Here is a 50,311-nt window from a genome sequence, read left to right as displayed (position 1 = left end):
CCCGCAGTCTGGGTCCCTACGCTTCGCTACGGGCAACCTGCGGTGCTCGACTACGGCGGGGTCTCGCGCAAACTCGCTTCGCTCAAACAAGCGCGATCCCTGATCCGCCTACGTCTGCGCTCCTCGGCCCAGCCAGGACGGGGCAATCGGGAACGGGAACAGAAGAAAAAAATACCAAAGAACAAACCAAGACAAACAAGGACACGCCGTGGCGTGTCCTTGTTTCTTCATGTATTTGGTATTCCTATCCCCACCCCTTGTGGATGCGCCGAGGAGCGCAGGGCCAGACGGATCAGGGATCGCGTTGTTTGAGCGAAGCGCAGCGTAGCGAGTTTAGCGAGACCCCGGCTGGACCGAGCACCGCAGGTTGCCCGAAGCGAAGCGTAGGGACGCAGCAACCAGGGTCGCCTTTTCTTTGCTTACTTTCTTTTGGCGAAGCAAAAGAAAGTGAGTTGCCGCCGGGCAACCCCGGCCAGCAGAAGCCAGAAGAGAACCCAACCGCTAAAACAAGCAAAGGCCCAGACACGCTCAGCCCGCGCGGGGAAGGAATCCCCGCATGAATCTCTCAGAGCCCTTCGTCCGCCGCCCAGTAGCAACAGTCCTATTAACCATCGGCCTGGCCCTCGCCGGCATAGGCGCCTTCTTCGTCCTACCGGTGTCGCCACTTCCGCAAGTCGACTTCCCGGTGATCTCGGTCAGTGCCTCGCTGCCGGGCGCCAGCCCTTCAACCATGGCCAGCAGCGTGGCCACGCCGCTGGAACGGCGCCTCGGGGTGATCGCGGGCGTCAATGAGATGACGTCCAACAGCGGCAGCGGCTCCACGCGCATCAGCCTGCAGTTCGACCTGAATCGCAAGATCGACTCGGCCGCGCGCGAGGTGCAGGCGGCCATCAATGCCTCACGGGCCGACCTGCCGGCGACCCTGCGCAGCAACCCGACCTACCGCAAGGCCAACCCGGCCTCGGCGCCCATCATCATCCTGGCGTTGACCTCCAAGACGCGTTCGCCGGGCCAGATTTACGACGAGGTCTCCAACCTCGTGCAGCAGAAAATCGCCCAGGTGCCGGGCGTGGGTGACGTCGAGCTGGGCGGCGGTTCGCTGCCTGCCGTGCGGGTGGAGCTCAATCCCTTCTCGCTGAACCGCTACGGTGTCAGTTCGGAAGACGTGCGCGCCGCGCTGCAGGCCTCCAACGCCAACCGGCCGCGCGGCGCCATCGAGGGTAACGGCCAGCGCTTCCAGATCTACACCGGCGCCAGCGGCGGGCGCCGCGCCGCCGACTACCAGGACTTGATCGTGGCCTGGCGCAACAACGCGTCGATACGCCTGCGCGACGTGGCCGATGTGCAGGACGGCGTGGAGAACATCAACACCCTGGGCCTGTTCAACGGCGAGCCGGCCGTGATCGTGCTGGTCACGCGCCAGCCGGCCGCCAACGTGATCGAAACCGTCGACGGCGTGCGCGACCTGCTGCCCGAGCTGCAGGCCCAGCTGCCGCAGGACGTGCGCCTGCAGGTCGCCTCGGACAGCACCAACTCGATACGCTCTTCGCTGCATGAGATCGAGATCACGCTGGTCATCTCTATCGTGCTGGTGGTGCTGGTCGTCAGCGCCTTTTTGCGCAGCGCGCGCGCCACCATCATCCCGGCGGTGGCCACGGTGGTGTCGCTGCTGGGCACCTTCGGCGTGATGTACCTGTTGGGCTTTTCGCTCAACAACCTGAGCCTGATGGCGCTCACGGTGGCCACCGGCTTTGTCGTCGACGACGCCATCGTCGTTCTGGAAAACACCAGCCGCCACATCGAGGCCGGCATGGACCGCTTCAAGGCCGCGCTGCTGGGCGCGCGCGAAGTGGGTTTTACCGTGCTGTCCATCAGCCTGTCGCTGGTGGCGGTGTTCATCCCGCTGCTCTTCATGGGCGGGCAGGTCGGCCGGTTGTTCCGCGAGTTCGCCGTCACGCTCTCGGCGGCGGTGCTGATCTCCTTGCTGATCTCGCTGACCACCACGCCCATGATGTGCGCCTGGCTGCTCAAGCCCGACGCGCACAGCAAGCCGCCCGGACGCATCGCGCGCTGGTTCGACGCGGCCTTCCAGCGCGTGCACCGCAGCTATGAAACCAGCCTGGACTGGGCGCTGCACAGCAAGCTGCTGGTGATGCTGATCCTCGCCGCTGTGGTGGGCCTGAACGTCTACCTGTACGTGAAGGCGCCGAAAGGCTTTTTCCCGCAGCAGGACACCGGCCAGATCAACGGCGGCCTGCGCGCCGACCGCAGCATTTCCTTCCAGGCGCTGCAAACCAAACTCAAGCAGCTGGTCGACATCATCCGCGCCGACCCGGCGGTGGACACCGTGGTCGGCTTTACCGGCGGCTCGCGCGCCGGCGGCGGTTTCATGTTCATCAACCTCAAGCCGGTCGGGCAGCGCAAGGAAGGCGGCCAGGCCGTGATCGCGCGCCTGCGGCCGCAGCTCGCCCAGGTCACGGGCGTGAGCCTCTTCCTCAACACCGTGCAAGACCTGCGCGGCGGCGGGCGCCAGACCAATTCGACTTACCAGTACACGCTCAAGAGCGACAACGCGGCCGACCTGAGCCGCTGGGCCACGCGTCTGGCCGAGCAGATGAAACGCCAGGAGGCGCTGACCGACGTGGACACCGACCAGCAGGAAAACGGCGTGGAAACCATGGTCACCGTCGACAAGGAAAGCGCCGCGCGCCTGGGCATCAGTTCGCGCGACGTGGACAACGCGCTCTACAACGGCTTCGGCCAGCGCCAGGTCGCCACGATTTACGCCGAGCTCAACCAGTACCACGTGATCATGGAAGTCGCGCCCCGCTACACACGCAGCCCCGAGTCGCTCAAGGACATTTATGTGCCGGCCAAGAATGCAGGCGGCGGCAGCACGAGCACCACCAGCACCACGACCACCGCCACGACCACCGCCACGGCCTCCACCACCCTCTCTTCGGCCACGGTCGGCACCACAAGTACATCAAGCACGTCGGCAACGGCCGCCACCAGCAGCGGAACCACGGGCAGCAGCACCCCCACCATCAGCGCCAACCCCGGCCTGCGCGACTCCTCGAGCGGCAATGTGCTGAGCACCGCGCCCACCACCATGGTGCCGCTGTCGGCCATCGCGCGCTTCAGCGAGAACCCGACGGCCGCCTCCATCAGCCATGAGGACGGCGAACTCTCGACCACCGTGTCTTACAACCTGGCCGATGGCTTCACCTTGAGCGACGGCGAAGCGGCGGTGCGCCAGTCCGAGGCCGACATTCGCCTGCCCACCAATGTGCGCGGCAGTTTTTCCGGCACGGCGCGCAGCGCCCAGGAATCGCAGGGCCAGCAACCGCTGCTGATTCTGGCGGCGCTGGTGGTGATCTACATCGTGCTGGGCATCCTGTATGAAAGCCTGATCCACCCGATCACCGTGCTCTCCACCCTGCCCTCGGCCGGTGTGGGTGCGGTGCTCGCATTGCTGATGTTCAAGCTCGACTTTTCCATCATCGCGCTGATAGGCGTCTTCCTGCTGATAGGCATCGTCAAGAAAAACGCCATCCTGATCATCGACTTCGCGCTCGAGGCCGAGCGCGCGCGCGGCCTCTCCGCCATCGAAGCCGTGCGCGAAGCCTGCCTGCTGCGCTTCCGCCCCATCCTCATGACCACGCTGGCCGCCATCCTGGGCGCGTTGCCGCTGGCCATAGGCTTCGGCGAAGGGGCAGAGTTGCGCCGGCCGCTGGGCATCGCCATCATCGGCGGGCTCATCGCCAGCCAGCTGCTGACGCTGCTGACCACGCCCGTGGTCTACGTGCTGATGGACAAGCTGCGCCGCCGCAGCCCCCTGGAGCGCCAGCTCAGCCGCCATCCCGGCGAGAACGACGCGGCACCGCCCAACGCACCGCTGCAAGCGTAATGATGGATCCGCACATGAACCACACTTTCCACACCCCCCGTTTTGAACCCCGGCTGCTTGCCGCCGCACTGCTGGCCCTGCTCGCCACAGGCTGCGCCGTAGGCCCAGACTACAAACTCCCCGCCACCGCCGAAGTCAGCAACTTCAAGGAAGCCGAAGGCTGGGTGCCCGCCGCGCCGGCCGATGCGTTGGAGCGCGGCCCATGGTGGAGCTTGTTCAAGGACCCGGTGCTCGACCAGCTGCAGGCCCGCGTCGACGTCTCCAACCAGAACGTCGCGCTGGCCGTGGCCGCCTATGCGCAGGCGCGCGCGCTGGTGCGTGAGCAGCGCGCGTCGCTGTTCCCCTCGGTCTCGCTGGACGGCGGCGCCACGCGCTCGCGCTCCAGCGGTAATGTGACGACAGGCACCACAGGCCGTGTCGGCAATAACTACCAGCTCAGCATAGGCGGCAGCTGGGAGCCCGACGTCTGGGGCCGGCTGGGCCGCGCGGTCGACAGCGCCACTGCCGGCGAACAGGCCAGCGCCGCCGACCTGGCTTCGGCCAAGCTGTCGGCCCAGGGCGAACTCGCCGCCAATTACTTCTCGCTGCGCCAGACCGATGCGCAAAAGGCGCTGCTTGAAAGCACACTCACCGGCTACCAGCGCGCGCTCGAGATCACGCAGAACCGCTACACCGCCGGCATCGCCGCCAAGACCGACGTGCTGCAGGCGCAAACCCAGCTCGCCAATGCCCAGGCCGACAACGCCGGCCTGCAGCGCACACGTGCCCAGCTCGAACACGCCATCGCCGTCCTGGTCGGCGAGGCGCCCGGTAATTTCACATTACCGCCCGCGACCTGGAACCCGCTGGTGCCCGAAGTGCCGGTTGGCGTGCCCTCCGCCCTGCTGCAGCGCCGGCCCGACATCGCCGCCGCCGAACGCCGCGTGGCCTCCGCGAATGAGCAGATCGGCATCGCCAAAAGCGCCTATTACCCCAGCCTGTCGCTGAACGCCTCGGCCGGCACCGGCGCCAGCCGTGTGGCCGATTTGTTCAAGGCCTCGAGTAGCGTCTGGTCTTTGGGCCTCTCAGCCGCGCAGCTGATTTTTGACGCCGGCGCCACCGGCGCCCGTGTGGACGGCGCGCGCGCCGCGCACGAACAAGCTGTGGCCCGCTACCGTCAGACCGTGCTGGTCGCCTTCCAGGACGTGGAAGACCAGCTCGCCGCCACCCGCGTGCTGCAAACCCAGCAAGAGCTGCGCCGCCAGGCCTCAGAGGCGGCCGACCAGGTCGAGCAGCAAGTCCTGAACCGCTACCGCAGCGGCCAGGTCGGGTACACCGAAGTCATCACCGCCCAGGCCACGGCCTTGAGCGCGCGCCGCGCCCTGGTGCAAGCCATGGCCGACCGCCAGACCACCGCCGTCGCGCTGATCCAGTCGCTGGGCGGCGGCTGGCAGGTGGCGAAATAACCAAGACAAAAGCAAAAAAGCCCGCCGGGCAATCAAGCGCGGCGGGCCGGCAAGGCTGCGCGAAGCGCGCGGCCTTGAACGGGTTTGAAGCGGCTTACTGCCAGTTGGCAGCCAGCACAGGCGCCAGCGCCGTTTGCTGCGCAGCCGTCAAAGTCGTCTGCCCCATAGCCGGCGGCGCGAAGGCGGCCATGGCCTGTACCAGGCTTTGCACTTGCGTTCCCCACAACAGCTTGCCATCGCCGGCCTTGATCTGCTCGACCTGATATGCATTGCCCAGGTACATGTTCTGCACCACGGCTTTGTCGGCCGTGCCGATGACACTGACTTCCAGGTCATTGAGGTCATCACCGACCCGGCGGAACCACAGCTGGCTGGAACTGATGTCGCCCTGGAACTGCAGCAGGTCGTTGTCGCCTAGCACGCTGTCGTTTTCGCGGATGGTGTCCACTCCATCGCCGCGCTGAAACTGGTAGGTGTCCGAACCCACGCCACCGGCCAGCGTATCGTTGCCCGCGCCGCCCGACAGCACGTTGGCATTGCCATCGCCCATGAGCGTGTCGTTCATCGCTGTACCCGTCAGGTTCTCGATGCCAAGCAGCGTGTCGGTCCAGGCCTTCGTGGTGGCGCTGGCGCTGGTTTCCGCCCCCGCCAGGTCAATGTGCGCCACGCTCTGGTTGGCCGCCAGGCTGGCGTAGGTCGTGGAGGCGTTGAACGCGGTGTTCGACACATAGACCCGCAGCATTTGGCTGTTATTCGGGCAGTTCGCGTCTCCCCACAGGCTGATCGAATCAATGGCCTGCGCGCTGTCAAGCGTGAGCTCGATGTACCCCTTTCCACCCATATAGCCCGTGTTGGCGTAGGCCACATTGCAAGCGTCGCCTTCCAGGCCGTTCCATTCCCCTCCCACGGCGGCATCGGTCAAGGCCACGGTGCTGTTGTACGGGTTGGTGGCTCCGTTGACGCCATCCACACCGATCGAGCTGAGCAGCCCGGCGGCCACATCCTTGCCCCCGGCGTACACCTTCATCCCGGTCAACCCCAGGTCGCCTCCACCATAGCTGTCCGTGTGATAGATGCGGATGTAGCACCCGGTCGCGCCTACGCCCACGGAGGTGCCGGCCATCCGCTCGTCGACCCTGCCCGTGGCCAGGCTGGCATTGATGCCGCCGGTTATGGGGCTGGCGATGTAGCTTGCGGTGTCGATACCGGCCCCGCCGTCCAGCGTGTCGTTGCCGGCACCGCCCACCAGGGTGTCGTTGCCGGCACTGCCCGACAGCACGTCGTTGCCCGCGCCGCCGTCCAGCACGTTGGCATTGCCATCGCCCGTGAGCGTGTCGTCCATCGCCGTGCCCGTCAGGTTCTCGATGCCAAGCAGCGCGTCGGTGTTGGCCGTCGTGGCGCTGATCCCCCCCGCCAGGTCGAAATGCGCCACGCCCGTGTTGTTCGCCAGTTGGTAATACGCCGTATCTGATGAAACGAACGCCGTGTTCGACACATAGACCCGCAGATTGCGGCTCTCGCCGGGCCCCTCCCCACGTGCCCACAATGCGATCGAATCGATGGCCTGCACACTGCCCAGGTCCAGTTCAATATAGCCCTTGCTACCGCTCACCCAGGCCAGGTTGCTCAAGTTGCCTGCTTGCCCGTTCCAGGCCGCGCCCACGGCACCATCGGTCAACGCCGACGTGCTGTTGGCAAACACATCAGGGCTGCCTGTATCGGCGCCGGCCAGGGACGCGCGACCGGCCGCCACGTCCACCCCGCCCGCAGACACCTTCAGCCCCGTCGCCGACAGGTAGGCGTTCGCGGGCACGTCGTCGTTGTGGTAAATCCGGATATATTGCCCGGTCGAGCCTATGGCCGCAAAGGTATCGGCCAGCTTCTTGTCGACCCTGCCCGTGGCCAGGTTGGCATTGATGCCGCCGGTCATGGGGTCGGCTTCGTAGCTCGCGGTGTCGATACCGGCACCGCCGTCCAGCGTATCGTTGCCGCCGGCGCCGTCCAGCACGTTGGCATTGGCATCGCCCGTGAGCCTGTCGTTCATTGCGGTGCCGACCAGGTTCTCGATGCCGAATAGCATGTCGGTCCAGGGCGTTGTGGCGGCGCTGACCTGCGTCAGCGCCAGGTCGAAGCGCGCCACGCCCGGGTTGGCCGCCAGTTGGGTACCGGCCCCGCCGCCCAGCGTGTCGTTGCCGGCACTGCCACACAGCACGTCGTTGCCCGCGTCGCCCGACAGGAAGTTGGCATTGGCATTGCCCGTGAGCCTGTCGTTCATCGCCGTGCCGACCAGGTTCTCGATGCCCACCAGGGTGTCGATGCCGGCCACCTCGTCGATGTTGAGCGGCACGGCGCTGATCTCCGCGCCCAGGTCAACGCGCGCCACGCCCGGGTCGGCCGCGAGGCTGGCATAGGTCGTGGAAGCGTTAAACGCGGTGTTCGACACATAGACCCGCAGGTTCTGGCTGTTACTGGCGCAGTTCGCGTCTCCCCACAGGCTGATCGCGTCAATGGCCTGCACGCTGTCAAGCGTGAGTTCGATATAGCCCTTTCCGCTCCCCCCCCAGCCCGCCGCGTTGACATAGGCCACATTGCATGCGTCGCCTTGCAGGCCGTTCCATCCTCCTCCCACCGCGGCATCGGTCAGGGCCACGGTGCTGTTGTACGGGTTGGTGGCGCCGTTGACGCCATCCACACCGATCGAGCTGCGCAGCCCGGCGGCCATGTCTTTGCCCCCGGCGTACACCTTCATCCCCGTCAACCCCAGGTCGCCTCCAGCATAGCTATCGGTGTGGTAGATGCGGATGTAGCGCCCCACCGTTCCTGCCATGTTGGCCTTGATGCCGGTGACCTTGATGGCCGTCCCCCGGCCCAGGTCGGCGTCGACGCTGCCGGCCATGCCGCTATAGTCCGCCGTGTCGATGCCGGCCCCGCCGTCCAGCAAATCGTTGCCGGTGCCGCCACACAGCAGGTCGTTGTCCGCTTCACCGTACACCAGGTCGTTGCCGCCATCTCCGCCTTTGAGCATGTCGTCGCCCGTGCCGCCCCAGAGGCGATCGTCTCCCGTGCCGCCATCGAGCAAGTCCTTGCCGGCCTGGCCCACCAGTGTGTCATTGTCCGCCTGGCCGTACAGCGCATCATCCCCGTCCCCGCCATCCAACCAATCGTTTCCCGCATCACCCAGCAGGCCGTCCGCCCCGCCGCCGCCAGACAGGTTGTTGTTACCGGCGTTGCCCCACAAGGCATCATGCACGTTCGTGCCCATCATGTTTTCAATACTCACCAGCGTGTCGCGAAAGCTGGAGGGGCCGCCAGCCACAAGGTACTTGTCCACATAGCCGGTGAACAGGTTGGCGATGATGCCCCCGGCCAAGCCGCTGGTGCTGTAGTCTGCGGTGTCCATGCCGCTCCCTCCGTCCAGCAGGTCGTTGCCGGCCGAGCCGTAAAATATATCGTTGCCCCCCAGGCCATACAGACGGTTGTTTGCACCATTGCCCGTGAAAATATCATTTTGGGAAGTACCCACCACGTTCTCAATACTTATCAGCTTGACGGAGTAGACGCGAAAGATGCCCGCAGCGGTACCAACACCGACATATTCCGAGGACAGCCAACCGGTGGCCAAATTGGCGCTGATGAAGAGGGGCGTTAAGCTATACAAGTGTCCGTTGTCTATAGCGGAGAGGGTGAAATTACCGGTGTCGCAATAAATAGTGTCGCTACCCGCCCCGCCATCCACGGTATCGTTACCGGGGCTCCTGGAAAACTCATTGTCCCCAGCGTCGCCCGTGAGGTAGTCGTCGCCGGAAGTACCGTTAATCATGGATTCTCCTAAATTGGATTGAGACCAAAGCCCGGGAGTGACACCCGGCCTTGATGCGTGGAAAAAGAAACAGGAAAAAAAGGCAAAACGGCTTCTCTAAAAAAACCGTGTACGAAGCCTAAACAGCCCATGCTGCCAAAACCGCAGCATTGCCCGCAGGCGGACAATGTCCGTACGTCTTTGGTATGCGGTGTTCGCATAAGCCGATAAGCGCCATGCAAGAGAGCCTGGCCTGCTTACAGGCGAGGGATGCAGGCCCTGCTACCGCAGACGCGCCTGGGCACCTGAATACTTAATGCTTGCTGGCTGATCGCCAAGTCACCGCAAAAAACCATCGGCAACCAGAGGCCGCCCCGTCAGGCCTCGCCCGGTTGCCCGCGCCCATGCAGCGCCGCCAGAAAAAACCGCGCCGCTTCGCTGAGCGGCCTGTCCTTGCGCGTGATGCTGCCGAAGGCTTCCATCTTGTGGCGGATAAAACAGGGCAGGATGACGAGCAGGCCGTGGCGTGCATAGGTGTCGGCAATCGACTGCGGCATGACGCCGACCATGTCGGTCTCGGCGATCAGGTTGGTGGTGGTGAGGATGGAGGCGGTTTCGATGAGCCCCTTGGGTGACGGCGCCTGCAGCATGCGGAACTCTTGTTCGAGCACTTCGCGCATGGGGCTGCCGTGGGGTTGCAATATCCAGCCATAGCCCAGCAGGTCGGCGAACTTGACGGTCTTCTTTTTCGCGAGCGGGTGCCGCACGCCGACGACCAGCGCGAGCGCCTCGTTCTCGAGCGGGGTGAAGGCGTAGTCGGCGCGGTGCTCGTCGCGTATGCGGCCTATGGCGACGTCGAGCACGCCTTCGCGCAGCAGCTCGAACAGCCGGTCGCTGGTGTCCATGGTGATGTCAACCGAGAGCAGCGGGTAGGCCTTCTTGAGCGCGATGATGGCCTGCGTGAGCAGGTTGGGTGACGGCGCCATGATGCTGCCGACCGAGACGCGGCCCGAGCCGCCCTGTTCCAGCTCGGCGAGTTCGCGCGTCATGGATTCGACCGAGCCGCGCATGCCGCGGAAATAACGCAGCACGCTGGCGCCGGCGGGCGTGAGTTTTTGCCCGCGGCCCACGCGCTCGAACAGGCGCTGGCCCAGCGCGGATTCGAGTTCCTGGATCATCTTGGTGGCGGCCGGCTGCGTCATGCCGAGTTCGGCCGAGGCCTTGCGCAAGGTGCCGTGTTCGCCGACGGCAAGGATGAGCGCGACCTGGCGCATGCGCAGGCGGTTGAGCAACTGGGGAATGGAAGATGTGCGGGGCGCGTGAGATGTAGGGGATGCGGTGGGCATGGCGGGAGCCTCCATTCGGCAGTAAATTCAGCCTTGATTTCAATTGATCACTCTAGGTTATCAAATAATCAGGGATTTTCAATTTACGTTAAGTGTTGGTGTCCCTACCATCTGGGCATTGGTTCAAGTTTTTCCGCGCTGTTTTCAGCGCTTTTCCCCATAACAATGACCCGGAGACAAAGACAATGCCCTCGCTGAAACCCCTTGCTTCGCTGAAATTCCTCCCCGCCCTGCTGGCGGCAGCCTGCGCGTTTGGCGCCGCCTCCCCTGCCTTCGCGCAGGACTGGCCCAGCAAACCCGTACGCATCCTCGTCGGTTCCGCCCCCGGCGGCGGCACCGACGCCATGGCGCGCGCCGTGGCCGACCGTCTGGGCCCGCTGCTCAAGCAGCCCGTGGTGGTCGAAAACCGCCCCGGCGCCTCCAACACCCTGGCCGCCGACCTGACGGCCAAGGCCACCGACGGCCATACCCTGCTGATGGGCGTCTCGACCGCGCATGCGATCGCGCCGCATCTGCTCAAGCTGGGCTACGACAACAACAAGGACCTGGTGCCCGTGGTCTTCGTCGGCGCGGTGCCCAATGTGCTGGTGGTCAACAACGCGCTGCCGGTCGATTCGGTGCAGTCGCTGATCAAGCTGGCCAAAAGCAAACCGGGCCAGCTCAACTACGCGACCAGCGGCTCGGGCAGCACCCAGCACATCGCGGCCGAGCTGTTCAAAGACCAGGCCGGCGTCTTCATCACCCACATCCCTTACCGCGGCAGCGGCCCGGCGCTGATAGACCTGGTCGGCGGCCAGGTGCAGCTGAGCTTTGACACCATGCCCTCCGTCATCGGCCAGATCAAGAACGGCCGCATCAAGCCCCTGGCCGTGGCCAGCGCCAAACGCAACCCGCAGCTGCCCAATGTGCCGACCATGGCCGAGGCCGGCCTCAAGGGCGTGGAGATGAGCGCCTGGTACGGCATTTACATGCCGGCGTCCACGCCCAAGGCGGTGCAGGAGCGGGTCTATACCGAAGTGACCAAGGTCCTGGCCATGCCCGAAACACAGACCCGCCTGGGCGCCATAGGTGCCGACCTGACGCCGATGACGCAGGCCCAGTTCGCGCAGTTCCACGCCGATGAGAACAAGCGCTATGGTGACCTGATCGCCAAGAAAAACATCAAACTCGACTGAACCAGGAATCCCGGATTGGACAACGCCATGCGCAACACACAAATGCCGCCCGCCTCCCTGCCCGTGGTCGCCCTCACGCTGGGTGACGCGGCCGGCATAGGCCCCGAACTGATCGCCAGGCTGCTGGCCCAGCCCGGCATCACGGACGGCGCCAACATCGTGCTGGTGGGCGATGCCTGGCTCTGGCAGCAGGGCCAGCTCACTGCCGGGCAGACCGTGGCGACACAAGGCGTCACCAGCCTGGACCAGGTACGCGGCCGCGCCGACACCCGCCTGCCGGCTTTCCTCGCAACCCACACCATCCAGTCCGTCCAGGTGCAGCGCGGCCAGGCACAGGCGGCTTGCGGCGCGGCGGTGCTGCAGGTGCTCAACCTCTGCATGGACGGCGCCAAACGCGGCGAGGTCGATGCGATCTGCTTCGCCCCGCTGAACAAGCAGGCCATGAAGCTGGGCGGCTTGAAGCACGAGGACGAGCTGCACCACTTCGCCGAATACCTGGGCGTGACGGGCTACTTCTGCGAGTTCAACACCCTGGGCGACTTGTGGACCTCGCGCGTCTCGTCCCATATTCCACTCAAGGACGCTGCGGCCATGCTGAGCCAACAGCGCATCGTCGACGCGGCGCGGCTGATCTACGCCTCGCTGCAGGCCAGCGGCAACGCCAGCCCCAAGGTGGCGGTGGCGGCCTTCAACCCGCACGGCGGCGACGGCGGCGTCTGCGGGCGTGAGGAGATCGACATCATCGAACCGGCCGTGGCCGAGCTGCGCGCCAGCGGTGTACCGGTGGACGGCCCCTTCCCCGCCGACACCATCTTCCTGAAAGCACGCGACGGCCTCTACCAGGCCATCGTCACCATGTACCACGACCAGGGCCAGATCGCGATCAAGCTCATGGGCTTTAGCAAGGGCGTGACGGTGCAGGGCGGCCTGCCGGTGCCCATCACCACGCCGGCCCATGGCACGGCTTATGACATCAGCGGCAAGGGTGTGGCCGATGTGAACGCCACGCTCAATGCTTTCCGCATTGCCCAGCGAATGGGTGCGGCGCGGCTGAAGCCGGCTGCCTGAAGCTCTTCTTTCTTCTTTTCTTTTTCCTTCTTCTTTTCTTCATCGACAGGGAACCATCATGAAAATCAAATCAGTGCGCGCACGCGTGTTCGAATGGAAGGGCAAGACCGTTCCACCCCAGGGCAATTTCTGCTCCAACGCCATGGACCTGGTCTACTCCAATACCGAATCCATGAGCACCTTCCGTTTCCACTCGTGGACGGTGGTGGAGATCGAAACCGACGACGGCATCGTCGGCCTGGGCAACGTCGCGCTGGCGCCGCACATCGCCAAAGCCATCATCGACCAGTACCTCACGCCGCTGCTGCTGGGCCAGGACCCCTGGGACTATGAATACCTGTGGCAGCGCATGTACCGCGGCACCCATGCCTGGGGCCGCAAGGGCGTGGCCATGGCCGCGATTTCGGCGGTGGACATCGCCATCTGGGACATCCTGGGCAAGTCGGTCAACAAACCGGTGTTCAAGCTGCTGGGCGGCCGCACCAAGGAAAAAATCCCCTGCTACTACTCCAAGCTCTACCGCACCGACATCAAGGCCATGCAGGACGAGGCGCAAACCTATCTGGACCAGGGCTTCACCATGTTCAAGTCGCGCTTCGGCTACGGCCCGGCGCACGGCACCAAGGGCGTGGCGGAGAACCTCAAAGCCGTCGAAGCGCTGCGCGAAGTGATCGGCTACGACAACGACCTGATGCTCGAGTGCTATATGGGCTGGAACCTCGAGTACGCCAAGCGCATGCTGCCCAAGCTCGAGAAATTCCAGCCGCGCTGGGTCGAAGAGCCGGTCATCGCCGACGACATCGACGGTTATGCCGAGCTGAACCAGCTCACCAGCATCCCGATCTCGGGCGGCGAACATGAGTTCAGCCTCTACGGCTTCAAGCAGCTGCTCGACAAAAAAGCCGTGTCCGTCGTGCAGTACGACACGAATCGCGTCGGCGGCATCACGGCCGCGCACAAGATCAACGCGCTGTGCGAGGCCTACAGCGTGCCGGTGGTGCCGCACGCAGGGCAGATGCACAACTACCACCTGACCATGAGCACGCTGGCCTCGCCCATGAGCGAATACTTCCCGATGTTCGACGTGGAAGTCGGCAACGAGCTGTTCTATTACATCTTCGACGGCGAGCCCGTGGCCGAGAACGGCTTCCTGCAGCTCGACGACAACAAGCCCGGCCTGGGCCTGACGATGAAGACCGAGTTCCTCAAAGACTTCAACATCGTCGAATGAGCAGCATGCAAGCAAGGTATACCGGCGTATTTCCCGTCGTCCCGACCACCTTCACCGACGCGGGCGAGCTGGACCTCGAGAGCCAGAAGCGCTGTGTCGATTTCATGATTGATGCCGGCTCGACGGGCCTGTGCATACTCGCGAACTTTTCCGAGCAGTTCGTGCTGTCGGACGAGGAGCGCGAGGTCCTCACCGCCGCCATCCTGAAACACGTGGCGGGCCGCGTGCCGGTGATCGTGACCACCACCCACTTCGGCACCCGCATCTGCGCCGAGCGCAGCCGCCGCGCGCAGGACCTGGGCGCGGCCATGGTGATGGTGATGCCGCCGTATCACGGCGCCACCATCCGTGTGACGGAAGAAAAGATCTATGAGTTCTTCGCCACGCTGTCGGACTCGATCGACATTCCTATCATGATCCAGGACGCGCCCGTCAGCGGCACGCCGCTGCCGGCGACTTTCCTCGCCCGCATGGCCAAGGAGATACGCAACGTCGCCTACTTCAAGATCGAGACGCCGGGCGCGGCCTCCAAGCTGCGCGAGCTGATACGCCTGGGCGGCGACGCGATCGAAGGCCCCTGGGACGGCGAGGAGGCCATCACCCTGTTGCCCGACCTGGAAGCCGGCGCGACCGGCGCAATGACGGGCGGCGGCTACCCCGACGGCATACGCCGCATCATGGACGCCTGGGCGGCCGGTAATCGCGGGGAGGCCACTGCCGAGTACGCGCGCTGGCTGCCGCTGATCAATTACGAGAACCGCCAAGGCGGCATCCTCACGGCCAAAGCGCTCATGAAGGAAGGCGGCGTGATTGCCTGCGAAGCGCCGCGCCACCCCTTCCCGGCCATGCACCCCGAGGTGCGCAAGGGCTTGCTGGCCACCGCGCGCCGGCTGGACCCGCTGGTGCTACGCTGGGGCAAGTAGTCGCTCCGGCCGGCTTGATCATTTATCCCCTGTTTCCTTCCAGACCCCCCTCTCTCCAGGACTTCCATGCCCCTCCGGGAAACACTCTTGCTGGTGCAAAAATGCGCCCATACCTTCAGTTTTTACGACCTTGCCACCGGCCTCGCCGAAAAACACATCGTGCTGCCGAATTTTCCGCATGAATTCACGGTGGACGCGGCGCGTGGTCTGGCCTATGTCGGCCACTACGGCATAGAAACCGCCAGCCACCTGGGTGACATGGGCGGACATTCGGTGTTCGTCATCGACCTCGCGCAGCAAAAGCATGTGGCCACGCTGAACCTCTGGCCCTACTACCGGCCGCACGGCCTGACGCTGGACGCCCAGGGCCGGCTGTTCGTGATGTCGGAGGCGCACAACGTGCTGCTGCGGTTTTCGGACCCGGCCAAGGTGCATGTGCCGGACCTGGCCGTGCCCTCGGGCGGCTACAAAACCCACTTGTTCGCACTGACGAAAGACGCGCAGACGGCTTATGCGCTGAACCTGCTGTCCAACACTGTGACCAAGATCAGGCCCAACGACCCGACCTTCGCGCCTGTGGCCATGGTGCCCGGCCCCGTGCCCGAAGGTAACGTACTGTCGGCCGACGAGTCGCTGCTTTATGTGGCCAACCGCGGCGACGACAGCATCGTGGCCGTGGACACGGCCAGCATGACAATCGTCGCCTCGGGCAAGACGCGGCGCGACCCCAACCGCGTCTACCGTTTCAAGGGTGCACAAGGCCAGGACCTGCTGCTCACCACCAACTCGGGCGAACATTCGCTCTCGGTTTTCGGCACCGACCTGCAGGAGCAGCGCTGCTTCGCCCTGCCCAGCAACCCGCTGGCCCTGTCCTTCCACCCGGTGGACCGCGCGGTCTACATCTCCTTCCAGGACGACACGGTGCGCCGCCTGGACCTCGACAGCTTTGAATTCGGCCAGCAGGTCAAAACCCTGCGTGAACCCGATTCGTCTTACGTCTGGCGGCATTGAGGCCATGATGCCGGCGATGCCCATCGTCGATGCCCACCACCACCTGTGGGACCTGTCGCGCGGCCACTACCCCTGGCTGCAGGAGGCCTATGACCCCGAGGCTTTTTTCCTGGGCGACTACCGCGCGCTCTGCCGCGACTTCCTCGCGGCCGACTACCGCGCCACCGCCGGGCACTGCGAAGTCGTCGCCACGGTGCACGTGGAGGCCGAGCGCAGCCGCGACGAACAGCTGGCCGAAACCGCCTGGCTGCATGAGGTGCATGCGGCGCACGGCTTCCCGAACGCCGTGGTCGCCCATGCCTGGTTTGACCGGCCGGACAGCGAGGAACACCTGCTGGCGCAGTCGCGCTTCCCGCTGGTGCGCGGCATACGCAGCAAGCCGGTGACCTCGGCGTCGCCGGCGCACAGCGTGAAAGGCCAGGCCGGCACCATGCAGGACGAGGCCTGGCTGCGCGGCTTCTCGCTGCTTGAAAAACACGGCCTGCGCTGGGACCTGCGCGTGCCGGCCTGGCACCTGCCCGAGGCGGCCGAAGTGGCGGCCCTGTTTCCCAAGGTGCCCATCGTCCTCAACCACCACGGTTTTGCCTGGGACCGCAGCGAAGAAGGCCTCAAACGCTGGCGCGGCTGGATGGAAACGCTGGCCCGACAGGAGAACGTGCACGTCAAGCTCTCGGAGTTCGGCCTGCGCGACCGGCCCTGGGATCTCCAGGAGAACGCGCGAATTGTGTATGAAACGATTGCAATTTTTGGATGGCAGCGCTGCATGTTCGCCAGCAACTTTCCGGTGGCCGGCCTGCGTATCAGTTACCCGGACCTGGTTGGCAGTGTGGCCGGTATGCTGACCCACCTGCCGGGTCACCAGCAACATGCGATGATGTGCGCCAACGCCCTGCGTTTTTATGCGATTGATGTGACGCCGCCCTTGTGAGACCGCTTTTGTGAAACGGCCTGCGCGCCCACCTCGTCCTTTCGTCATTCATGAATCAAGTTCAACTCCTGGAAGCACACCCATGACCACAAAACACGACAACCTCATCAACGGCCAATGGCTGGCAGGCAACGGCTACAGCCCCAACCTGAACCCCAGCAAGCTGAGCGACGTGATCGGCGAGTACACGCAGGCCGATGCGGCCGGCCTGGACGCCGCCGTGCAGGCCGCGCAGGCGGCTTTCCCCGCCTGGTCGACCTCGGGCATCCAGGCCCGCTCGGATGCGCTGGACAAAATCGGCACCGAAATCCTCGCGCGCCGTGAAGAGCTGGGCACCCTGCTCTCGCGCGAAGAAGGCAAGACCAAACCCGAAGGCATAGGCGAAGCCACCCGCGCCGGCCATATTTTCAAGTTCTTCGCGGGTGAATGCCTGCGCCTGTCGGGCGAAACCATTCCTTCCGTGCGACCCGGCATAGGCGTGGAGATCACACGCGAGCCCGTCGGCGTGGTCGGCCTGATCACACCCTGGAACTTCCCGATCGCGATCCCGGCCTGGAAGGTCGCGCCCGCGCTGGCCTTCGGCAACTGCGTGGTCCTGAAGCCCGCCGACCTGGTGCCTGGCAGCGCCTGGGCGCTGGCCGAAATCATCTCGCGCTCCGGCATCCCGGCCGGCGTGTTCAACCTGGTCATGGGCCCGGGCCGCGTGATCGGCGATGCGCTGGTCAACCACCCCGGCATCAACGCCATCAGCTTCACCGGTTCGGTCGGTGTGGGCAGCCGCATCGCCGAGGCTTGCGCGAAGAACCTCAAGAAGGTGCAGCTCGAAATGGGCGGCAAGAACCCGCAAGTCATCCTCGATGACGCCGACCTCACGCAAGCGGTTGAACTGAGTGCGCAAAGCGCCTTTTATTCGACCGGCCAGCGCTGCACGGCATCGAGCCGCCTGATCGTCACCGAGGGCATCTACCCGGCCTTCGTCAAAGCCCTGCAGGAACGCATGGCCCGCATCAAGGTCGGTGACGCCCTCACGGCCGGCACCGACGTGGGCCCGGTGTCCTCGCAGGCGCAGCTCGAGCAGGACTTGAGCTACATCGAAATCGGCAAGGCCGAGGGCGCGACCCTGGCCTTCGGCGGTGCGCGCATCCCCTGCCACACCGGCAGCGGCGCAGAAGGCTATTACATGCAGCCGGCCCTCTTCAGCGAAAGCACCGCCGGCATGCGCATCAACCGCGAAGAAATCTTCGGCCCGGTCGCCAGCATCATCCGCGTGAAAGACTACGAAGCCGCCCTGGCGACAGCCAACGACACGCCTTTCGGCCTGTCAGCCGGCATCGCCACCACCAGCCTCAAGTACGCCACCCACTTCAAGCGCCACAGCCAGGCCGGCATGGTCATGGTCAACCTGCCGACGGCAGGCGTTGACTACCACGTGCCCTTCGGCGGCCGCAAAGGCTCGAGCTACGGCCCGCGCGAGCAGGGCAAGTACGCGCAGGAGTTTTTCACGACGGTGAAGACGGCGTATACGCTGGCTTGAGGGTGGCGCTGGTGATGCAAACGACACAGCTGCCCAAAGTGCTGCTGGCACTGACGGCAGCCTACTTCCTCACCAGCCTCGGCCACTTCAGCCACAACGCCGAGTTCATCTGCGAATACCCGAATCTCCCGGCCTGGCTCACGCGCGTGCAGGTCTACGCCGTGTGGGCGGCCATCACCTCGGTGGGCGCTATGGGTTTGCTGCTCATGCGCAAAAAATACATGGCTACGGGCTTGCTGCTGCTGGCCGTTTACGCGGCACTGGGGTTTGACGGCCTGGGGCACTATGCGGTGGCGCCTCTGGAACTGCATCCCCTGATGGCCAATGTCACGGTTCTTTCGGAAGTCGCGGCTGCCGCGCTTTTGCTGCCGGTGGCGCTGTGGCTGCTGGCATCGCATGTGCTGCGACGAGAAGCTGGAGATCCCCGGTATCGAACCACCTGACGCCGGACTAACCGACATGCCGGCGTGTCGGCGTTGGGCGACGGGTTGGTGCATCTTTTTTCCGCATAAATGCGATCGTGAGCATGTAGATGCCTGACCAAAAACTGGCCAGACCGAACAAAATACACGTGGATATTGCGAAGAAGGCATACGTTCCATGTCCTGCAATGGGTATGCTGCCTCCGCTACGGCTCAAACGGGGTACCTGGCCTATGGAATAGAGGTCATAGGTATAAAAAACGAAACAAAAGCCAATGCTGGTGGCTATCAAAAACGCAAAAAATGCAATCAATCTGGGGCCAAATGGTTTGCCTCGAATCGGGTGAGTGCAGAGAAGCGCAATAAACGCAGCAAATGCAAGCCAGCCAAAAAAACTTGTGTACATAGATTGAAGGTTTGAGGTGATCGACCAGCTGCGATGTGATCGACCCTGGATGACCCGATCACATTGTCTGAATGTACAGGTATAACGAAACCATACGGCGTGCGGTAAGCTCCGCGCATGAATCACCCATTGCGCTGCCAATGCGGCACCTTACGAGGCCACGTCAGCCATACCGAATCCGTATGCCGCGGCGTCTGCTACTGCAAGGACTGCCAGGCCTATGCGCACTTCCTGGGTAAGGCCGATGAGATCCTCGACGAGATGGGTGGATCGGACGTTGTCGCCACGCTTCCGCAGCATGTCACTTTCACGCAGGGCCTGGAGAAACTCAGCTGCATGTCTCTCAGCGACAAAGGCATGCTGCGCTGGTATGCGAGTTGCTGCAACACGCCGATTGGCAACACTGGGCGCGACTACAAAGTCTCGCATGTCGGCCTGCTGCATAACTGCCTGCAAGATCCATCGACCCGCCTGGACAGCGCCTTCGGCCCGGTGCGCATGCGGGTCGGCATGAAGAGCGCCAAAGGCAGCCCCAAAGCCATGGCGGCCAGCACCACCGTGTCCATTCTTCGATTTATGGCCAGGCTGATACGCGCAAGGCTGGATGGCAGCTACAAAAACACGGCCTTCTTTGATCCGGAGACGGGAACGCCGCGTGTCTCGCCCAAGGTGCTTACGCCGGATGAGCGGGCCCGTTTGATGGAGGCCGTTTAGGCCTCTGTCCTTGGGCCCACGGCCTGCTCGACCAGCGCCAGCAGCTCAGGCAGGCAGCGTGTGGCGAGGTCAAATCGCGCCAGCATGGCCTGGCGCGCCGCATGTCCCAGGTGCGCATGGGCGGCCGGGTCGGCAAGGACGCCGACGACGGTGTCCGCCAGCGCCCGCGCGTCAAAAAAATCGAACAGCAGGCCGTTGACGCCGTGCGTCATGACTTCCTCGACGGGCGCGGTGCGGCTGGCAACCACCACACAGCCCGCGCTCATGGCCTCCAGGCAGCTCCATGAGAGGACAAAAGGATAGGTCAGGTACACATGGCAGCGTGACACCTGCAGCAGCTCGAGATAGCGCGCGTAAGGCAGTGTCCCGACAAAATGAACGCGGTCCGCCGGCAGCTGGTCGCCGACTTCCCTGAACAGGGCCTCGCGCCAGGTGCCGCCGCCCGCTGGTTTGCTGCCGTAACTCACGTCGTCCCCTCCGACCAGCACGCAATGCGCGTGGGGCCGGGCTTTCAGGATGGCCGGCAGAGCCCGCATGAAGATATGAAACCCCCGGTAAGGTTCGAGGTTGCGGTTGATGAAGGTCAGGACTTCGTCGCCGGGCTTGAACTGCAGGCCTTTGTCCGCCAGCGAAAACCGGGCCTGTGCATCGGGCCCGGCCCGGTCTGTGGCGATGCCGTCGTGGACGACCCGCACCTTGCCGCGGTATTCCTCAGGTACCTGGCGGCGCTGCCACTCGGTAGGCGCATAGGCCGTATCCGCGGCGCCAAGCGCATGCATCAGGGCCGTATTCTTCAGGCGCAATGCGGACCGCCCCGCCATGCTTTCACTATGGAACTCCGGGTCAAAACCATAGTCGGCCCCATGGGGAGAGTAGTAGAACTCGGAAAAAATCATGAGCCGGGCATCCGGCCAGACGTCCTTGCAGAAAAGGGCTTCGCCCCAGCCGGGATGCGCGATGATGAGTTCAGGGCTGAAGCCCTGGCCGGCCAATTGCTGCATGGCTTGTGCGCATGATGTGCCGCGCGACAGCTTGCGCTCGAAATCACGGCCCATGGCCACCTGGCTGGCGGCTTTCAGGCTTTCGGGTTGGTAGCGCACGACTTCGACGCCGTCAACCGGCCGGGGGGTGATCCCAAGGGCAAGGACCTGGTGCCCCTGCGCGGCCAGGGCCCTGGCCACGTGGACGAACTGCCCGGGAAAGTTCTGGTGGATAAACAGGTAACGCCGCCGCGGCGGCCCAGGTGGTTCGGACGGCCTTTGGCCGGCATCAAGGAGAGCGGGAGTCCTGGGCTTCATGGCGTGAATGGCGCTGAATGGCTTTCAACGGGCCCGGCCTTCGATGTGGCGGATGCGAACGTACGGCGGGCGGCGTGAACTCAGGCTATCAGCGCCACCCAGGAAGCCGCCCGCAAACTGTCTTGCCATAGACAATCTCTGCAGGATTTTTGCGGATACCTCATCCGGGGCAAGCCGTCGATAACGCATGCCCTGTCAATCGACAGATGTGATGGAGGCAAAAAGGAAAGCACCTCCGCGATGGCCTGAATGCCACGCGAAGAGGTGTTAACGGCACCGCCTTTGGCCAATCGGCTTGGCGCCGGGCCGCGTACAGGCGTTAGCTGCGCACCGTATCCGCCACCCGCTCGGCGCAGCTTTTCGCCTGGGCCGCGTCACGTGCCTCGACCATCACGCGCAGCAGCGGCTCGGTGCCGCTGGCGCGTATCAGCACGCGGCCGGTGTCGCCGAGTTCGGCTTCCACCGTCCTGGTCATCTCGGCCAATGGCTTGCTGCTTTGCCAATCCTGGCCGGGCTTGAGGCGCACGTTGATGAGGGTCTGCGGGAACAGCACGACCTCGCCAAGCAGCTGGGCAATGGTTTTGCCGCTGCGCACGCAGGCCTGCAGCACCTGCAGCGCGCTGATCAGGCCGTCGCCGGTCGTGTGTTTGTCGAGCGCGAGCAAATGGCCGGAGCCTTCACCGCCCAGCAGCCAGCCGCGCTTGTCGAGTTCTTCGAGCACATAACGGTCGCCGACCTTGGCGCGCACGAACTCGACGCCCTTCTTTTTGAGCGCGACTTCCACGGCCATATTGGTCATCAGGGTACCGACGGTGCCGGGGACTTTCTCGCCGCGCGCCAGGCGCTCGTTGACCATCAGGAATAGCACTTCGTCGCCGTTGAAGAGGCGGCCGTCGGCGTCCACCATCTGCAGGCGGTCGGCGTCGCCGTCGAGCGCGATGCCGTAGTGGGCCTTGTTGGCCTTGACGGCCTTGATCAGCGCGTCGGGGTGCGTGGCGCCGACTTCGTGGTTGATGTTGAGGCCGTCTGGTGCGCAACCGATGGCGATGACCTCGGCGCCCAGTTCATGGAAGACCATGGGCGCGATCTGGTACGCCGCGCCATGGGCGCCGTCGACCACGATCTTCAGGCCCTTGAGCGTGAGGTCGTTGGCAAAGGTGCTTTTGCAGAATTCGATGTAGCGGCCGGCCGCGTCGTCGAGGCGGCGCGCCTTGCCCAGGGTGGCCGAGTCGGCCCAGACGGGGTCTTCGTCCAGCGCGGCTTCCACGGCGAGCTCCCAGGCGTCGTCGAGCTTGGTGCCCTGGGCGCTGAAGAACTTGATGCCGTTGTCGGGGTAGGCGTTGTGGCTGGCGCTGATGACCACGCCCAGGCTGGCACGCTGGGCGCGCGTGAGGTAGGCCACGCCGGGTGTGGGCAGCGGCCCGAGCAGCACCACGTCGACGCCGGCGGAGTTGAAGCCCGACTCGAGCGCGCTTTCGAGCATGTAGCCGGAGATGCGGGTGTCCTTGCCGATCAGCACCGTGGGTCGGGTCTCGGTGCGGCGCAGCACGCGGCCCACGGCGTGCGCCAGGCGCAGCACGAAGTCGGGTGTGATGGGCGGCTGGCCCACCGTGCCGCGTATGCCGTCGGTGCCGAAGTATTTTCTGGTCATTGGTTTTGTCCCTGTGGAGCTTGTTGTTCTGGATGTTGTTCTGAAAAATGTGGGGCTATTTTAGGGTGCCCCGCCCTGCCCTGGTGTCAGCCAAAGCCTGAAGACTCAGCTTGCAGCCGTCCAGACCTTCAATGCCTGAACCGTCTCTTTCACGTCATGCACGCGCACGATGCGCGCGCCGCGATCCACGGCCAGCAGGGCCGCCGCGACGCTGGGCACCATGCGGTCGGCCACGTTGAGCTGGGCCACTGCCGCCAGCGAGGTGCTGGTGACGGCGGCGAGCGAGGACTTGCGCGACCAGGCGGCCAGCAATGGGTAGCCTGCCGCGAGGAACTCCTGCTGGCGCGCCAGCAGGGAGAAGTTCTGCGCGACGGTTTTGCCGAAGCCTATGCCCACGTCGAGCACGATGCGGGACTTGTCGACACCGGCGGCCCGCAGGCCGGCCGCGGCGGCTTCCAGGAAGTCGCGCACCTGCGGCACCACGTCGCCCTCCATGGGGGCGACCTGCATGGTTTGCGGCTCGCGGTGCATGTGCATCAGGCAGACGCCGCAGCTCGGGTGCCCGGCCACGACTTCGGCCGCACCGGGCTTGCGCAGGGCCCAGATGTCGTTGATGACATCAGCGCCCAGGTCCAGCACGGCCTGCATGACCTCGGGTTTGTAGGTGTCGATGGAGAGCGGCACGCCCAGCCTGGCCGCATGGCGCACCACGGGCAGCACGCGCGCGAGTTCTTCTTCCAGCGGCACGGGCGGCGCGCCGGGGCGGGTGGATTCACCACCGATGTCCAGCAGGTCGGCGCCGTCCTTGAGGAGCTTGTCGCAATGGGCGAAGACGCTGGCAAAACCGCTGCCCTCGCTGAAATACTTTCCGCCGTCCGAAAACGAGTCGGGCGTGACGTTGACGATGCCCATGACGCGGGGCTTCGAAAGATCAATCTGAAAGCGGGAGGTTTGCCAGATCATGGTTTGTCCTCGGAAATAAAAAACCGGGGACTGGCCCCGGTTATGGCGACTGACTGGCAGTCACGTTTTGTTCATCACCGGCCTCAAGCCACCGTAGGCGCCGGGTCGGTGCTGACGGCCGGCGTGCCGCCCGTGGGGCCGCCACCGCCGCCGACGGAGGAGTTGCGCGGCGTCCAGTCCTTGGGCGGGCGCGGCTCCTTGCCGGCCATGATGTCGTCGAGCTGGTCCATGTCGATGGTTTCCCATTCGAGCAGGGCCTTGGCCATGGCGTGCATCTTGTCCTGGTTCTCTTCGATCAGCTTGCGCGCCAGGGCGTATTGCTGGTCGATGATGCGGCGCACCTCGCCGTCGACCTTTTGCAGGGTCGACTCGCTCATGTTGTTGGTCTTGGTGACCGAGCGGCCCAGGAAGACTTCGCCTTCGTTTTCGGCGTAGACCATGGGGCCCAGGGCCTCGGTCATGCCGTAGCGCGTGACCATGTCGCGGGCCAGGCCGGTGGCGCGTTCGAAGTCGTTGCTGGCGCCGGTCGTCATCTGGTTCATGAAGACTTCTTCGGCGATGCGGCCGCCGAACAGCATGCTGATCTGGCTCAGCATAAATTCACGGTCGTAGCTGTAGCGGTCTTGCGCGGGCAGGCTCATGGTCACGCCCAGCGCGCGGCCGCGCGGGATGATGGTGACCTTGTGGACCGGGTCGCACTTGGGCAGCAGCTTGCCGATCAGCGCGTGGCCGGACTCATGGTAGGCCGTGTTGCGGCGCTCTTCCTCGGGCATAACCATGCTCTTGCGCTCGGGGCCCATGAGGATCTTGTCCTTGGCTTTTTCGAAGTCCTGCATCTCGACGGTGCGGGCGTTGCGGCGCGCGGCCATCAGGGCGGCTTCATTGCAGAGGTTGGCGAGGTCGGCGCCGGACATGCCGGGCGTGCCGCGCGCGATCACGCTCGGATTCACGTCCTGGCCCAGCGGCACCTTGCGCATGTGCACGTTGAGGATCTGCTCGCGGCCGCGGATGTCGGGCAGCGTCACGTAGACCTGGCGGTCGAAGCGGCCGGGGCGCAGCAGGGCGGCGTCCAGGATGTCGGGGCGGTTGGTGGCGGCCACCACGATCACGCCGACGTTGGTTTCAAAGCCGTCCATCTCGACCAGCATCTGGTTCAGGGTCTGCTCGCGTTCGTCGTTGCCGCCGCCCAGGCCGGCGCCGCGCTGGCGGCCGACCGCGTCGATTTCATCGATGAAGATGATGCAGGGGGCGTTTTTCTTGGCGTTCTCGAACATGTCGCGCACGCGGGCAGCGCCCACGCCGACGAACATTTCGACGAAGTCGGAGCCGGAGATCGAGAAGAAAGGCACTTTGGCCTCGCCGGCGATGCCCTTGGCGAGCAGGGTCTTGCCGGTGCCCGGGGGGCCGACCAGCAGCAGGCCGCGCGGAATGCGGCCGCCCAGTTTCTGGAATTTCTGCGGATCCTTGAGGAAGTCGACGACTTCCTTGACTTCTTCCTTGGCCTCGTCGCAGCCCGCGACGTCGGCGAAGGTGACCGGGTTGGTGGACTCGTCCAGCATGCGCGCCTTGGACTTGCCGAAGCTGAAGGCGCCGCCTTTGCCGCCGCCCTGCATCTGCCGCATGAAGTAGATCCACACGCCTATCAGCAGCAGCATGGGGCCCCAGCTGATCAGCAGCGAGGTGAGCAATGAGGTTTCTTCGCGGGGCTTGACGTCGAACTTGACGTCGTTGGCGATCAGGTCGCCGACCAGGCCGCGGTCCAGGTAGGTGGCGGTGGTGCGGACCTTGCGGTCGTCGACGGTGGTGGCCGAGATTTCGGTGCCGCCCTGGCCTTCGGCGATGGTGGCCTGCTTGATGCGCTTGCCGCGCACCTCTTCCAGGAACTCGGAGTAACCCAGGTAGTTGGAACCGGCGCCGCCGCGTGTATCAAATTGCTTGAATACGGTGAACAGCACCATGGCGATCACCAGCCAGATTGCAATTTTGGAAAACCACTGATTGTTCAAGGACTACTCCGGTGTAAGAACAAAAGTCACATGCGCCTGATTTTAGGCGTTTCAAGGGCAAAAACCGCGTATTCCGGTCCCGGCCCTTGGTTTAAAGCGGGTTTAGGGCTGCTGACACTGTGACATTTGCCACCGCGGTGTGTCTGAGATGTACCCATTTGCGCTCATTGTGCCGCCTGGCCAGGCTTTTTCAGCCCCCGGCCGATCAGAAAGGTTTCCGATGAGCCTGGGCGCGAAGCCTTGGGCTTGAGCGGTTTGACGAGCTTGAAGGTGTCCCGGAACAGCTTGACCAGCTGGTCGTAGCCGCTGCCATGGAACAACTTGACCACCAGCGTGCCCTCGGGTTTCATGCGGTTCTGCGCGAATTCCACGGCCAGCTCGATCAGGTGGGCGATGCGGGCCGCGTCGGCCGACTCTATGCCCGAGAGGTTGGGCGCCATGTCGGAGACCACCAGGTCCACCCGGACCTGGCCCTCGGGCGTGGCCAGGGCGTCTTCGAGCTTTTGCAGCACCTCGGCTTCGCGGAAATCGCCCTGGATAAAGGTCACGCCCTCGATGGGCTCCATGGGCAACAGATCGAGGCCGATGATGCGGCCGTTGAGCGTGCCCGCCGCAGCGCCGGTCGGCGAGAGCCGGCGCCGCACGTACTGGCTCCAGGCGCCGGGCGTGCTGCCCAGGTCGACAACGCAGTCGCCCGGCTTCACCAGGCCGAAGGTTTCGTCGATTTCCTTCAATTTGTAAGCGGCGCGGGCCCGGTAGCCCTCTTTCTGGGCGAGCTTCACGTAGGGGTCGTTGATGTGGTCGTGCAACCACGCCTTGTTGACTCTTCCCTTGCCGCCGGCCTTCACGGCGGTTTTACCGGCCGCCTTGGCGGCGGCCTTGGAGTCGGTCTGGACGCCGGGCTTGAAACCGGTCTTGGCATTTACTTTCATGGGGCCTATTGTCCTCTCCCCGACTCGCCCGATAATTGGGCCATGGCTCAAATACAACTTACCCCCGCCCAGCGCAAGGACCACCGCGCCGATGCCCACCACCTGAACGCGGTCGTGATGATCGGCTCCGACGGCCTGACCCCCGCCGTCAAGAAGGAAACCGACGCCGCGCTCAACGCCCACGGGCTCATCAAGGTGCGGGTGCTGTCGGACGACCGCGCCGGCCGCGAGGAGATCTTCCAGACCCTGGCCGACCAACTCAACGCCGCGCCCATCCAGCACATCGGCAAGCTGCTGGTCCTGTGGCGGCCCATGCCTCCCAAGGAAAAAAAGGTCAATGAAGACCGCATGCCCGGACCACGGGACGTCAAGGTGCTCAAGAACAGCTCGCGCCACGGCCAGCGTCCCGAGGTGAAAACCCTGCGTGTGCTGGGCAACCAGCGCCTCACGCCGGGCGGCACCGTCAAGCGCGCCAAGAAGCCCCAGCTCAAAAGCGCCAAGAAAAGCGCCCAGGGCTGAGCCGCTTTCCCGCCCCGGGGCAATCGCCCCGATAGGCGCCTTCTTCTTCACCGCGCGGCCTCAAGCCTTTAGATTCAAGACTTCCGCCCACAGCTATCCGCCATGACCAATCCCCTCCTCGATTTCTCCGACCTCCCGCTGTTCGACCGTATCCAGCCCGAACATGTGGGCCCCGCCGTCGACGAGCTCATGGCCAAAGCCGACGCGGCGCTCGAAACCGTCACCGCCCCGGATTTCCCGGCCACCTGGGCCGGCATCGCCCGCGTGCTGGACGTCGCCACCGAGAACCTGGGCCGCGCCTGGGGCGCCGTGAGCCACCTCAACAGCGTGGCCGACACGCCCGAGCTGCGCGCCGCCTACAACGCCGCCCTGCCGCGCGTGACCGAGTTCTGGACCCGCCTGGGTGCCGACGAGCGCCTGTACGCCAAGTACAAAGCCATCGATGTGGCCACCCTGAACACCGAGCAGCGCCAGGCCCACAAAAACGCCATCCGCAACTTTGTGCTCTCCGGCGCCGAGCTGAAAGGTGCCGACCGCGAGCGCTTCGCGAAAATCCAGGAACGCCAGGCCGAGCTGAGCCAGAAATTCAGCGAGAACGCGCTGGACGCGACCGACGCCTTCGCCTACTACGCGACCGAGGCCGAAATCACCGGCATCCCGGCCGACGTGCTGCAGACCGCGCGCGCCCAGGCCGAGGCCGAAGGCAAGGCCGGCTATCGCCTGAGCCTCAAGATGCCCAGCTACCTGCCCGTGATGCAGTTCGCCGTCAGCGGCAAGCTGCGCGAAACCCTGTACAAGGCCTACACCACCCGCGCCAGCGACCAGGCCGCACCCGAGTTCAGTAAATTTGACAACGGCGCGATCATGCAGGAGATCCTCGCGCTGCGCCTCGAGGAAGCGCAGCTGCTGGGCTACCGCAATTTCGGCGAGGTGTCGGTGGTCGCCAAAATGGCCCAGTCGCCCGACGAAGTCATCACCTTTTTGCGCGACCTCGCGCGCCGCGCCCGTCCCTATGCCGAAAAAGACGTCGCCGACCTGCGCGCCTTCGCCGCCGGCCAGCTGAACCTGGCCGAGCTCCAGCCCTGGGACTACGCCTACGTCGGCGAAAAGCTCAAGGAAGCGCGCTACGCCTTCAGCGAGCAGGAAGTCAAACAGTACTTCACCGCGCCCAAGGTGCTGGCCGGCCTCTTCAAGATCGTCGAAACCCTGTTTGAAGTCGCCATCCGCAAGGATTCGGCACCGGTGTGGAAGCCTGGCGTGGAGTTCTACCGCATTGAACGCGGCGGCGAACTCGTCGGCCAGTTCTACCTAGACCAGCCGGCCCGCACCGGCAAGCGCGGCGGCGCCTGGATGGACGACGTGCGCGCCCGCTGGCTGCGCCCCGACACCGGCAAGCTGCAAACCCCGGTGGCCCACCTGGTCTGCAATTTCGCCGACGGCGTCGGCGGCAAGCCGGCGCTGCTCACACACGACGACGTGACCACGCTGTTCCACGAGTTCGGCCACGGCCTGCACCACATGCTCACGCAGGTCAACGAGCGCGACGTCTCCGGCATCAGCGGCGTCGAGTGGGACGCGGTCGAGTTGCCCAGCCAGTTCATGGAGAACTTCTGCTGGGAATGGGACGTGCTCAAGCACATGACGGCCCACGTCGACACCGGCGCGCCGCTGCCGCGCGCGCTGTTCGACAAGATGCTGGCCGCCAAGAACTTCCAGAGCGGCATGCAGACGCTGCGCCAGGTCGAGTTCTCGCTGTTCGACATGCTGCTGCACACCTCGCACAAGCCGGCCGACGACCTGATGGGCCTCTTGAACGAGGTGCGCCGCGAAGTCGCCGTGATCCCCTCGCCGCCCTACAGCCGCACCGCGCATACCTTCAGCCACATTTTTTCGGGCGGTTATGCCGCCGGCTACTACAGCTACAAATGGGCCGAGGTGCTGTCGGCCGACGCCTACGCCGCCTTCGAGGAAACGGCTACAGCTGCGCCCTCGCTGGCCGGCGACGATGGCGGCAAGACCACGGTCACGGTGGAAACCGGCCGAAAATACCGCCAGGCCATCCTGGAAGCCGGCGGAAGCCGCCCCGCCATGGAGTCTTTCAAGGCTTTCCGCGGCCGCGAACCCTCGATTGATGCTTTGCTGCGTCATCAGGGTATGGCCTGACACCCTCGAAACGCCTAAAACGTTGTGAGACTTGCAGGGCCTGCGTTAAGCTTGTCCTATCCCTGTTTCCCCCTACCCGTACCTGAGACCGACTGGAACACCATGAAGACAAATGCCGTGAAATCCCTCGCGCCCCACACCCTGCTGGCCCTGGCAGTGCTCGCGGGCGGTCTTTTTTCGCCCCTGGCCCAAGCCCAGCCGGTCTACCGCATCGTCGGCCCCGACGGCAAGGTGACCTTCTCCGACCAGCCGCCGCCCGCGGCCACCAATGCCAAGGTCAGCGCGGCCAATACCGGCGGCCCCGGTGGCGCGGCCCCCACCGGCCTGCCTTTCGAATTGCGGCAAATCGCCAACAAATACCCGGTCACCCTGTATTCCGGCAACGACTGCAGCCCCTGCGGCATCGCCAAATCCATGCTGACCAACCGCGGCATCCCGTTTTCCGAGCGCACCGTCATCACCACCGAGGACTTCAAGGCCTTGCAGCGGCTCAGCGGCGATACCTCCCTGCCCTTCGCCACCATCGGCAGCCAGCAGCTCAAGGGCTTTTCCGATGTGGAATGGACTCAGTTCCTGAACGCCGCCGGCTACCCCCCCGCCTCGGTGCTGCCGTCCAGCTACCGCCCACCGGCTGCCACGCCCCTGGTGGCCGTCACCGCGCCATCGGCCACGGGCAACGGCCCAGCCCGCGCCGCCGCGGCGCCCGCACCTGCAGCCCCGCCGCCACCCGCGGCGGAAAACCCGACCGGCATCAAGTTCTAAGCAAGGCTGTCCTCCAACGCAAAACGCCGGGTTCTCACCCGGCGTTTTGCTTTCAGGGCCTGTCCGCAGGCCGTGAAGCTTCCTAGAACACCAGCGTCTTCACGCCGCCCGGCGCGCCCAGCAGGCACACATGGGCTTTCTGGAAGGCGAACACCCCCACCGTCACCACGCCCGGCCACTGGCTGACCTGGGTCTCAAAAGCCAGCGGGTCGGTGATCTTCAGGCCGGTCACGTCCAGGATGTGCTGGCCGTTGTCGGTCACCAGCGGCTTGCCGTCCTTCAGGCGCAGCACGGCTGTGCCGCCCAGCGCCGCGAACTGGCGCGCGATGCGCTGGGTGGCCATCGGGATCACTTCCACCGGCAGCGGGAAATTGCCCAGCACCGGCACCAGCTTGGATTCGTCGGCGATGCAGACGAACTTGTGCGACTGCGCGGCCACGATTTTTTCGCGCGTAAGCGCCGCACCGCCGCCCTTGACCATATGGCCCGCGTTGTCGATTTCATCGGCACCGTCGATGTAGACGCCCAGCTCGTCGACCTCCGTCGCATCGAAGACCTTGATGCCCAGCGCCTGCAGGCGTTCGGTGGACGCCACCGAGCTGGACACCGCGCCCTTGATGCGGTCCTTCATGGTGGCCAGCGCGTCGATGAATTTGTTGACCGTGGAGCCGGTGCCGACGCCGACAATGCTGCCTTCTTCCACATAGTGCAGGGCGGCCTGGCCGACCAGGGTTTTGAGTTCGTCTTGGGTCATGGGAGTGTTGGGAGGGGGAAATCGGAAGGTGAAACGGGTTTTGCGACAATCGGGGCCAGTACAAGCCACCTCCACCGAATTATCCAATGTCCCTGCTCCCCTACGCCCTGGCCCGTCCCTTTTTATTTGGCCTGGACGCCGAAACCGCCCACGAGCTGACCATGGCCTCGCTGGCGCGCACCCAGGGCACGCCGCTGGCCCTGGCCTACCTGTCCAGCCGCGTCAGCGACCCGATAGAGCTGGCCGGCCTCAAGTTCCCCAACCGCGTCGGCCTGGCTGCCGGGCTGGACAAAAACGCCCGCTGCATCGACGGCCTGGCCGCCATGGGTTTCGGCTTTGTCGAGGTCGGCACCGTCACCCCCAAGGGCCAGCCCGGAAACCCCAAGCCGCGCATGTTCCGACTGCCCGAGGCCAACGCGCTGATCAACCGCCTGGGCTTCAACAACGAAGGCCTGGACGCCTTCCTGGCCAATGTGCGGCGCTCCAGCGTGCGCAAGCCCGGCGCGCAAGGCGGCCTGCTGCTGGGCCTGAACATCGGCAAGAACGCCGCCACCCCGATTGAAAACGCGGTCGACGACTACCTGGTCTGCCTGGACGGCGTCTACCCGCATGCCGACTACGTCACCGTCAACATCTCCAGCCCCAACACCAAAAACCTGCGCGCGCTGCAAAGCGACGAGGCGCTCGACGCCCTGCTGGGCCGCATCGCCGAGCGCCGCGAGGCCCTGGCCGCGCAGCATGGCAAGCGCGTGCCCATCTTCGTGAAGATCGCGCCCGACCTCGACGAAGCCCAGGTGGCCGTCATCGCCGCCACGCTGCAGCGCCACGCCATGGACGGCGTGGTCGCCACCAACACCACGCTCAGCCGCGATGCCGTCAAAGGCATGCGCCATGCCGAAGAAGCCGGCGGCCTGAGCGGCGCACCGGTGCTCGAAGCCAGCAACCGCGTCATCACCCAGCTGCGCGCGGCGCTCGGCAAGGGCTTCCCCATCATCGGCGTGGGCGGCATTTTGAGCGGCGCCGACGCCGTTTCCAAGATCAAGGCCGGCGCCGACGTGGTGCAGATCTACACCGGGCTGATTTACAAGGGCCCGGACCTTGTCACGCAGGCCGCGCAGGCGATCAAGAAGAGCCGTTAAGCCTTGGCCGCCGCGCGCTTTTTGGGCGCGGCTTTTTTGGCGACGGCCTTGCGCGGCGCGCGCGCCCTGGCCCCCAGCTCCACCCACACCGGCGCATGGTCGCTCGCGTGCTCCTGCCCGCGCACCCAGCGGTCCACGCCCGCGGCTTTCAGGCGCGGCGCGAGCGCGGCGTTCAGCAGGATGTGGTCTATGCGCAGGCCCGCATCGCGCTGCCAGTGCTGGCGGAAGTAATCCCAGAAGGTGTAGATGCGCTCGTCCGGGTGCAGCGCGCGCAGGCTGTCCACCCAGCCTTGGGCCAGCAGCTTTTCATAGGCCGCGCGGCTTTCGGGCTGCAGCAGCGCATCCTTGCGCCATGACTTGGGGTTGTAGATGTCGAAGTCCGTCGGCACCACATTGAAGTCGCCGGCCAGCACCACCGGGTGCTCCGAGGCATACAGCGCCTTTGCGTGCGCCTGCAGGCGGCTGAACCAGGCCAGCTTGTAATCAAACTTCGGGCCGGGCTGCGGGTTGCCGTTGGGCAGGTAGAGGCAGGCCACGACGATGCCGTCCACCGCCGCTTCCAGGTAGCGGCTCTGGTCGTCGGCCGGGTCGCCGGGCAGCTCGCGGCGTATCTCCAGCGGCGCCTGGCCTTTGGCCAGAATCGCCACGCCGTTCCAGGATCGCTGGCCTTTCCACAAGGCTTCATAACCCGCCTCGCGCAGGGCCTGCTGCGGGAACACGCCGTCCAGCGCCTTGAGTTCCTGCAGGCAGGCCACGTCAGGCGCTTCCTTCTCCAGCCAATCAAGCAACTGCGGCAAGCGCGTCTTGATGCCGTTGACGTTGAAGGTCGCGATCTTCATCAGGCGCCGGTCAAACTTCGGTCAAACCCCGGGTGAAGGTTTTCCCCGGCCCGGCGTGCGCCGGAAGGCCTCGGCGCCGCCGCTGCCGCCGCCGTCGGGAAAGCTGTGCTGCCTGAGCTTGCCGGCCACGCCGGGCTCCGCGGGCTTCATGGGTTTTTCGATCAGGGTGCTGGCATCGTTGCCGTCGGCGGCATCGTCCGGCTCACTGTGGGGCGGGTGCGGCACGGGCGCGCCTTCGCCGGTCTTGGCGCGTGTGGGGCTGGTGGTGTTTCTGGCCATGCTTTCAAGGTAGCAGCCCTGCCGCCCGCGCCGTGTCGGACAACACCGCAAGGGCTTCAGGGTAAGCACCGAGCCCGCATAGAGACTGTCCCCTAGAGTACCCGGCGGGCTTTGTCGCTCCCCCTGTTGCGACTACGATGCAGGCAGTTTTGACAGGAGACCCGCTTTTGGCCGCGACCCCATCTTCCAACCCTGCGTCGGGCCCCTCCGGTCCTTCCGCTTATCCCCACCTGCTGGCCCCGCTGGACCTGGGCTTCACCACCCTCAAGAACCGCGTGCTCATGGGCAGCATGCACACCGGCCTGGAAGACGGGCGCAAACACTTTCCCGCCATGGCCGCCTACTTCGCCGAACGCGCGCGCGGCGGCGTGGGCCTGATGGTCACCGGCGGCTTCGCGCCCAACATCGCCGGCTGGACCAAACCCTTCGCCGGCATGCTCGCCAGCTCGGGTGCGGCGCGCCGCCACAAGCAGGTCACCGATGCCGTGCATGCGGAAGGCGGCAAGATCGCGCTGCAGATCCTGCACACCGGCCGCTACGGCTACCACCCGCTGTGCGTCGCGCCCTCACGCATCCAGAGCCCGATCTCGCCCTTCACGCCGCGCGAGCTCAGCGTGGGCGGCATAGAGCGGCAGATCCGCGCCTTCATACGCTGCGCCATGCTGGCGCGCGACGCCGGCTACGACGGCGTCGAGATCATGGGCAGCGAAGGCTATTTCATCAACCAGTTCCTGGTCACCCACACCAACCAGCGCAGCGACGACTGGGGCGGCAGCTACGCCAACCGCATGCGCCTGGCCGTCGAGATCGTGCGCCGCACGCGCGAGGCCGTGGGCCCCGACTTCATCATCATCTACCGCCTCTCGATGATCGACCTGATCCCCGGCGGCAGCAGCTGGGAGGAAGTCGTGCTGCTGGCCAAGGCCGTCGAGGCCGCCGGCGCCACCCTGATCAACAGCGGCATAGGCTGGCACGAGGCCCGCGTGCCGACGATTGCCACCTCGGTGCCGCGCGGCGCCTTCACCTGGGTCACCAAAAAGCTGCGCACCGACCTGCGCGCAGCCGGCCTCACCATTCCCGTCGTCACCAGCAACCGCCTGAACATGCCCGAAGTCGCCGAGCAGGTGCTGGCCGACGGCTGCGCCGACATGGTCAGCATGGCGCGCCCCTTCCTGGCCGACCCGGACTTCGTCAACAAGGCGGCCCAGGGCCGGCGCGATGAGATCAACACCTGCATCGCCTGCAACCAGGCCTGCCTTGACCACGCCTTCCAGGCCAAGCTGGCGAGCTGCCTGGTCAACCCGCGCGCCGTGCATGAGACCGAACTCGTCATCAAGATCACTGCCGCCAAAAAGCGCGTCGCCGTCATAGGCGCCGGCCCCGCCGGCCTGGCCGCCGCCACCACGCTGGCCCTGCGCGGCCACAGCGTGGACTTGTACGACGCGGCCGACAAGATAGGCGGCCAGTTCAACCTGGCCAAGCGCGTGCCCGGCAAGGAAGAGTTCGAGGAAACCCTGCGCTATTTCGGCCAGCGCATCCTCGGCACCGGCGTGCGCCTGCACCTGAACACCCGTATCAGCGCGCAAGACCTGATCGCCGGCAAGTTCGACGAGGTCATACTCGCCACCGGCGTCACGCCGCGCAACCCGCGCATCCCCGGCCAGGAGCATCCCAAGGTGCTCAGCTACATCGACGTGCTGCTGGGCCGCCAGCCCGTGGGCGAGCGTGTGGCCCTCATAGGCGCGGGCGGCATCGGTTTTGACGTCGCCGAATTCCTGGTCACGCCGGCAGGCCATTCCACCGCGCTCGACCTGCCCGCCTGGCTGGCCGAATGGGGCGTGGCCGACCCCGGCGAGGTGCGCGGCGGCGTGGTGCGCCCGCAAGCCACGCCGCCCGCGCGCCAGGTCACGCTGCTGCAGCGCAAGCCCGGCAAGCTGGGCGCCGGCCTGGGCAAGACCACCGGCTGGATACACCGCGCCGCGCTGAAAATGAAAAACGTCGAGATGCTCTCGGGCGTCAACTACGAACGCATAGGCGAGCAGGGCCCGGACCTGGGCCTGTTCATCACCTTCGGCGAAAAGCGCCTGGACGGCACCGTGCTCACCGTCGACAACATCGTGCTGTGCGCCGGACAGGAGCCGCTGCGCGAACTGCTGGAGCCGCTGCGCGCGGCCGGCGTCAAGACGCATTTGATAGGTGGCGCGCATGAGGCGGGCGAACTCGACGCCAAGCGGGCAATAGATCAAGGAACCCGTCTGGCTGCGATTCTTTAAGGCCTTCAGTTCTTACTCCCTCTCCCTCTGGGAGAGGGTTGGGGTGAGGGCCAGCGGCGTCTCAATAGCCCACTGCGTCATGCCCAGGCCGCCAGCCCTCACCCCTGCCCTCTCCCAGGGGGAGAGGGAGAAAGAAAAACCAGAGCCGCTCAGAATTTATTCGCAGTTCTAAATGCGGACCAAACTGAACAGCAGCAGCCCCAGCGCCATCCCAAAACTCAGCGCATGCATATTCGCCGCCATGGCAAAGCGATTCATGAGCCTCAGGCCCTGCTGGTCCTGCGAGCCCAGCAGGAACAGCAGGCACATCTCGCGGCGCCGCTGCGGGTCGACCGCGCTGTGCTTCTTGAGCGCCTTGTGCATGGACACCGACAGGTAGATCGCGACCACCGAGGCCAGCGCGATGATGGGAAAAAACCAGCCGCGCACCATCCATGCGGGAAGCTGCGGCGCCAGCCAGGCGCGCAGCAGGTCGGCGGCGGCAAAAATCAGGAAACCCGCGGCGAAACCCAGCCATTCCTGGGTGCGGAACTTCGCCATCATTTTCCTGGCCCTGGTTTCCAGGGGCAGCTCGTAAGCCATGCGGATCACCTCGTGCGAACAGTACGCCCGGTGTGCGGCCCCATGCCGGGCAACGCGGGTGCAAGGATTCTGCGCAGGAACACCCGCCGCGGCAATACTGCAAATGCAGGAGAACGGTGGTTTTATTTACGTCGCAGCGGGTCCAGCAGCGGCTTCAGGCCGTTGTGATCGATTTCCTGCATCAGCGCCAGCAGGCGGCCGATTTCCCCTTTGGGGAAACCCTCGCGGGCAAACCAGTTCAGGTAATTGCCCGGCAGGTCGGCGATCAGCGTGCCCTTGTGTTTGCCGAAAGGCATTTCGCGGGTCACCAGCAGGAGCAGGTCGTCGGGGTTCATATATATAAGCCTAGCCGCCTGCCCGTTTGGGCGCGTAGCCCTGCTTCTGCAGTTCCGCCATCACGCGCTCGCAATGGTCGCCCTGCACCTCGATCACGCCGTCCTTGGCCGTGCCGCCCGAGCCGCAGGCGGCGCGCAGCTGCTTGCCCAGCAGCGCCAGCGCCATGGCGTCCAGCGGCAGGCCCTTGACCACGGTCACGGTCTTGCCGCCCCGACCCTTGCTTTCTCGGCTCACGCGCACCGGGCCGCCCGCCGCGGCCACCGCCTGCTTGCAGGCGCAGGCCGCCAACGGCCGGCGGCAGCCGGGGCACATTCTTCCGGCCTCGGTGGAATAGACCAGGCCGCCTGTGGGAGTTTGTTTCATTGGGAAGGGAGAACCAGGAAATGAGAACCAAGGACGTATCCGGCCGGCCGGCATCGCTGTAGTTTTAGAACGACCGTTCGCAAAAATTTGTGAACTAGTTCACGAAAACCGCAGAATGTACCTTATAAACACGGGCGGGGATCGGCAGCTACGCCCCCTCTCAGGACGATAACAACTTCGGGCGACTCGGGACGCGAACAATGACAGGCAGCAGTTTTCTGATCGGATTTTTCATCTTTGTCGGCAGTGTGGCCCTGGGTGCCCTCGGTTATGAACGCTGGCTGTCCCATGTGGTGGCCAACCGCAAAAAGGTCGCGCGCAACCATGCCCTGCGCGCCAAACCCCTGACCAGCCGCGACGAACTCCAGGTCTGGCGCTGGCTCGAAGAAGTCTTTCCCGAACACCGCATCCTGCCCAAGATCCCCTTCACCGGTTTTATCGAGCCCAACCAGCGCGGCGGCGACGCCCACTGGCAGGCGCTGCTGGGCACCTTGAATTTTTCCTGCGCGCTGGCCGACCAGAAAGGCACGGTGCTGGGCTGCATCGACGTGCTGGGCCGCGGCGAGGTGACCGGCCGCAACCATGCCTTCAAGCGCGAACTTCTGGCCCGCGCCGGCATCCCCTACTGGATCATCGAAAGCCAGCGTCGGCCCAGCGCCGCGCTGCTGCGCGAGAAATTCCTGGGCGCCGCCATCAGCGAAGCCGGCAAGCTGGCGACCGCCGAACGCGCCCGCCGCGCCGCCCCCGCCAGGCTCGAGCGGCCGCAGCTTTCACGCGTGTCCAGCAATGCCTCGGACCTCACCAAAACCGGCATGACGCCGCTGCACCTGAAGTCCACCCTCAAGCTGCAGTCACTGGCCCGGGCCTTCGCCCTGCGCCTGGCCGGTGAAGAGCCGCGGCGCGACCGCATCCGCTACTCCAGCACCAATCCCAGCAGTTCGATTGTTTAGGGCTTCGGCTAAGCCCCTTTAAGCAGGAACTCCATCTCGGTCCCCGCCAGGTTCAGCACGTCGTTGTGCGCCAATGGCGTCGCCTTGGCACTTATAGGCTTGCCGTTGAGCGTCGACGGCGTCTCGCCGTCCATGTGGGCCACGTAGTAGCCGTCGCGCCGGTGCGAGATCGACACCACCGCCACGCCCGGCTGGCCGAAGGTGGTCACCGCCTTGACCACCGCCATTTCCAGGCCCGCCGATGAGCCCGACAGCACCTTGAGGCTGGCCTGCAGCGCGCCGGTGGTACCGGGCAGCCCTATCGCATCGAGCGACATCGCGGTGGTTTCCTGGCTTTCGGCCTGCGCCTCATGCTCGGAGGTCGCCAGGTACTGGATCCTGAAGTTGCCGATGTTGATGATGTCGTTGTCGTGCAGCAGCTCGCGCGCCTTGACCATATGGCCGTTCAGGTAGGTGCCGTTGGTGCTGCCCAGGTCGCGCAGGTAGACGTCGGCGATGCCCTTGAGCTCAAACACGCAGTGCTCGCCGCTGACCACCAGGTTGTCGAACACGATGTCGTTGTACGGCCTGCGGCCCAGCGTGGTGCGGTCGCTCTTCAGGTAGACATGCTTGATTTCGACGCCTTCGACCGATGCGATGAGTTGCGGCATGAGGAGAAGCCTTTCTTCTGAGGTTGCCGCCACTCCCAACGCGGCGGTCTCTTCATCGTAGCGCCGGCCCCGCGAAGGCACAAGGGCACTATGTCTTGGGCGTATCTGTGTTCCGGCAGGCCGCGCGGACCAGCCGCTGCGTCGGGTTGGGTGTCACGTCGACAAACTCCATGCGCCTGACCACGCCCTCGGCGTAGGTCGAGGTCTTGTGCGACTCACCCTGCCACAGCGGCTGCTGGTAAAAATCCAGCGAGAGGTAGCGCGCGTTTTTGTGCGCGCAGTCGAACTGCACGGTCGAGGTGTAGGAGCGGTAGGGCACGCCGTCCCAGCTGGTGCGCGGCTTGGAGCGGCTCACGCGTATCTTCATCGTGCGCACCTCGCCCTGCACCGACACCGGGATGGGATCCACCTCGATGGTGTTGACCAGGGGATCCTGCGGGTCGCCCAGCACCGTGAACCACGCGGACTGCGCGTGCAGCAGGGAGGCGCCTCCCAGCAAGCCCCAGAAAAAAAGGTTCTGTTTCATGATGACAAGTCTTCGATGTTGTTCACTCCGGGCGCCATGGTGATGAACAGCGCCCGGATGTTTCCGCCGCTTGCAGCACTTGCACAATGTCGCATTCAAACCAGTCTACCCCTCAGCGGCACGGCTTGTCACATCAAAAGACATCCCCCTACGCACGAAATTGAAGCCGGGGCGGCAAGTTGTAGGCGGCAACCCACACCCATGCGCGCCCCCTCCCTGCGCGCCGCGCTTTGGGCCGGGCCTAAGGTGAAGCCATGGAATTTTTCATGACCCTTTCATCACCAGTGAAGGCATGGAAAGTCCCATGGAAAGTCCATATCCCTCCAACCCCTGAAAGGTATTCCCATGAACAAGGACCAGGTCAAAGGCAAGATCAAGGAAGTCGCCGGTGAAGTGCAGGAGCACACCGGCAAGATGGTCGGCAGCACCGAGCAGCAGGCCAAGGGCCACGCCCGTGAATTCGAAGGCAAGGCCCAGAAAGCCGCCGGCGACGTAAAGGAAAACATCAAGGACCTGAACAAGGAAGTGAAAAAAGACCTGGAGCGCGATCCTCTCAAGCCTTGATGAATAGAGGTCCTCCAGGGACCTTCAACTTTCGCGCCTTCGCGCATCTTCAAATCGGCCGGTTTCCACCGGCCGATTTGCCGTGCGCGCCGCAAGGCATTGGCTGACGGGGCCGTAGCGCCTTCGCCGCTGGTACGCCTTCCGGCCGGCGCCCACCATGAGGCCATGCCCCGCAAAATCTCTCGAAAAAACGCCAACGCCCCGGCATCCCTGCCCGACGAACTCACGCACGGCGGCCTGCGCCGGCCCGCCGTCACCATCCAGGGCTATAGCCTGCAGCTGCACGACGGCGAAGGCTTTGCCGGCGACAGCGTCAGCCGCACCGCCTACAGCGAAATGCTGGACGCCTGGCGCAAGCTTTACCGCCGCATCAGCGGGCTGGACCCGCTGGGCCGCAAACCCACGGCGGAGATCGGCAAGAAACGGCTCGACGAGCTGCTCAGGCGCAACGGCAAGGCCGCGGCCATCATCTCCGCCGCCTCGGAAGACTACGCCTGGCAACTGGCCCGCGTGGTGCGGCGCTTCCTGACCCATGCTTCATGGCAGGGCGTGCGGCGCATCGTGGTCGGCGGCGGTTTCCGGCAAAGCCTGGTCGGCGAGCTCGCCATAGACCGCACGGCCGAGCTGCTCTACCAGCGCGGCAGCCGCGTGCACCTGATGACATTGCGCCACCACCCCGACGAAGGCGGCCTCATGGGCTGGGTGCACCTGGCGCCGCCCGAGGTGCTGTCCGGCTACGACGGCTTCCTGGCCGTCGACATAGGCGGCACCAATGTGCGCTGCGGCATCGTGCGGCCGCGCGCGCGCAAGACGCCCGACCTCACCGACGTCAGGGTCAGCGGCCTGCGCAAATGGGGCCACGCCGGCGATGCCGACGCCACCCGCCGCGAAGACCTGGTGCAAGGCATCGCCGCCATGCTCAAAAAGCTCATCAAACAGGCCGAGGGCAAGGGCCTCAAGCTCGCGCCCTTTGTCGGCGTGGCCTGCCCCGGCATGATTGCCGAGGACGGCTCCATCTCTTCAGGTGCGCAAAACCTGCCCGGCAACTGGGAAAGCCCACGCTTCAACCTCGCGCAGCACCTCTGCGAAAGCCTGCCGAAACTCGGCGGCCACGACATGCAGGTGCGGCTGCACAACGACGCGGTGGTGCAGGGCTTGTCGGAGCTACCCTTCATGCAGGGCGTCAAGCGCTGGGCCGTGCTGACCGTGGGCACGGGGCTGGGGAATGCGAGTTTTGTGAATATGGGCGTGCCGGTGGCGGGCAAGAAGCGGCGGGCGGCTAAAAAGCGCTGAGGCCGGTATTACTCCCTCTCCCCATGGGAGAGGGTTGGGGTAAGGGCCAGCGGCGGATCAACAGCCCACGGCTTTATGCACAGGCCGCTAGCCCTCACCCCTGCCCTCTCCCAGAGGGAGAGGGAGCAAGAAGCAGCCCGCGGCCGGTATTACCCCCTCTCCCCCTGGGAGAGGGTTGGGGTGAGGGCCAGCGGCGGATCAATGGCCCACGGCTTTATGCATAGGCCGCTGGCCCTGTCTTGCAGACCGCAGCCCAGGCTGAGCCTGGGCTTCTTCGCGCTGTCCAGATGCGCGCAGGCGCATCTGGAGCCGCAGCGCTCAGCCCCTGCCCTCTCCCAGAGGGAGAGGGAGCAAGAATTACCGAGGCGCGATAGGCGCGCCAACAACCACGCCCGGAAACACCTGCAGTTTTTCTACAGGCACAGGCGTAGGCGGCTGCAACACAACACCGGGGGACGTACCACCCGAATCCCCACCCTGCACGGCCGGCGGCGTGTTTTCAGCCGGCACCTGGATCGTCACGTACTTGATCACCGGCGCGGGCTGCCAGCGCGGCGCGCCGCCTTCCGCGGTTGGGGCCGCACCCGCCATGCCCACGCCCGCCGGCACCACGCCCGGCTGGCCTTCCTGCGGCGGCTCGGCGCCGTTGAGCAGGGCTTCGATGCGCTGCTGTTCCACGTCCGTCACGCCGCCGCCCTGCGGCGCCGGAAAGCGCATCTCCGCATCCACCACCTTGGCCTTGATCGCCTGCTGGAAAAACTCGCCCACGATAGGCAGCGCGCTGCGCGCCCCCTGCCCCCAGCTGTCGCCCATGGTCACGCGGTTGTCGTTAAAGCCCACCCAGGCGCCGGCCACCAGCTGCGGGTGCATCATCACGAACCAGCCGTCGGTGTTGCCTTGCGTCGTGCCGGTCTTGCCGGCGAAGTCGGCGCGCAGGCCGTAGCGGCTGCGTATCGCCGCGCCCGTGCCCTGGTCGATCACGCCGCGCATCACGTCCAGCAGCGTCTGCGCCACCGTGGCCGCCATCACCGTCTCCGGCAGCTTGGGCTGGAACTCTTCCAGCACCTTGCCGTTGCGGTCTTCCACCCGCATGACGATGATGGGCTCGATGTAGCGGCCGTCATTGGCCAGCGTGCCGTAGGCCGAGACCATTTCCTTGAGCGTCACCGGGCTGGTACCCAGCGCCAGCGACGGCACTTCTTCCAGCTTGCTTTGCCGCACGCCCATGGCCTTCGCCAGCTTGGCCACGTGGGCCGGGCCCACCACCTGCATCACCTGCGCCGTGATGGTGTTCTTGGAGAACATCAAACCCTGGCGCAGGCTCATGAACTCGCCGCTGGGCCCACCGCCGTCGGTGGGCCGCCAGAAGGCGCCGTTGCCCAGCGGGATTTCCACCACGCCGTCGATAAACCCGTCGGTCTGCCGCGCGCCGTCCTCAAAGGCCGCCCCGTACACAAAAGGCTTGAAGGTCGAGCCCGGCTGGCGGCGCGCCTGCTGCACGTGGTCGAACTGGTCGTCCGCAAAATCCCGGCTGCCGACCCAGGCCCGCACCTGGCCGTTGCTCGGGTCCATCGCCATGAAGCCGGCCTGCAGCCGCGTCTTGTCGTCCTTCAGCGCCTGCATGAAATCGGCATTGGCCAGCAAAACCTTGAGGGCCAGTTCGTCCGTCTGCCCCGCCGCGCGCGCCGCCTTGTACTCTTGGGTGTCGCGCACAAAGGCCAGGGCCAGCTCGCGCTGCGCGCCGCTTTTGGCCTTCCAGCCCGAATTGAAGCGCCAGTCGCCCGCCACGATTTTCTGCAGCCGGTCGCCCTGCGCCACCAGCGCCTTGTTGGCCATGGCCTGCAGGCGCGAATCGATGGTGGTGTGCACCACCAGGCCGTCGGCATAGATGTTGTAGTCGTTGCGGTCGGCCCACTCGATCAGCCAGCGCCGCAGCTGCTGCGCCAGGTGCGGCATCTCGCCGAACTCCGGGTCCAGCCGCTCGAAGTCGATCTTCAGCGGCTTCTTCTTGAGCGCCGCGACCTTGTCTTCCGGCAGCTTGTGGTGCTTGACCATCTGCATCAGCACGGTGTTGCGGCGCTGCAGCGCGCGCTCCGGGCTGGACACCGGGTTGTAATAACTCGCGCCCTTGAGCATGCCCACCAGCGTGGCGCTTTGCAGCACGTCCAGCTCGCTGGCCGACTTGTCGAAATAGGTGCGCGCCGCCATCTCGATGCCGTAGGCGTTGTACAGGAAGGGCACGGTGTTAAGGTAGCTCTCGAGGATCTCGTCCTTGCTGTAGACCGCCTCTATCTTGAAGGCCGTGATCGCCTCCTTGAGCTTGCGCGTCAGCGTCGCCGAGCGGCCTATCTCCTCGGGGTACATATTGCGCGCCAGCTGCTGCGTGAGCGTCGAGCCGCCCTGCTTGCGGCCGGTGAGCGTCAGCAGCACCGACGACACCGTGCGCCGGAAGTCCATGCCGTGGTGGTCGTAAAAGCGATGGTCCTCGGTCGCGATCAGCGCCGCCACCACATTCGGCGAAATCGCGTCCAGCTTGACCCAGTCGCGGTTGGCGCGCTGGAAGCTCGCCAGCTCCTTGCCGTCCACCGACATCAGCACCGAGGGCTTGGCCGTCTTGGCCTTGAGCAGGTCGCTGATGCTGGGCGTAAACGGGATCAGGATCACGATGTACAGCAGCAAGGTGACCGGGATCGCCGCCAGCCCCAGGCCCACACCACGCCAGGTGGGGTGGCGCAAGGCGGCCAGCCGGCCGGGAATGGTGGCCGCGAATGCGCGGATGCGGGTGGCTAAAGAGCTCATGAATGGGGTCTGGAAGGGGTTCTTCATTACCCGCAAGTCTAATTCGGCGCTGTAAACCCCTTTTGTAGGACGGCGGCGCAGCCAAAATCCCCCGCCGGAAGCCCAAATTCGCCGCCCCGGCCCAGGCCGCCGCCCATCCCAAAACACGGCCAGCGCCTACAAACAGCGCGCCCGCGCCGCCCTAAGCTGGATTTGATAAAGAAGACAGGAGACGACCGCATGAGCTTCATCCCCTATTACCCCCATGTTCAGCCGGACCGCATCAACCTCAATGACCGCTCCGACACCGGCACCTGGACCGAGCGCCTGGGCGTGAGCCCCGAACAGCTGCGCCGCGCCATCGCCGCCGTCGGCGACACGGCCAGCAATGTCGAACGCTACCTCAGGGGTAGCAGCCGCGCCGACAGCGCGCCGGGCCGCGCAAGGCCCTCGGCCTCGGCCACGGCGTCAGACAGGCCCCGCTGAGCCCAGCCCAGGAGACCGCCATGGCACCCCGCTTTGCAGCACCCCGCCCCATGCCCGGCACAGAGCCGGAGCTCATCGAGCTCAAGGACCCCTTCGCCGCCCAGGTCTGGGCCAAAAAATTCAACGTCAGCCCCGAGCAGTTGCGCGAAGCGATTGAGGCCGTCGGCGACAGGGCGGCCGACGTCGAGATGCACCTCAAAGGCAGCCGCAGCACCACCAACGCAGACCGCGTCAAGAAAGCGGGCGGGGCGAGCGGGATGAGCGGGGAAAAGCCCCGTTGATGGCACTGGCCATAAACGCCACAATGCCTGGGCGGTGACCCCTCGCCGCGTGCGGCGCATGCACAAGAAAGCTATGCGCAGGAGGCATTCCCATGCTTGTGCAGCAAAACCACCACCCCACCCGCCGCACCGCCCTCGCGGCCCTGCCCGCCGCCGCCCTGCTGCTGCCCGGCCTGGCCCGCGCACAAACACCAACGCCTACCGCCGCAGCGCGCCTGCAATCCTGGCCCCTCAACACCCGCGCCGCCACCGGCATACACGACATCGCGCCCGCGCCCGACGGCGGCGTCTGGTTTTCGGCCCAGCGCAGCGGCCACCTGGGCTGGTTCGACCCGCGCAGCGGCAAGACTGAATTGATTGCTTTGGGCGGCGGCTCGTCACCCCACGGCGTCATCGCCGGCCCCGACGGCGCGGCCTGGCTCACCGATGGCGGGCAAAACGCCATTGCCCGCGTGGCCTGGCCCTCGCGCCAGGTGAAGGTGTTCCCCCTGCCCGCCGGCACGCCCTATGCCAACCTCAACACCTGCGCCTTCGACGGCGACGGCAACCTGTGGTTCACCGGCCAGAGCGGCTATGTCGGCAAGGTCGACGTGCGCAGCAGCACCGTGACCGTCAAAGACTCCCCCCGCGGCCGCGGCCCCTACGGCATCTGCGCCACCCCCAAGGGCGATATCTGGTGGTGTTCATTGGCCGGCTCCTTCATCGCCCACCTGGACCCCAAGACCGGCGAGTCCCGCATCGTCGAACCACCCACGCCGCGCCAAGGCGCAAGAAGGGTCTGGTCAGACAGCAAGGGCCGCATCTGGGTGTCGGAATGGAGCAGCGGAAATCTCTCAATGCACGACCCGGCACTCGGCACAGGCGCCAATAGCTGGAAAACATACAAAGCCCCAGGCGCCGACCCGCATGTGTACGCGGTCTACGTTGACCACAAAGACACGGTCTGGGCCTCGGAGTGGAGCAACAACGCGATGCTGCGCTTTGACCCCGGCAGCGAGAAATTTGAGGCCATCCCCCTGCCCCGCGCCAATGCCGCGGTGCGGCAGATCCTGGGACGGCCCGGGGAGGTGTGGCTGCCTGAGAGTGGGACGGAGTTTGTGATGGTGATTCGGACAGGGTGAGGGATAAATGCATAGCCTTCAACATTTCGCCGCTTTCGCAACTTTCGCCGTGCTTCTATCGTCAAGGGAACTCGCCTCGCTACGAGAGGCCAACTTACTCCGCTATGCAATTCCTCTTCTTCGCGAATACTCGCGTAAACGCTGGTACCGGGCATCCTGAGCAAGCTTTGGTGCAGCTTTCACAATCTCGTCCAAACATTTCCCCAATTCCTGAGGAGCCCATTGCTGGTCGGCTATCACGATATCCAACAGATGCAGCGCATCAGTCGGGAATTGCGAACACAAACCGGATTTGTACAGCAGGCGCACAACGTAGTTTGGGTGCTCAATTGGTTGGAGCCAATCTTGCATCGCAGCCAAAGCAGCCGGGAACTCAGATCGGGCAGCAATAATCACCCGGGTCAATGATCCGGCGATTCGCGGAGTTGCAAGGCCACGTGATTTTGGCCAAATGTGTTGCCAGAATGGCTGGACACGGTTATTCCAATAGTCCTCTCGCTGATCGGCGGCTCCTTCAAGAGCTTGATAGAGCGCCTGTGCGGATTCCGCCAAACCCTCTTGCGGCAGTGTTCCAATGGCGGACCGGAACTCGTCCACGCTATAGCCTTCTGTCGGTCCCAGCGCCGCGTAAGTCAGGAAGGAGGCGAACTGCTGTCGGTGTTCACCTAAGTCGACGTAATGACTTGCGCTCTCCAGGAACTGCGGCTTGAACGCAATCATCAACGGCTGGTACAAGCGCGGCGACCACAGGAAACCTTCCCATGCAGCTTTTGCTTCGCCAGGATTGTGCCAACTGAACAGGGGCAATAAGTATTGCTCAGCCCACGGTCGGTCGACGCGGAAGATCGCTATCAATCGCGAACTAAGCAGTACCCTGCCGTGACGAAACCGGTCCACCTGCACATCGCACAGTGCAGTAAAAAAAGGCTCGATGTCAGCTGGAAGCCGATCATTGTCATTCGGACTGCGTTTGAACCAAAGGTTGATCAGTGCCTGCGTGACATGCCCGACCGGATGATTGATGGCCTCGGTAACGGATTGGTCCATCGGTTCTCCATTGCGCGTCATCCCGGTACCTGTTTCGAAAGGCACGCCTAGAACGCGGCGGCATAGGTTCAGCAGAATCTCCTCGTGCTGATTAGTTGACTTCGAAACAGTATCAATCCACCACGTCACACCGTGAGCAATCTCCTGGATTACGCTGTCAGGCATTGTCAGCACCAGAGGTGCGGCGTATCGCCAGGACCGCATAACCATTCCTTCTTCGCCCCATGCCTGGAGCGCCTCGCGCCATCGGCCGACTGGCCACATACCACCGCGCGCCAGATCGCATAGCGCGTACAGGCTGTGAAAGAAACGGGTGCGGCAGACATCGCGCCACGTGTCCTCGTAAAACGGTCGCCGTTCGGGCTGTGGCTTCATCAGCCATTGAATCAGCTCGTGCCGTTTTCGAGGCGCGATGTCTACATCTCGGCTTTCCTCGTAGTCCGGATCACCAGTACCACTCATCCAGTGAGAGAACTCATCACTCTCATTGTTCGCCAACTGCCACTTCGAGTATGCATTGGATATATCCACCAAGCGAGCTGTTGCAAGTGCCCCTAGCGTGAGATTCGAGGCTTTCAATTTTGCGAGATGCAGCCAGACTGAATGAGCTACTAAGTCTTGCCATCGATCCGGTTCCAGATCATTCTTGTACATATTGCGCGGAGGGCCGGCCAAGATGGCGGACTCCAGACGTTCCTGGTTGACTCCTTCCAGCTTGTTCCCTTTCAGAACCAATAGTCTGAACACTTCTCGCTGGGTATCTGTCGACCATAGCCACCAAGCGTCATCAGCCAACAGCCAATTCACCCACTGTTCGGTTGCGATGCAATTCTCTTGGCTGGCAGCAAAAAGGGCCAATCGTTTGAAAGTGGGATATGGCAGATCAAACCACGTCAGGGCAATCTGCTTAGCGCGGGCGCTGTCATCGCTGTGAACCGCCAGCCACGCATCGCGCAGCAACTCGATCAGGGCCACCCAGTCGTGGAATCCTCGGTTCTGCCAATGTGGACTAATAGAAGGAAGGTCCCAGTAAGATCGGTCACTGCGGTTATCGGCCTCACCCAACTCGTGCAACAGGTCCAGCGCATCATGCAGAAGTTGCTGAAAATCCTCGAGCAGCTGCGGCAAGACAGACGTCCAGTCTTTGTCGGAAACGTCGAGCAGAGACGAGAGCACATGATCGGCAGCTAGTACCAAGTCCCAGTCCACCAGCTGCTTGATTCGCGTGGGTTCGTCTGTACTCTCTTTCTCATCGCTCCACCGAAATGGCTTTTTCAGTGACACTTGGGGCGCGAGAATTTCGCGTAACTCAAACCGTAGCGTGGTAGTCAGTCCCTCTCGCTTCAGCCGGCTTTTCCAGCGATAGAGATCGGAATGGTGCCACGGCGACTTCACTCGCCCGCTGAGCAGCAAACGCCAGAGGGTACGCATCAACAAGCTGGGGATAGACTGGGCCGCGTGCGAGCGGATTTCGTCCAGCTCTGCGGTCTTTCCTTCGTGCTCCAACGAGGTAATGCGGTCCAGTTCGTGCTCAATCAACCATGACAGGCGGTCATGCAACTGGCCGCCACGTTGCGCGATCCAAATGACCAACCTCGGGTCACCCAAGTGGCGTACCAACCACCGAGCTAGCTGAAACATTACGTCATCCCACTGACTGCCGGTGATACTACCGAAGACCAGCGACATCGACGGTGAGCGATCATAGGGTGCAGGCCGTCGAATCAGGCTGAAGCGCAACTCGGTGTCCACCCTGTCGCGCGACGGTACACCAAAACGGGCCAGATCGCTTTGCTGAAAACGCTCTATCGAGAAAGCCTCCAGCAGCCAGTCCAGCGGCGGGACAGGGTTGAATTCCGCAAATCCTTTGGCAGGTAGTCCCGACTTGTCTGACAAAGCCCACAACATTCGGCCGACGAAGTCATCTTGTTGAGTGCTTGCCGAGGGCCGTGCCAACGCATGGCTCACGACAATGCGCTCTTTGCCCAATACTCCGTCGCGGTAAGTTTCTGCCCAAGCCTGCAGGGTCTTGTGCAGCGCCGAATGGTCGTGACTGCCGGCGGGAACTTCGTACAGGATCGGGGTAACGCCCTTGGCTTCCCACTCGATAGCCTTGCGGTGTTCCTGCCCTGACTCATAGTCACCCAGCGCCCAGGCTTGTGGTGTGACTTCGCCCAGCATCCGGTCTGCGGCCAGCGCATCCATCATGTACCGTAGCACAGGATCATTGATGCTGTAACCGACGAAGCAGACCACGTAATTGCGAAATAGCTCGCTGACAAAGCGTGCGGCCCAGCGCTCGGTCAGATAGGCCAGACCAAAATCACCACTGGTGACGACCAACCGGTTCAGGGCAGTGTCGTCCGCTTTGCCGGACAGCAGGCCGTGCAAGTACACCACCCCGTCCCAGCGGCTGTTCTTTGGTATCGGCAGCATCGGTGCGCCATATGCTTGGAACGCTTGGCCTGTGCGTTTGGCCGCCATGTGGAATACACGGTCAAAGTTGGTGGTTACCAGACGCAGCGCATCTCCACGGCTGCGGCGCGCCAACTGGAGCAGTGCCTCATGGGTAGTGGTTGAACCCTTGCGACGCAATTTGGGTTTGAGTGTCTGAGCGAGAGCGCGACGCACTGCAAGGCGCTGCCCCGGCAGGCGTCGCTCCAGCAGGTCGAGTGCCGCGTCAAACTGTCCGCGATCTAAGGCTTCGCGTTCAATTTCCGTGGGTGTCGTGCCGTTCAGCCGGTAGATATCTTCGACCAACCCCTTGAAGCCGGGCAAGCCTGCGGGATAGGAAATTCCAGCACCACAGAAAAACACCACGCGGCCCTCCTCGTGCGCCTGCAAAAGCGCATCTGGAATGTCGGGACCACTGGTGATGAACTGCACAGGTTGCCTCTTTTTTTGAACTATCGGCCGTTTTACTTAGCTGGGACGCTGGACTTGCATCCCACAGCAAACCAACTGCATAGACGATTCGGAGAATCTATCTTTGACTTTACAAGCGAGGTTGACACAATCATCTCGTTAGGTACCACTGAAACTTTTCGATCTACGGCAACAAGCACCGCACTTGTGGAGAAGCGACGAAGTCCCAAGAGTTCATGAGATTCAGTGCCATCTTCTGTTTTCAGAACAACGGTCCAATTCGGAGAATTCTGCTCGAGTACGGCTCGCCCCTGCCCATAACCCAGAAGGCCAACCCAGATGCCCAGCAGAGGAAGAATCAGAAAAAGACGACGGCCAGTTTGACTAAACGCAGCCCCTAGTCGCTCATGTCGAACAACCCATGACGCCAGAGTTCCCCATGCGACCAGAGCTCCCACATAAAGTGCGCGACTTGAGTTTGTGAGAAAAAAGTCGGTGATCAAAGAAATTACAACGACAGCCCCAAAGAGATAGGCCGGGCTCTTGCGGAACCAACGAGTGAAGCGGGGGTGAGGAGAAAGACGAATGAGTTCCTCTTCAGATTGCCCTCCCTCTAAGCGTCGAGCAGCCATTTCATATAGGGCAAATATCAATGCATAAACTACAGCCTTCGGAGTCCAAACTAGAGCACTTCTGACATGATCGGACAGATTGGTAGGTACATCTTCAAACGCGAGTCCGAGCGAATAGAGATAACTAAAATCAAATGCTGTAGACAAGAGCAACAGAAGCGCGGTCGCGACTCCAAGCGACTTGGTGAGGTTATCCAGTAAAGGCGATGCGGCGAAGGATGTAGGTGTGTCGTGAGTCATCTATCGTTCTGGTCTGAGCGGTTTTATAGCTGCTTCAAGCTGAATTTATTTCTCTGCACGGCGTACTTAATAATTCTCAGCTTTCCCCTTTCCAAGCAGGGGGTAGT

Annotated in this window: 40 protein-coding genes; 22 read left to right on the top strand and 18 right to left on the bottom strand. The window is 64.3% G+C overall.

Annotation, left to right across the window (positions count from 1 at the left end; genetic code table 11):
• The first annotated feature begins 556 nt into the window (after window positions 1–556).
• Both AC1D1F_RS13465 and AC1D1F_RS13460 read left to right on the top strand, forming a co-directional pair.
• Complete coding sequence (locus AC1D1F_RS13465) at window positions 557–3,910, top strand: efflux RND transporter permease subunit (protein WP_477676780.1); 3,354 nt, start codon at window positions 557–559, stop codon at window positions 3,908–3,910.
• 14 nt (window positions 3,911–3,924) lie between these two features.
• The gene (locus AC1D1F_RS13460; protein WP_477676781.1) at window positions 3,925–5,355 is read left to right on the top strand and encodes an efflux transporter outer membrane subunit; all 1,431 of its coding nucleotides are present in this window, start codon (window positions 3,925–3,927) and stop codon (window positions 5,353–5,355) included.
• 94 nt (window positions 5,356–5,449) lie between these two features.
• On the opposite strand, the gene AC1D1F_RS13455 is transcribed toward AC1D1F_RS13460, so the two are convergent.
• Complete coding sequence (locus tag AC1D1F_RS13455) at window positions 5,450–9,175, bottom strand: beta strand repeat-containing protein (RefSeq protein ID WP_477696414.1); 3,726 nt, start codon at window positions 9,173–9,175, stop codon at window positions 5,450–5,452.
• 356 nt (window positions 9,176–9,531) lie between these two features.
• Window positions 9,532–10,500, bottom strand: a complete 969-nt coding sequence (locus AC1D1F_RS13450; protein WP_477676783.1) for a LysR family transcriptional regulator — start codon at window positions 10,498–10,500, stop codon at window positions 9,532–9,534.
• Window positions 10,501–10,685: 185 nt separating this feature from the next.
• Between AC1D1F_RS13450 and AC1D1F_RS13445 the strand changes: the two genes are divergently transcribed.
• The 9 genes from AC1D1F_RS13445 to AC1D1F_RS13405 all read left to right on the top strand — a co-directional run bounded on the left by AC1D1F_RS13445 (window position 10,686) and on the right by AC1D1F_RS13405 (window position 19,912).
• A complete protein-coding gene (locus tag AC1D1F_RS13445; RefSeq protein WP_477676784.1) occupies window positions 10,686–11,675 on the top strand; it encodes a Bug family tripartite tricarboxylate transporter substrate binding protein in 990 nt (329 codons plus the stop codon).
• A gap of 42 nt (window positions 11,676–11,717) precedes the next feature.
• Window positions 11,718–12,743: a 4-hydroxythreonine-4-phosphate dehydrogenase PdxA gene (locus AC1D1F_RS13440; protein ID WP_477676790.1), complete on the top strand. Its 1,026-nt coding sequence runs from the start codon at window positions 11,718–11,720 to the stop codon at window positions 12,741–12,743.
• 58 nt (window positions 12,744–12,801) lie between these two features.
• Window positions 12,802–13,974: an L-rhamnonate dehydratase gene (locus AC1D1F_RS13435; RefSeq protein ID WP_436154973.1), complete on the top strand. Its 1,173-nt coding sequence runs from the start codon at window positions 12,802–12,804 to the stop codon at window positions 13,972–13,974.
• A gap of 5 nt (window positions 13,975–13,979) precedes the next feature.
• Window positions 13,980–14,897 carry a dihydrodipicolinate synthase family protein gene (locus tag AC1D1F_RS13430; RefSeq protein ID WP_477676791.1) on the top strand — a complete coding sequence of 306 codons (918 nt, stop codon included), beginning with the start codon at window positions 13,980–13,982 and terminating at the stop codon, window positions 14,895–14,897.
• A gap of 66 nt (window positions 14,898–14,963) precedes the next feature.
• Entirely contained in the window at window positions 14,964–15,908 is a 945-nt protein-coding gene (locus AC1D1F_RS13425) for a YncE family protein (RefSeq protein ID WP_477676786.1), read from the top strand.
• A 4-nt stretch (window positions 15,909–15,912) separates the two neighbouring features.
• Window positions 15,913–16,836 carry an amidohydrolase family protein gene (locus tag AC1D1F_RS13420; protein ID WP_477696438.1) on the top strand — a complete coding sequence of 308 codons (924 nt, stop codon included), beginning with the start codon at window positions 15,913–15,915 and terminating at the stop codon, window positions 16,834–16,836.
• A gap of 82 nt (window positions 16,837–16,918) precedes the next feature.
• Window positions 16,919–18,370, top strand: coding sequence for an aldehyde dehydrogenase family protein (locus tag AC1D1F_RS13415; protein WP_477676787.1), 1,452 nt, complete (start codon window positions 16,919–16,921; stop codon window positions 18,368–18,370).
• A gap of 14 nt (window positions 18,371–18,384) precedes the next feature.
• Window positions 18,385–18,813: a hypothetical protein gene (locus AC1D1F_RS13410; protein WP_477676788.1), complete on the top strand. Its 429-nt coding sequence runs from the start codon at window positions 18,385–18,387 to the stop codon at window positions 18,811–18,813.
• Window positions 18,814–19,315: 502 nt separating this feature from the next.
• Window positions 19,316–19,912: a DUF6151 family protein gene (locus AC1D1F_RS13405; RefSeq protein ID WP_477696415.1), complete on the top strand. Its 597-nt coding sequence runs from the start codon at window positions 19,316–19,318 to the stop codon at window positions 19,910–19,912.
• Here the strand turns inward: AC1D1F_RS13405 and AC1D1F_RS13400 are convergent.
• The 5 genes from AC1D1F_RS13400 to AC1D1F_RS13380 all read right to left on the bottom strand — a co-directional run bounded on the left by AC1D1F_RS13400 (window position 19,909) and on the right by AC1D1F_RS13380 (window position 26,762).
• Complete coding sequence (locus AC1D1F_RS13400; protein ID WP_477676818.1) at window positions 19,909–21,210, bottom strand: glycosyltransferase; 1,302 nt, start codon at window positions 21,208–21,210, stop codon at window positions 19,909–19,911. The genes AC1D1F_RS13405 and AC1D1F_RS13400 overlap by 4 nt on opposite strands.
• 319 nt (window positions 21,211–21,529) lie before the next feature.
• On the bottom strand, window positions 21,530–22,861 hold the full coding sequence (glmM, locus tag AC1D1F_RS13395) for a phosphoglucosamine mutase (RefSeq protein ID WP_477676817.1): 1,332 nt from the start codon (window positions 22,859–22,861) through the stop codon (window positions 21,530–21,532).
• A 105-nt stretch (window positions 22,862–22,966) separates the two neighbouring features.
• On the bottom strand, window positions 22,967–23,824 hold the full coding sequence (folP, locus tag AC1D1F_RS13390; protein ID WP_477696416.1) for a dihydropteroate synthase: 858 nt from the start codon (window positions 23,822–23,824) through the stop codon (window positions 22,967–22,969).
• Window positions 23,825–23,907: 83 nt separating this feature from the next.
• Window positions 23,908–25,830 carry an ATP-dependent zinc metalloprotease FtsH gene (gene ftsH, locus AC1D1F_RS13385; protein ID WP_477696417.1) on the bottom strand — a complete coding sequence of 641 codons (1,923 nt, stop codon included), beginning with the start codon at window positions 25,828–25,830 and terminating at the stop codon, window positions 23,908–23,910.
• Window positions 25,831–25,994: 164 nt separating this feature from the next.
• Complete coding sequence (locus AC1D1F_RS13380) at window positions 25,995–26,762, bottom strand: RlmE family RNA methyltransferase (protein WP_477676814.1); 768 nt, start codon at window positions 26,760–26,762, stop codon at window positions 25,995–25,997.
• 42 nt (window positions 26,763–26,804) lie between these two features.
• On the opposite strand from AC1D1F_RS13380, the gene AC1D1F_RS13375 reads away from it, so the two are divergent.
• The 3 genes from AC1D1F_RS13375 to AC1D1F_RS13365 all read left to right on the top strand — a co-directional run bounded on the left by AC1D1F_RS13375 (window position 26,805) and on the right by AC1D1F_RS13365 (window position 30,206).
• Window positions 26,805–27,281 carry a YhbY family RNA-binding protein gene (locus tag AC1D1F_RS13375; RefSeq protein ID WP_477654016.1) on the top strand — a complete coding sequence of 159 codons (477 nt, stop codon included), beginning with the start codon at window positions 26,805–26,807 and terminating at the stop codon, window positions 27,279–27,281.
• 102 nt (window positions 27,282–27,383) lie between these two features.
• On the top strand, window positions 27,384–29,444 hold the full coding sequence (locus AC1D1F_RS13370) for a M3 family metallopeptidase (RefSeq protein WP_477676813.1): 2,061 nt from the start codon (window positions 27,384–27,386) through the stop codon (window positions 29,442–29,444).
• 102 nt (window positions 29,445–29,546) lie between these two features.
• Window positions 29,547–30,206, top strand: coding sequence for a glutaredoxin family protein (locus AC1D1F_RS13365; protein WP_477676812.1), 660 nt, complete (start codon window positions 29,547–29,549; stop codon window positions 30,204–30,206).
• 82 nt (window positions 30,207–30,288) lie between these two features.
• On the opposite strand, the gene rpiA is transcribed toward AC1D1F_RS13365, so the two are convergent.
• The gene (gene rpiA, locus AC1D1F_RS13360) at window positions 30,289–30,960 is read right to left on the bottom strand and encodes a ribose-5-phosphate isomerase RpiA (RefSeq protein WP_477676811.1); all 672 of its coding nucleotides are present in this window, start codon (window positions 30,958–30,960) and stop codon (window positions 30,289–30,291) included.
• Window positions 30,961–31,046: 86 nt separating this feature from the next.
• On the opposite strand from rpiA, the gene AC1D1F_RS13355 reads away from it, so the two are divergent.
• Window positions 31,047–32,099: a quinone-dependent dihydroorotate dehydrogenase gene (locus tag AC1D1F_RS13355; protein WP_477696418.1), complete on the top strand. Its 1,053-nt coding sequence runs from the start codon at window positions 31,047–31,049 to the stop codon at window positions 32,097–32,099.
• Here AC1D1F_RS13355 and xth read toward each other — a convergent pair.
• Together xth and AC1D1F_RS13345 are read right to left on the bottom strand one after the other, a co-directional pair.
• On the bottom strand, window positions 32,096–32,938 hold the full coding sequence (gene xth / locus AC1D1F_RS13350; RefSeq protein WP_477676809.1) for an exodeoxyribonuclease III: 843 nt from the start codon (window positions 32,936–32,938) through the stop codon (window positions 32,096–32,098). The genes AC1D1F_RS13355 and xth overlap by 4 nt on opposite strands.
• A gap of 21 nt (window positions 32,939–32,959) precedes the next feature.
• Window positions 32,960–33,217: a hypothetical protein gene (locus AC1D1F_RS13345; protein ID WP_477676808.1), complete on the bottom strand. Its 258-nt coding sequence runs from the start codon at window positions 33,215–33,217 to the stop codon at window positions 32,960–32,962.
• Window positions 33,218–33,384: 167 nt separating this feature from the next.
• Between AC1D1F_RS13345 and AC1D1F_RS13340 the strand changes: the two genes are divergently transcribed.
• Window positions 33,385–35,490, top strand: a complete 2,106-nt coding sequence (locus tag AC1D1F_RS13340) for an oxidoreductase (RefSeq protein ID WP_477700749.1) — start codon at window positions 33,385–33,387, stop codon at window positions 35,488–35,490.
• 168 nt (window positions 35,491–35,658) lie between these two features.
• Here the strand turns inward: AC1D1F_RS13340 and AC1D1F_RS13335 are convergent, their stop codons facing one another.
• The 3 genes from AC1D1F_RS13335 to AC1D1F_RS13325 all read right to left on the bottom strand — a co-directional run bounded on the left by AC1D1F_RS13335 (window position 35,659) and on the right by AC1D1F_RS13325 (window position 36,771).
• A complete protein-coding gene (locus AC1D1F_RS13335; RefSeq protein WP_477678670.1) occupies window positions 35,659–36,072 on the bottom strand; it encodes a hypothetical protein in 414 nt (137 codons plus the stop codon).
• 122 nt (window positions 36,073–36,194) lie between these two features.
• Entirely contained in the window at window positions 36,195–36,407 is a 213-nt protein-coding gene (locus tag AC1D1F_RS13330) for a DUF3820 family protein (RefSeq protein WP_436154996.1), read from the bottom strand.
• Between the two features lie 10 nt (window positions 36,408–36,417).
• Entirely contained in the window at window positions 36,418–36,771 is a 354-nt protein-coding gene (locus AC1D1F_RS13325) for a translation initiation factor Sui1 (protein ID WP_477654025.1), read from the bottom strand.
• Between the two features lie 200 nt (window positions 36,772–36,971).
• On the opposite strand from AC1D1F_RS13325, the gene AC1D1F_RS13320 reads away from it, so the two are divergent.
• Window positions 36,972–37,721, top strand: a complete 750-nt coding sequence (locus AC1D1F_RS13320; protein ID WP_477678669.1) for a DUF2726 domain-containing protein — start codon at window positions 36,972–36,974, stop codon at window positions 37,719–37,721.
• Window positions 37,722–37,729: 8 nt separating this feature from the next.
• On the opposite strand, the gene AC1D1F_RS13315 is transcribed toward AC1D1F_RS13320, so the two are convergent.
• Window positions 37,730–38,371, bottom strand: coding sequence for an FHA domain-containing protein (locus AC1D1F_RS13315; protein WP_477654027.1), 642 nt, complete (start codon window positions 38,369–38,371; stop codon window positions 37,730–37,732).
• Between the two features lie 88 nt (window positions 38,372–38,459).
• Window positions 38,460–38,897: a surface-adhesin E family protein gene (locus AC1D1F_RS13310; RefSeq protein ID WP_477696420.1), complete on the bottom strand. Its 438-nt coding sequence runs from the start codon at window positions 38,895–38,897 to the stop codon at window positions 38,460–38,462.
• Window positions 38,898–39,242: 345 nt separating this feature from the next.
• Between AC1D1F_RS13310 and AC1D1F_RS13305 the strand changes: the two genes are divergently transcribed.
• Window positions 39,243–39,461 carry a CsbD family protein gene (locus AC1D1F_RS13305; RefSeq protein ID WP_477654029.1) on the top strand — a complete coding sequence of 73 codons (219 nt, stop codon included), beginning with the start codon at window positions 39,243–39,245 and terminating at the stop codon, window positions 39,459–39,461.
• Between the two features lie 165 nt (window positions 39,462–39,626).
• On the top strand, window positions 39,627–40,754 hold the full coding sequence (locus AC1D1F_RS13300; RefSeq protein ID WP_477677264.1) for an ROK family protein: 1,128 nt from the start codon (window positions 39,627–39,629) through the stop codon (window positions 40,752–40,754).
• A gap of 357 nt (window positions 40,755–41,111) precedes the next feature.
• On the opposite strand, the gene AC1D1F_RS13295 is transcribed toward AC1D1F_RS13300, so the two are convergent.
• Window positions 41,112–43,553: a penicillin-binding protein 1A gene (locus AC1D1F_RS13295; protein ID WP_477677263.1), complete on the bottom strand. Its 2,442-nt coding sequence runs from the start codon at window positions 43,551–43,553 to the stop codon at window positions 41,112–41,114.
• A gap of 219 nt (window positions 43,554–43,772) precedes the next feature.
• On the opposite strand from AC1D1F_RS13295, the gene AC1D1F_RS13290 reads away from it, so the two are divergent.
• The 3 genes from AC1D1F_RS13290 to AC1D1F_RS13280 all read left to right on the top strand — a co-directional run bounded on the left by AC1D1F_RS13290 (window position 43,773) and on the right by AC1D1F_RS13280 (window position 45,420).
• Window positions 43,773–44,018 (top strand): DUF3606 domain-containing protein, encoded by a 246-nt coding sequence (locus AC1D1F_RS13290; protein ID WP_477677262.1) that lies wholly within the window; start codon window positions 43,773–43,775, stop codon window positions 44,016–44,018.
• Between the two features lie 20 nt (window positions 44,019–44,038).
• Complete coding sequence (locus AC1D1F_RS13285) at window positions 44,039–44,299, top strand: DUF3606 domain-containing protein (protein ID WP_477677261.1); 261 nt, start codon at window positions 44,039–44,041, stop codon at window positions 44,297–44,299.
• A 92-nt stretch (window positions 44,300–44,391) separates the two neighbouring features.
• Entirely contained in the window at window positions 44,392–45,420 is a 1,029-nt protein-coding gene (locus AC1D1F_RS13280; protein ID WP_477677260.1) for a Vgb family protein, read from the top strand.
• 102 nt (window positions 45,421–45,522) lie between these two features.
• Here the strand turns inward: AC1D1F_RS13280 and dsr1 are convergent, their stop codons facing one another.
• Both dsr1 and AC1D1F_RS13270 read right to left on the bottom strand, forming a co-directional pair.
• The gene (gene dsr1 / locus AC1D1F_RS13275; protein WP_477696422.1) at window positions 45,523–49,353 is read right to left on the bottom strand and encodes an anti-phage defense-associated sirtuin Dsr1; all 3,831 of its coding nucleotides are present in this window, start codon (window positions 49,351–49,353) and stop codon (window positions 45,523–45,525) included.
• A 32-nt stretch (window positions 49,354–49,385) separates the two neighbouring features.
• The gene (locus tag AC1D1F_RS13270; protein ID WP_477677258.1) at window positions 49,386–50,204 is read right to left on the bottom strand and encodes a hypothetical protein; all 819 of its coding nucleotides are present in this window, start codon (window positions 50,202–50,204) and stop codon (window positions 49,386–49,388) included.
• Between the last annotated feature and the right edge of the window lie 107 nt (window positions 50,205–50,311).

This window comes from Polaromonas sp. P1_H6 (assembly GCF_056405195.1).
The sequence above is the reverse complement of the archived record's forward strand: the minus strand, read 5'-3'. Positions and strand labels throughout refer to the sequence as shown.

What these genes read in the sequence shown, in the direction of transcription:
- AC1D1F_RS13465 (WP_477676780.1), top strand. Translation starts at nt 557, where the DNA reads ATGAATCTCTCAGAGCCCTTCGTCCGCCGCCCAGTAGCAACAGTCCTA.
- AC1D1F_RS13460 (WP_477676781.1), top strand. Translation starts at nt 3,925, where the DNA reads ATGAACCACACTTTCCACACCCCCCGTTTTGAACCCCGGCTGCTTGCC.
- AC1D1F_RS13455 (WP_477696414.1), bottom strand. Translation starts at nt 9,175, where the DNA reads ATGATTAACGGTACTTCCGGCGACGACTACCTCACGGGCGACGCTGGG.
- AC1D1F_RS13450 (WP_477676783.1), bottom strand. Translation starts at nt 10,500, where the DNA reads ATGCCCACCGCATCCCCTACATCTCACGCGCCCCGCACATCTTCCATT.
- AC1D1F_RS13445 (WP_477676784.1), top strand. Translation starts at nt 10,686, where the DNA reads ATGCCCTCGCTGAAACCCCTTGCTTCGCTGAAATTCCTCCCCGCCCTG.
- AC1D1F_RS13440 (WP_477676790.1), top strand. Translation starts at nt 11,718, where the DNA reads ATGCCGCCCGCCTCCCTGCCCGTGGTCGCCCTCACGCTGGGTGACGCG.
- AC1D1F_RS13435 (WP_436154973.1), top strand. Translation starts at nt 12,802, where the DNA reads ATGAAAATCAAATCAGTGCGCGCACGCGTGTTCGAATGGAAGGGCAAG.
- AC1D1F_RS13430 (WP_477676791.1), top strand. Translation starts at nt 13,980, where the DNA reads ATGCAAGCAAGGTATACCGGCGTATTTCCCGTCGTCCCGACCACCTTC.
- AC1D1F_RS13425 (WP_477676786.1), top strand. Translation starts at nt 14,964, where the DNA reads ATGCCCCTCCGGGAAACACTCTTGCTGGTGCAAAAATGCGCCCATACC.
- AC1D1F_RS13420 (WP_477696438.1), top strand. Translation starts at nt 15,913, where the DNA reads ATGATGCCGGCGATGCCCATCGTCGATGCCCACCACCACCTGTGGGAC.
- AC1D1F_RS13415 (WP_477676787.1), top strand. Translation starts at nt 16,919, where the DNA reads ATGACCACAAAACACGACAACCTCATCAACGGCCAATGGCTGGCAGGC.
- AC1D1F_RS13410 (WP_477676788.1), top strand. Translation starts at nt 18,385, where the DNA reads ATGCAAACGACACAGCTGCCCAAAGTGCTGCTGGCACTGACGGCAGCC.
- AC1D1F_RS13405 (WP_477696415.1), top strand. Translation starts at nt 19,316, where the DNA reads ATGAATCACCCATTGCGCTGCCAATGCGGCACCTTACGAGGCCACGTC.
- AC1D1F_RS13400 (WP_477676818.1), bottom strand. Translation starts at nt 21,210, where the DNA reads ATGAAGCCCAGGACTCCCGCTCTCCTTGATGCCGGCCAAAGGCCGTCC.
- glmM (WP_477676817.1), bottom strand. Translation starts at nt 22,861, where the DNA reads ATGACCAGAAAATACTTCGGCACCGACGGCATACGCGGCACGGTGGGC.
- folP (WP_477696416.1), bottom strand. Translation starts at nt 23,824, where the DNA reads ATGATCTGGCAAACCTCCCGCTTTCAGATTGATCTTTCGAAGCCCCGC.
- AC1D1F_RS13380 (WP_477676814.1), bottom strand. Translation starts at nt 26,762, where the DNA reads ATGAAAGTAAATGCCAAGACCGGTTTCAAGCCCGGCGTCCAGACCGAC.
- AC1D1F_RS13375 (WP_477654016.1), top strand. Translation starts at nt 26,805, where the DNA reads ATGGCTCAAATACAACTTACCCCCGCCCAGCGCAAGGACCACCGCGCC.
- AC1D1F_RS13370 (WP_477676813.1), top strand. Translation starts at nt 27,384, where the DNA reads ATGACCAATCCCCTCCTCGATTTCTCCGACCTCCCGCTGTTCGACCGT.
- AC1D1F_RS13365 (WP_477676812.1), top strand. Translation starts at nt 29,547, where the DNA reads ATGAAGACAAATGCCGTGAAATCCCTCGCGCCCCACACCCTGCTGGCC.
- rpiA (WP_477676811.1), bottom strand. Translation starts at nt 30,960, where the DNA reads ATGACCCAAGACGAACTCAAAACCCTGGTCGGCCAGGCCGCCCTGCAC.
- AC1D1F_RS13355 (WP_477696418.1), top strand. Translation starts at nt 31,047, where the DNA reads ATGTCCCTGCTCCCCTACGCCCTGGCCCGTCCCTTTTTATTTGGCCTG.
- xth (WP_477676809.1), bottom strand. Translation starts at nt 32,938, where the DNA reads ATGAAGATCGCGACCTTCAACGTCAACGGCATCAAGACGCGCTTGCCG.
- AC1D1F_RS13345 (WP_477676808.1), bottom strand. Translation starts at nt 33,217, where the DNA reads ATGGCCAGAAACACCACCAGCCCCACACGCGCCAAGACCGGCGAAGGC.
- AC1D1F_RS13335 (WP_477678670.1), bottom strand. Translation starts at nt 36,072, where the DNA reads ATGGCTTACGAGCTGCCCCTGGAAACCAGGGCCAGGAAAATGATGGCG.
- AC1D1F_RS13330 (WP_436154996.1), bottom strand. Translation starts at nt 36,407, where the DNA reads ATGAACCCCGACGACCTGCTCCTGCTGGTGACCCGCGAAATGCCTTTC.
- AC1D1F_RS13325 (WP_477654025.1), bottom strand. Translation starts at nt 36,771, where the DNA reads ATGAAACAAACTCCCACAGGCGGCCTGGTCTATTCCACCGAGGCCGGA.
- AC1D1F_RS13320 (WP_477678669.1), top strand. Translation starts at nt 36,972, where the DNA reads ATGACAGGCAGCAGTTTTCTGATCGGATTTTTCATCTTTGTCGGCAGT.
- AC1D1F_RS13315 (WP_477654027.1), bottom strand. Translation starts at nt 38,371, where the DNA reads ATGCCGCAACTCATCGCATCGGTCGAAGGCGTCGAAATCAAGCATGTC.
- AC1D1F_RS13310 (WP_477696420.1), bottom strand. Translation starts at nt 38,897, where the DNA reads ATGAAACAGAACCTTTTTTTCTGGGGCTTGCTGGGAGGCGCCTCCCTG.
- AC1D1F_RS13305 (WP_477654029.1), top strand. Translation starts at nt 39,243, where the DNA reads ATGAACAAGGACCAGGTCAAAGGCAAGATCAAGGAAGTCGCCGGTGAA.
- AC1D1F_RS13300 (WP_477677264.1), top strand. Translation starts at nt 39,627, where the DNA reads ATGCCCCGCAAAATCTCTCGAAAAAACGCCAACGCCCCGGCATCCCTG.
- AC1D1F_RS13295 (WP_477677263.1), bottom strand. Translation starts at nt 43,553, where the DNA reads ATGAGCTCTTTAGCCACCCGCATCCGCGCATTCGCGGCCACCATTCCC.
- AC1D1F_RS13290 (WP_477677262.1), top strand. Translation starts at nt 43,773, where the DNA reads ATGAGCTTCATCCCCTATTACCCCCATGTTCAGCCGGACCGCATCAAC.
- AC1D1F_RS13285 (WP_477677261.1), top strand. Translation starts at nt 44,039, where the DNA reads ATGGCACCCCGCTTTGCAGCACCCCGCCCCATGCCCGGCACAGAGCCG.
- AC1D1F_RS13280 (WP_477677260.1), top strand. Translation starts at nt 44,392, where the DNA reads ATGCTTGTGCAGCAAAACCACCACCCCACCCGCCGCACCGCCCTCGCG.
- AC1D1F_RS13270 (WP_477677258.1), bottom strand. Translation starts at nt 50,204, where the DNA reads ATGACTCACGACACACCTACATCCTTCGCCGCATCGCCTTTACTGGAT.